This is a genomic window from Hyphomonas sediminis (genome assembly GCF_019679475.1).
In the GTDB taxonomy this organism is placed as follows: Bacteria; Pseudomonadota; Alphaproteobacteria; order Caulobacterales; family Hyphomonadaceae; genus Hyphomonas; species Hyphomonas sediminis.
Genome location: NZ_JAIEZP010000001.1, coordinates 3,036,928 through 3,094,598 on the forward strand (window position 1 = coordinate 3,036,928; position 57,671 = coordinate 3,094,598).

The following is a 57,671-nucleotide window of genomic DNA, read 5'->3' on the forward strand; positions in this document are numbered from 1 at the left end:
CCGAGCGTCGGGCGCTGGCTGAACTTGCACCGCCGAAGATCACCTCGCATCAAGCGGGTTCGGTCTATCGTGCCAAAGACAGGCTTGAATGGCAAAGCCAGGCCGATGCCGGCAGATTGACCTATACGGTGCGCTTCTCGCCCGATGGGGATAACTGGTCGACACTGGCGGTTTTGCTGACCAATCCCCATTTTACGCCCGATCCTGCAACGCTCACCCCCGGTTCGAATGCTGCTTTTGAAATCATCGTTCAAGACGGGGTCGGGCAACAGTCGACTCATCTGCCCGTATCCATTGAGCTCCCACTGAAGCCGCTCGCGACACTTCCTGCCGGCAGCGACGCAGCGGATGAAGGGACGGCGGCAGAACTCCTGTTCAATGTGGAAATTGATGCGGAAACGCTCGACGGCGTTCGCCTGCTTGGGCCTTCGGGGCAAGAGGTGCCTGGCTATGTTCGGCTTGATCCGTCGGGTATGATCGTGATGATTTCCCCCGCAGACCATGAGGCAGCCGGCCACTACACAGCAATTGTGCCCGCCTCACTCAGAGCACTGGATGGGCGTACGCTTGGCCGGGCGTTGCAGTTGCCTTTCAGCATGTCCGCAAAAACTCCAGCTTTGCCTGAAGCGACCAGCGCCATTGCGAAGATCCGCCGCGACAGACTGGAACGTCCCCCTGCGCCGCGAAGACAGGACACACCTCCCACTGCAGCTCAACAGCCTGCCGGGCCCACAGGCGAGGGCGAGATCACGCTTGAGCTTGGACAGCCAATCACATTACCTGCCCGCGTTCTCAGCTGCAGCGCAGACACAAACCATCGATCCGCCGAAATTGACTTCGAGATTGATCCAGGCGCACGTCAGCGGCTGCGGCTGGAGCACTCGCAGAGCGATGAAATTTCACTGTTTCTCGACCAGGGAAAGGCCAAAAAAATTACCAACACAGGAACCGCAGGTGCTGGCTGGGCGCTGATTATCGACAATGGAACAGTCTCAGGTCGCGGCGTCGTCGCTGACCAGACGATGAAGGTGAGTGTTCGCTTCAGCGGGGCATGCCCCACCGGTTGACCCTTGTTCCAATGGCCGGCTCTGCAAGTGTCGTTAGTGTCGGAAGCATAATTTCAGTCGGGCCCGCGACCGCACTTCAGCCTGCATGGCTGTTGCACCAGACCGCCGGCCCCCTCCACGTCAACACAACCTCTCGGCGACCTTGCCTAGCCACACTTCGCGATCAGTTTCATGGCCTTTTCGTCCTCGCTCTGACCGGAAGTCAGCATAGCTTCGACGTGAATTGTTTCTCCCCAGTCGAGAATGAAGGGATCGCTGGGCTTGCCCTGATCCATCCAGTTGTCGCCGATCTTCAGTCGGGTCGCAGTCCAGTTCCTATTGTCGCGGATCACACTGATTGTCTGCATATGATCAGCTTGAGCCAGGTTGAGCGTGAGGTCCAAATCCTCAATCAGTAGACGCGCTGGCATGGCGCCTTCGGCTTCGATGGCGCAGTCTGTAATTGTGTGGGTGGTCGTTTCGCCATCAATCGTCAACTGTGCCGACCCGATGGACAGGGCTACGGCGAGAGGCGTCGCAAATGCAAGGGATAACATCGGTGGCTCCGTCTGAAACTGAATATCGGCAAACTGCAAAACTATAGCCACGACACAAATGGGGCAGTTGCCCCATAGAAGATGGGGAAGAGCCGCCCCGAGAGCCGAGCTCATCATGAATATTGCTGGGGTGCTACCCGACGAGCTGGAGCCAGCCCCCGATATTCGCAGACCAGCAGGCATCAGGCGGCCAGAATCTTGCACCGTTGGCGAAGCACGGCGTTGCGTATCGATTTGAACCTCCCCCGCAATTGAAATGGTTGTGCACAAACGAATCGACTGAGACGAACCTCTGAAGACTTCCCCATATGCCGCCGCCATCGCAGTGATTGCGCGAAGAAAGTTCCAAAATGCCCTGCCCATTGCCGGACCGTCTCGTGGCAGATGTCGATGCAGTGTTCATGCAACAGGTCTTCGACAGTCCGCAAAGATTGCGGAATTCAAATGCATATCATCACACCAGGCTGGGTGTTCTCAGCCCATGCGTTGCAGTAGCGGAACGGATTTTGGGCCATTGGCCGAGGCTACGCTGCTGCCCCCTCAAGGCCGTTTCTGCTGACACTGCCTTCTGCCATTTATTTTGAATATTAGAGCTCTATTCCGAGTGCCAAAGCTGCCGCGAAGCAAGCAGACTGATGACGCTCCGGCGGGCTATCCAATGCCGCGAGGCCGGAAATCGCCTCGCGTATCAAATGCGCCGCCGCTTCCTCCTCACCCTGACCGGCTCGCGCAAGCCCCATCCGGCAACGAGCAATTTCGATCGCAAAATGCCCTTGCGGCAAGATCTCTGTGAGTTTCATAAATGCTGCATCAGCCGCCACTTTTGCCTCTGCATAGCGGTGCAGATTGAGTAATGCTTCAGATCTCGTCAGCAAGGGATAGGCTCGCATGGGCGCTGTCTCAGGCAAGGAAAGCGCCAGAATCGGTTCGGCCTTGTCAAGCGAGTGAAGTGCCGCGTCATACCCACCCGCCCGAACCTGAAGGGTTGCCAGGTTCTGATAAGTTTCTCCAGCCCGGCGGGAGCCCGGCCCGTCAAGACGGAGATATGCCTCTGCAAGGCTGTTGATCAGCTCTGCGGCCTCTTCGATCCTTCCGGCATCAGCAAGAGACAGGGCCAGGTTGTTCTGATGCGACAAGGTCGACTTGTAGTCGCGCCCGAAAGCAGTTTCGGAAAGCTGATAGGCTCGGCGATGAATCTCGATAGCATTGTCAAGATCGCCGCGCCGACGCATCGTGGATCCTAGAACTGAAAGTGGCAGCGCCAGGCGCGGATGGTCCGGACCGTAAACACGCTCAGCCTGTTCAAGCCCCAGTCGTAAATGGGCTTCTGCGCCTGAAACATCACCGAGCTCCAACAACGCCCGCGCAAGTCCGGTCCGCACCTCTATTTCAGAATTTGTTGAAGCTCCGGGCAGGCGCTTCAAGGCCTCCTCAAACAGGGCCCGCTGCTCCTGCCAGAGAGGATGCTTTGCGCCGGCACTCCGGATAAAAACTGATAAGGCAAACCTGTCATTCTGTGGTGCCTGGCGTGCTATCAATAGAGCTTCTGATAGGTCAGCCTCTCCGCCTTCGCGATCCCCTCTGGCAATGCGCAGGGAGCCCCGGTAGGCAATCCTGTCTGCATGCAAGCTCGTGCCGCCAAGACCTGCCGCTTCAAGCAGCTGAATTGCTTCCTGCGTGTATTCAAGAGCTTTGGCTTCCTCCCCTGCCCGCTCATTCAGGAATGCCGCCCAGGCCAGAAGCTCAGCCTGAAGCGCCGGGTCATCAGAAAGGCGATCACGGACATCGGCCAGTGCCGGGTGAATAACATCCTGCAGGCCACCGAAAACCGCGGCAGCGCCATACTCCTGAACTGGATCCATGCGCCGGAAGATATCCAACAACACTGCGCGCCCGCGCTCGGCCCGGTCCGCCGCACTCAGGGCAATGGCACGTTGCGTTTCAAGCTGCCGGGCGTGGATATCCAGCGTCACCATCCAAGCAACAAGTCCTGCGAGGACAACAGTCACAAGCACCGAGACAACTCTGTTCTGCAAGATTAACCGCCGGACTGCCTCCCAGCGGGTCTCGGGCCGCGCCAGCGGCGGGTCTCCCCGCATAACGCGGCGCAGATCTTCTGCAAATCCGGACGCTGACTCATATCGGGCGCCCGGGTCCTCAGCCGTCGCCTTGTCGATAACAGCCTGGATTGGACGGCTGAGTGGTACATATGGCAAGCAAAGCTCTTTAAGCACAAGCCCGAGCTGGTAGATGTCACTGGCTGTCGTCACGTCGGACAACGCTCGCTGCTCAGGAGAGGCATATTGGGGGGTCATGGCGGTCGCAGCCATGTTACCCTCATTGCCGGATGCCAGACTGGCCACACCGAAATCCAGAAGGCGCGCACGGCCTTCAGACGACACAATGATGTTGTCCGGTTTGATATCCCGGTGGATCACCAGACGCGAGTGCGCCGCTTGCAGAGCATCTGCAATACCTGCAGCAAGCCCAATCCGATCCATTAGCCCCAGCGCAGCTTCGCGGCAATGATCAGTAATGTTGCGCCCCTCCGCCAGATCCATCACCAGCCAGGGTGCGCCCGTGGCTGTCTCTCCCGCATCAATGATCCGGACCAGCCCGGGATGATCAAGCGTCGAGAGGATGCGACGCTCTCTCAGGAAATGGCGAACCGCATCACCGCGCAAACCGCCTTGGATGACTTTCAGCGCGCAGATCTGTTCATAACGACCATCAGCACGCTCAGCCTCGTAGACGACCGCAAACCCGCCTCGCCCTATTTGCCGAAGAATGCGCCATGATCCGTATACCGCACCAATTCGGGGATCTCCGGCTTCTTCTGCCCCCCAATCGATTGCCTCCGAAAGCAAGCGGTCTCTGGCATCTTCCAGGCTGTCAAAGAAATCATCACCGCCCCGCGCGACTGCCAAAAGGCGGACAAGTTCACCGGCCAGATCGGGATCACTTGAAAAATTTTCTTCAATCCATGCAACCCGGTCCTCCGCCGGAACATCAAGTACTGTGTCAAACGCCTCATCGAGACGCCTCCATGCTACTATATCGCCGTTTGTCATGTTCCGTATCGCCCCGATATTACATTTCCTTGTTCAGAACCGGCTCCCCGCTCTCAGTATCGTAACGAAAATTCTATCGCCATTTACGCCAAAAAACTGGCGGAGTTCGCACTTGCACTGCGTTTCAGAATACGGGACGCACGCAAACTCTGGAAGGATAAGCACAATGACCGGGCTAATAAAAACTATGATTGCCGCCATCAGCCTGTTTCTTTTGCCTGGCAATTCCTTAGCGCAAGAATTCGCCCTGACCGGCTCGCCGACTGTTTCCTATCAGGGGCAACGCACGCTCAGCGCTGGCGGTGAGGTCATTAACCAGACGGTGTACTCCACCCGCGGCAAGAGCCGTTATGAGATGGTGCTGGAGGATACTGAAGTGGTGCAAATCTGGCGCGACGACCTTGATGTGATCTGGTCGATCTCACCGCGGCAAAACTTTGCAACTTCCATTCCCTATGGAAGCGAACAAGCCGGTTCAGCTTTCTCCACGATCGAGAACTACGCTGAGAAGGCTGAGTTGAAACTGGTTGGCACCGAGACAATAAACGAAACTTTCGCCCGCCGCTATAAAATGAACCATGTGGACGGAGACGGCGGCGCCACTGCTGGCGACGTATGGGTTAGCCCGGAGAATATTACTATCCGTATGCGCATTACCCACACGCTCCCCGGGAAACACCCTGACCCCATTCACTACGATCTCACAAACCTCATCCTGACCGACCAACCCGACTATCTGTTCGAGTTGCCGCCGGGTATCCAGGTCTTCCCAATGGGAACGGTTGCGCCCGGATTGGCCGGCATGGCAGGCGGCTATGCTGGCGATGTTGCGACTGATGCGAAGGACGCGGCGCTTGGAGAAGCCGACCGGACCGTGCGCGCAAAGGCAAGGTCCGAGGCGCGCAAGGCCGTCGGCAAGATCTTCGATTGGTAATCCTGGGCCGCTGGGTTCAGCGTTGGGAGCCCGGTTTGAGATAGTCCGTTAGGTAAGCGCGTGCGCGCGCCCAGTCTCGCTCAATCGAACGAACAGGCCTACCAAGGACGCGTGCGGTTTCGCTCACCGTCAGGCCAGCAAAGAAGCGGCACTCGACGATGCGTTCAAGCTCGGGCGAGCGTTCGGCGAGCCGAACAAGCGCTGCGTCTATGTCAACAAGTTGATTTTCCGGTCCCGGAGCAGATATCTGCTGATCCTCGATGCTGACATGGATCGCGCCAGCGCCCCGCTTTCCCGACAGTTTTCGCCGCGCATGGTCAACAACGATCTGGCGCATGGCGCGAGATGCCGTCGCGAGAAAATGGTCCTGATCCGCAAACCGGCGCGCATCATCATGGGCAAGTTTCATCCACGCTTCATGAACGATAAGCGTCGTATTGAGGGTCGCACTCGGAGGCCTGCCTCGTAACTGCCGAGACGCAATCGCGCGGAGAAGATCATACGTTTCCGCCAGCAATTCATCGCTGAGCCCCAGCGCTTCTCCGGCGTGCTTGTTTGGTGTTCCCGACTGGCCACCCGTCATTATTCCCCCATTGCCAACAGTGTGGTCTGTCGATCCTGCACCCGTTGTCGGAAAGTGGAACCAGAACGTCAAGTAGCGCTGACGCAGCGATGCTTGACGGCGACGGCACAAATGGATGCACTCAGAATGCCCCGACGGACTCCGCAATAGGCCAATCCACCAGCTTCTCCGGCTTACATCGAACACGAGAAGGGCGAATGTGCCCCTGCGGCGCCCGCAACATTCTCGGCCATGGAGAATACTTCAACAGCCCGATTGGCTGACTTTCCGGCACCAAACACGCCAAGCGAGATACTCTTTACGTTTTCACAGGCCATGCTCGCCAGAGCGAGCTTGACTGCCGGTTCGATCCCGCGACTATCCAAAAGTATGATCGCCATCGAGGCCGCCGCGTAGATCCGCGCGAGGTTCTGCCCATAGGTCGCCGCCACACCGAGAGCATGTGCCCCCAGCGGGTTCAGCATACCGTTAGCAGCTGTCCCGCCCCCTTGTGCAAGCCGGTTCATCATGGAGACGACCCGGTCCAGCTCGGTCAGTTGTTGCTCTATGCGGGACGTTTTGTGGCCACCTCCGCTCATGTCTGGCAACAGCGCATAGACTTCAGATGTCTCCAGGTCGACAACCCAGCTGGCCTGCGTGGAAAAATCCTGCGCGCAAAAGGCTAGATGACCTGGCCGTCGAAAGATCCCCTCAAGTTTTTCCCGCTGTCGTTCCCAGGCGGCGACCTGGTCAGGTGATATGCTATCAGATGTGTATAGATCGGGATTAAGCAACGTCAGCAACTTGCCGGCGAGCAGGTCAAACGTGTTCTCGCCCGGAAACAACGCCGCCTCCGCCGACGCCAGCTTCAAACCCGCCTGCATCGATTTCTCCATCACCACTTCAGTATGTGGACTGATCACATAAGTCATTGAGGTTGGAAGAATGTCGACTCGCGTAATGATCCTGTCGTCATTTAGAACCGGATGAGAGGCGAAATAGACACAGCGCATACCCTGTTCTGCAAAACAGAAATCCTCTCCCGCCCCGAGGCCCGTCCGCATCATCAGCGTCGCGAGTTCTCCTGGAAGGAAATGATGCCCCTCTTCGATGGCTTCAATAATTGTCAGCATTCCGTCTTCTTCGGCTACAGCCCGGTCAAATCGCTCGAAGGAAAGGCGTGCCGCCAGGACATCATCCATCAATGTAGAAAAGGATGGCGGGGGGCCCTCAAAAGCCAAGAGGTGCACGCCAAACACCGCTCCCATAACGTGATCAATGTCGGCTTGCACCACGGGGCCAAACCCGGAATGCCCTCCTATCACGCGCTCCACCTCACGATCGCCAATCTTCACGGTCAGGCGAAGCGAGGCGAGCCCCTTTGGCGCAGCTACTGCGGCGCCCACTTGGTAGTTGGTCTGGCCCGTCACCGGGCCAACGGTAACATCCACCGACCGCATACCTAGCTGGCCACCGGGCAGATGATATCCTAGCTCATAGGGCAGTTCACGCCCTTCCTGTTCAAGGAACTCAAGAACCGCCGCCTCGATTGCTGAAGCGTTTCCTTTGTTTACATCCAGCGCCTTGCCGCGGGTCAGCGACGCCATCTCATCAAAAACATTGCTGTCGGAGCGTTTGCGCAGAAGATCGAGATTTCCGCGCACATTCATTGCAATGATCCGAGGTCCAAGCGCCAGAGTCGCGCGCTCCTGCACCGTGGGGATAGATCCCTTGATGTGCCCGTCCGTGGCATAGACGATCAGGTCAACTTTCGTACCCAGCGTCTTGATAATGTTCTCCCAAAGATTTGAATTCGTCGCTCGAACATTCACGGTCGCCCTCGGGTGAACCTTCCGGGCCGCCCTCCGGACGTTCTCTACAAGGGCAAGCATCGACGCACCGCTGTCGCCCCGGAATTCACCCGGCATGGAGAGAGATTCATCTGACAGAAAAAGGATACTTGGGGCACGGTCCTGCACGCGCAGCAAATGCATCATGCGGTCACCCTCGTCAGACACCAAAAATTCTTCCGGAGTCAGATTATCGACCATCCGACCGTCCACGTCGCGCGGCCAGACCAGAAGTCGCATATCGGGATAACGCGCTGCATCAGCTTTCACCTCAACTGTCGCAACCTTCTGCGCCTGCCTAGGCGCCGCGCCCACCACGACCTGTTGGCCATTGAGGATCACGGTACCCTCCCCGTTCACGGACATAACGTCGCCGGATAGGGTGAAAGTCTGCCCCATGTGGACGGCCTTCTCCGTCTCCATTTGCTCCCCATCAATCGCCTGAATCGAGAGAAACGGCGTGAACGTACGCACATCCCCCACTCGCGACGCAAGCAGCTCGGCCGTGTCCTGCACCGGCTTGAATCCGAGCCGCACCTGACGACCACAAACGTCCTGCGCCGTCCATTCGCACCGCGCAACTTCCACAGGTTGACCGGGCGCATCCATGGTAGTGAAGGCCAGCGAGATCACAACCGGCAAGAGGCCCTCAGGCTCCGCCGCTTCGTCTGCCCGCCCCAGGCTCGTCGCTATCTCAGCCCCTGGCCGGATGGGGTCAGCATAAAAAACCTGACCATCTTTTTCTTCAAATCGAACCATTGGCACACGTCCATAAGCCCGGTCGCTATACTTGCCCCAATTGCGCGGAATACCCTGCTTCCGGATCAACTCCGCCAATTGCGTACGCGTCTCCTCAATACGGTTGTCCTGCTGCCGGAGGTCTGCCGTTATCGTCTCCTCGGGCCGTGCGCCAAGGCGCCGGCGCCAGGTCTCGAATGTCTCAGAGCCACTTGGTGGCGCGAATTCGGACTCCCTATTGCGAAAGAAAGTCGTCGCCGCCTCTTCGCGGGAGAGCGGCGCGGCCTCTACGACACGCGCAACCCGGCCCGTCTGGCGCAAAAGGCCAGCGAGGATTTCAGCCTTTTCGCGGGCCGTGCCTGCGCCTGCGCGCAAGGCGGCACGCTCGCCCCAACGCACTGTCGATCCGAGCGAAAATCGGTTCCCAAGCCCAGGCACCAGACGGACTTCATCTCGCACAAAACGGTGGATCTCAACGACATCGCCCTCCTCAACCAGCGCTGCAGCCCTCCCCAGCGTATGATCGGGACTGGTCCGCAGCCAGGTTCGCATTTCCCGCCAGACGGCATAGGGGCCTGTCTCATCGCCAGTATCCGCAAGGAGCTTTTCAGGGTCGCCCCCCGGTCCCCGGCGACAGGTGCTCAGACCCAGCAGGCCGCCACCAAGGAACACGGCCCCAAGGCCGGCAACCCCGGCGGTTTTCAGCAGTCTGCGCCGGGAAACATTGAAGTTGCTCATGAAAACCACCCCCTCTTACGACTTCCACGTAAAAGGCCGCCCCGATCCGCCAAACGAAGGTTGGCGGGAAACACGCAGGAATTGCGTTGAAGTGCATAGTGATCCGCGTATTCAGTAAGAGGCCCGTCTTTGCCCGACACCCCGAACGGTCCCGCCAGCGACGTATGCATCAGTGCACATTCACGTCATCACCCGCACCGGGACACCACCTTGATCCCTCTACGGAGCATTATTCCTCATGGGTCCACCAGGGCCCCATTTGTCAGAACAGGATCTGTTTCATGAAAGTCTTTGCCTCGAGCATCGCCACCCTCACCCTATCACTCCTGCTCGCTGGGTGCGGCGGAGAAGATACGGAGAAAGGCGACGCGCCTATAACTACCCGACAGGCGACGCCTTCGAATGGCGAGGTCACCGTTTTAGAACGGGGAGATTGTGATCTCTTTACCCAGGAGGAACTTTCGGAGGCGTTTGGCGAAAAGCTGACCTTTGGCAAACTGGTCGGCTATCGTGGTCGCGGCAGCAGCTGTACCGTCAGCGTGCAAGGCTATGAAGGCGAGTTCATCCTGCAGGCCGAAAGCAGGGAGGCGTTTGAAAACCGCCGGGAAACTTACTTTGAATATGAGCGTCAGGGATCGGCAACAATGGAACCTGTCGATGTCGGCGCTGAAGCCTATCTGCTCAACAACGCGCAGGTCATTGCGATCGACGCAGAGGGCCGCGCAATAAACACTGCACTGCAGCTGTTTGTGTTCGGCGAAGAGCTTCCTCTGAGCAAAGAAGAATCTGGAGCGGGTGTTCAAGCCATCGCCCGAAAGGCACTTGATCGCCTCTGATGCTGTGGCTGAGCCAGAGGCGAGCGCGGCGTATTTTTTCTATTGTGGGTGCGGTTGGGCATTGGGGCGGTATACAATGCCGATCCATCACCCTCCCTTAGTCCCCAAGGCTCCGCCTAGTGTAAGAACATTCTCTTCATTGACAATTTAGAAGAAATCCCAAATCGGGCAGATCAGCGGGATTCTAGGCGGCGCACGACACGCTCTGCCAGCAGCTTGATACCTGCAGCGCTCTGATCCGGTGCGATCAGGCGTTCCTCCTCCACCAGCTTCTGCGACAACCCGATCGATATGGACCGACCGTCCTCGAGCAGGGCAATTGCGTAGACACCGTTATAGATCTGCGCTTCTGCGCCTGCATCAAACGCCTCCTGCATTCCACCCGCCTGGCGCGACTGCGATTCCTTGCGGGTCCGGAAGGCCTCCGCGTCCCCGACCGTCAGGTTAAGACGATTGTTGTTGCCTTCCTCGATCATGACGAGACAACCGGCAACTTCGCTTCCCATTGCGGCAGCAGTGGTGCTCTGGACCGTCAGGGCGCCGCTGAAGGCGTCATCGATATCCGAGCGGTTTAACAAGCCGCCGCACTCAGCCGCCGCGGTGTCTGAGATATCGTTTCCTGAACCTTCAGGTGCGGAACTGCCGGAGCAGCCCACAACAAAGGGCAGCGCGAAGCCCGCCAGCAAGAGTAGTCCCGCAATGGGAGAGCGGTCCGATGCTTCTTTCAAACGCAGCATCATATCCTCCGTATCAGTTTCCAATGGTTCCGGCATGGCGCCTTAGGTCAGGGACCGAACTGCCGGGGCAGAGCTTCGGCATCGCCGCTTCGATGATCAGCCCCTGCTCCAGAAACCCCACCGCACCATTTTCAAAAAAGTAGTTGGACGACGCCTCTGTTCCGATCGCGGACAGCGCTTCCTCCAACGCCACTGGCAGCGCTCCGTCCGGCGCAATATCCCGCGCTTCCTTGGCATAAACTGCCGTACCTGTGGTCGGTCGGCGGCCGCCTGTGCCCCGCGCCACTTGGTCGAGGCCGCGTTCGATATCCTCCAGCAAGGTCTCCAGAACTGCGCAGGTCGCGGAGCTCAACGCCTCGCCAGGCTCGTCGCCGCTTTGCCCAGCCTGGCCACACGCGACGAGCACCTGCACGCAAAGCGCCAGCGACACCGCCCCCAGATACCGCGCCGCGGAAGACCCGGTTGAACCGTCCGTCATTCGCAAATTCCCCATCGGGCGCGCAAGCAGGCTCACTGCCCGACTATCCGTTAGAAATAGCCACCTCATCAGTATACCGCCTCGTCAATACCGAGTTCCGCTGCCCGCGCATTGGAGGCAAACCTCGCGACAAGACATTGGCCTTCCACGCATGGTCCGATTGCGAGCGTGCGGGCTGCCAGTTCCGGATCGCACTCAATGATGCTGTCATTGACCATGCCACTGAATGTCACCGTCCCATCATCGTTCGAAGAGTATCTGTCCGGTGCCCCCAGAGGCGGGATCGGTAACGGATAGTCGACGACATCCCCTGACCACCGGGTATTTATCCGAATTTGGCGTGCGTGCGGCTCGACATCCTCGGGATAAGTTATTCCAAAACCGACTAGGCAGTAACCATCCCGCTCAAGCACCAGCGGCACAAAAACTACTTCTCGCTCTGCTTGCGACATGACATCGACGGCGCCGGTTTTCATGTCCGTCATCTGACAGGCCGATAACATGAAGATGCCCATGCTCAAAACAATGGTTGAACTTGACTTCATTCCCTCCACCCTTCTTTCCAGTATCATTCAAACCCGCCCCACCGGCGATGCAGTATCATTGTTGCGGCGCAGGCTTCTGATACATGTCACCGGGAGGCTTTTTGGAATCAGGTTTGGTTCCATCGGATATATTGCCAGGCAGCGGCTCAGGATCGACGGCCCGGGGGTCATACATGTCACCGGGTAGTGTTTTTGCGTCGAGGGGCTTTTTTCCGCGGCGAAGTTCATCAGTGAGCGAGTTTTCATTGACTGTTTCATCCCGGGTTTTCGGGACAGTCTTGCCAGATGAATATTCCCGTTCTGCGATTGTCGTCGGCGCCGTTGCTTTCTGCTCAACTGCCCCTTCCGCAACAATAGCTGTCAGGCAAACGAGGCCAAGATTGGTCATGGTGAACTTAAACACACCGCCTCCTTCCGAAGAGAAAGCACCAGCTGCAAAGCGGCGCCGCTAAGGGAAGCTCGGAAACATCTTTTGGCCCGATCTTCCCTTCTGGTATCTTCAACGCAAAACTTCATCGTTTTCCGCCAGATTGATTCCAGATGTTCGCTGGCTCACCGCCGTCAACGCACCTGTGCCCCAGGAACACCAAACCAACTACTCTTCCCACGAACTACTATCCGAGCCCCCTCAGAACCGGATCGATATTGCGGCCCTTGCATTATGGTCCTGATATTCGTCAGAGACCTCCGCGTCGTAGCCGATCGACACGGAAACACGCTCGGAAACGACAATTCTGCCCCCAATACCAATTGCGAGGACGTCTTCAGCCAGCGGCGCGCCGGATGCGGAGAAGAATTCGCTACCAGAGCTCAGAGCATGAACGGACGCCGGAATCGCATCCCAGGCTCGTCGCCAAGCGAGCCTACCAGTTAGCTCAATCGGGGCCGCCTTCAGGTCCAGCGCGGAGCGGGCGCTTACGCCAGCGGTTGAGAAGGCCAGTTCAAAATCCTGACTTTCGACCTGAAGCGCCCCCGCGCCACCAGCTTCAACAAAACTATCTGAAGAGTATCCGACGACGGCGACTTCTACAAATGGCGAGAGTTCTAGCGGACCCATATTGATCGTATAGGAAGCCCCGCCATAGATTTGGTTCGTGCGCGCCGAATAATCGCTCTCCAACTGATCCGCAAACGCGCCGATCTCGATCATCCTCCTGGAATCAACTTCGTGCCAGCTGGCGTCTGCGCCTGCATATAGATCGGCGCCCCACCAACTTGCGGTACTGTAAACACCCAGATGAACACTGTCGGTCGACGCGTTCGAGCTTCTCGCAGGAACTTTTGTATCCGAGACTGTGTAGCCACCGAAAGCGCCAATGCGCAGATGGTCACCCACACCAGCATCTGCTCCCAAAAGGATTCCCTGCCGCATGTTCTTTACGGACGCTGAGCTTCCCTGCCCGTCCCAACGCTGCGTTCCACCGATCGCCTGGAGCCAGGCTCCTGCGTCCTGACTGGCCAACGCAACGGGCGTCCGTTTGTACACGGCATCGCGGCGCAGCCGGCTCTGTGTGACCAACGAGCTCGTAAGCGATCCATATATTTCGCCGGTTAGATCATCGAGGGCGCGGCGGGCTACATCTTCATTCGTCTGGACGATGAGCGCATTGACGATGGCATTGCCGCCATCTAGCGCTTCGAGTGCCGACGCGACCGCCGCCTGATTTTTCGTCTGCGCGATATCCGAAAACATGACCACCTGCCGGGATGTAATGTACACCGCCGACGGATCATATCCGAGTTCAAAATCAAGGAAGACAAAATTGTCTGTCACACCGCTGAAAGCACCCGTTACGCCGCCACCAGCCGTTAGGATTGTATAGGTGCCGGGACGATAAGTATGCCCGGTATCAGTTCCATTTTCCGGAATGACATGCACAGTACCGCCATTCAGAATCGCACTGCCTGCAACATTGATCACGTCATTGTTGATGCCTGGCACGTAGCCCCCATCATTGAGCTCAACCTCAAAGACTGAACCGGTCTCAAACGTTACGCTTGCCGCGCTGCTCTGGCCAATAGAGTTGCCCGGTGCGAATGTGCTGCCGTTCCCCGCCGTGACATTGCCGAAGGTTCCCGTTCCCTTCAAGGTCCCGCCGGACAAGCTGATATCTCCGCCAAGGCTACCATTGACCACGAGCACACCGGCGACAACATCGGTCTGCCCAATAAAATGTGACGAATCCTGCGTCAGCGTGACGGTGCCCATCCCGTCCTTCAAAAGGCTCCCGCTTCCGCCAATAACTCCGTCGAAACTGCCGTTGTCGTCCTGATCGAACAGGAGTGCTCCGTTTCCGGATATTGAAATGCCGCCCTGCAGGCTATCGGTCGTCCCCGACAATGTCCCCGCGATGACTTGCGTTCCGCCATCATAGGTGTTGGTGCCCACCAGCTGGACCAGACCTTCCCCTTCCTTGCGAAGACGTCCGCCTCCACTGATGTCGCCGAAATAGGTGCCGTTGCTGTCCTGATCGAAGATCACGATGATATCCGAGGAAAATTCCATGTCGATATCACCCCGAATGCTGTTCGTATCACCGCGAAGACTGCCATCATAGATGATGGTGCCGCCGGTATAGCTGTTGCTGCCTGTCAGATGCAGTTCGCCAGTGCCGACCTTGTGCAGCGTTCCGAAGCCCAGAATATCGCCAGCGAAGGTGCCATTCCCGTTCTGGCTGAAGGCCAGCGCGGTACCCTCCAGCATGGTAATCATGCTGCCCGTCAGACTCTGCGTGTTGCCGTGCAGCGCACCTTCGCGGATATCGGTCCGCCCGGCAAAACTGTTCACGCCCGTCAGGCGCAGAATGCCGTTTCCTTCCTTGACGAACAGCCCGCCGCCATTCCCGGACAGACGCCCTCCATAGGTCGCGTCATTATCTTCCGTGATCGTCAGTGTGCCATTGGCAGCGATATCGCCGCCAAGCGTGTTCGCCGTACCTTTCAGATGTCCGGGAGAACTGATAACAAAGCTGCGCGGGCTGATCACCGTTTCTGTCACCAGCGTGCCGTTGAGGACGGTGACATCGACATCGCCTGTAAAGAAGCTGTTGTCCCCTGCCATGGCAACGGTTCCGAGGCCGGTTTTCACCAGGACAGCTCGGTTGCCTGCCAGTATGCCCGCGAATCTTCCGTCGGCCTCCTGGTCAAACACCAGCATCGTGCCATCCATCATCACGATCTCGCCCTGAAGGCTGTCGGTCGTGCCCGACAGCGTGCCCTCGGTCAGCTCGGTGCCGCCAGTGTGGCTGGCAACCCCGTCAAGATGCACGAGGCCGGAACCATGTTTCTCCAGCCTGCCTTGTCCCGTGATGTTGCCGGAAAAGACGCCATCGGCATCCTGATCGAAAATCATCTTGCCATGAGTGCCAATCTCGATTTCACCCTGAAGGCTGACCGTATGGCCTATCAAGGCGCCATCCTGAATGAAGGTGCCGCCGGTATAGCTGTTGGCACCTGCGAAGGTGGTCTCGCCAGCGCCGGTCTTCGTGACGGCGCCGGTGCCGATCATGTTACCCATATATACCGAAGCGGTATCCTCGCTGAATTCGACGATGCTCTGGTTGACGATATCGCCTGGCAGGCTATTGCCGTTGCCCACAAGTATGCCGGACTCGACCCTGGTTCCGCCGCGATAGCTGTTCTCGCCGGTAAGGACGAGCGTGCCCAGATCAGCCTTGATAAGCATGCCCCAGCCAGTCAGATCACTGTCGATCTGCGCCGTATAATCGGTGCCTGCCGCCGTGCCGTCACCGACCCGGATCGTAACCGCGCCATCCAGCGCGATTGCATCGCCTGCGATGGTATAGTCCGGGACGGCGAACTGCATCCCGCTCGTCGTGATCGGGCCTTCGCTGCCATCCACGGTCACGGTGTAGCCGGGCATTCCGGCGAAGATCAGCATTGCGTCAGAGTCATACACGCCTGACTGCGAGCCATCTGCATTGGTCCAGTTGGTTCCGGTGGCGGACCACGTGCCCGCTCCGCCCGCGATGCTGCCGTTCGGGGTCATCTGCGTCCCGTTCCAGAACTGAAATGCGCCCGGATCGCCACCCGGATCGTTGCTTTCCCCGACAAGCAGGTTGATTTCCCCGGCAATAGCCGTCTGGACGGTTAGGTTGGTGTCATCATAGCCTGTGGGCAGACGACTGCCGATGGTCAGCCCGTTATCGGTCAGCGCGCCGCCATAATTGATCAGGCGATACAGCCCTTCGCCAAAGCCGCCGACATCGGTGACTTCCAGCGTGCCGTCGAGGACAAGATCGCCCCCTACCACCAGAAGATCGCTGTCCACGCCCGGCGCGCCGGACGGGGCGCCGAGATCATAGCGAAGCGTCGCCCCGCTTCCCAGCGCAAGGTTGCCGTCGATCGTCAGCGTGCCTTGCTCGATACCGGGCCGCAGCAGCCCGCTCGTGACGATCAGATCGCCGGTCAGCCTGCCGGTTCCGCCCAGCCCCGCAAGATCGGGACCAAGGCTGTCCAGCGAAACGGAGCCGCCCAGCACCCCCGTCAGCCAGACCGTGCCACCCGATATTTCCGTCGCGCCCGAAAATCCCGAACTGTCGCCGGTCAATACGGTGCTGCCAGCGCGGTGGAACAGGCTGCCTTGTCCCTCGGCCACACTGCGAAGCGACGTATCGAACAGATGCCCGGTGCTGTTGTGATTGAAGACCAGCGTGCCGTCGCCCTGCCCGAACAGGATTTCGCCCGCAGTTACTGTACCGGGCGCTGCGGGCGCGGCATCGCCGCCAACATAAACCGTGCCGGTGCTTGGCGTGCCGAATTCGCGTTGTTCGGCAATATGAAGGGTTCCGTCGACAGACACGTGCCCACCGTCGTTTACCGTCAGTGATCCTTCACTCTGTGCACCGACGAACAGATCGCCCGTAATGTTCAACTGCGAATCCGTGCCCTGCACAAGCACCGTGCCGCTTCCGCCGCTGCTGCGCCCGAGAATGACCGTCGTGGCGCTCACCGTGCCGCTATCGCTGATATCCAATGATCCGGAATTGGCCTCGCCGATGAACAGAGTCCCGTTGATGCCCCAGCTTGAACCCACCCCACTGACTGATGCGGTGCCAGTGCCCCGGCGCCCGACAAAGCTGGTGAAACTGTCCACCACCCCGCCATCGCTGATGATGAGGGAGCCCGTGCCCGTCAGCGAGGAATTACCTCCCCCGATGAAGAACTCACCTGACCTGAGATAAGAGTTCGCACCGGTCACTGTGACAGTGCCGTTGCCGCCCGCTGCCCTGCCGACATGAACAGCGGACATATTGAGAACCGAGCCGCCATTCTCCACCGTCAGGGAACCAGTGCCGGCATTTCCGACATAGATTTCGGGAAATGTCGTCGCCTGGGTACGTATCCCGGTCCAGGTCGATCCGGGTCCGCCGACCGTCACATGCCCTTCGCTCCCCGCAGCCCAACCGATCCATGTCGTATCGTTTTCGAAGGACGCGCCGTCATCTATGACAAGGGTCCCTTCGCCAGACCTGCCGACATAGTTGTACCACCCGGTCGCGGTAAGGCTCGAGCCGCTGCCGCTGACAGCGACAAAGCCACTCGATCCGGCCTGGTCGCCAAGCGTCAGGGCGCCACCGCCTACTCGGTATACCCCGCCGTTGCGGATCGTCAGTTCGCCGCCCCCCGTCGAACCGACTGTCGCGGATATGGAAGACGCCACCCGGCCCATTCCCCAGGGATCGTCAAAATACTCGATTATCGGCGCATTCACGCCGGTAACATCAATGACCACCTCATCCGTCTGCCCATCGCCCACCGGCGCGTCATTCTCGGACCAGTTTCCATCGTTGTACCAGTCCTGATCAACCGTTCCGAGCCATGTGTTCTCCTGCGCTCCGGCGACGGAGGATTGCATTGCCGCCACAAACACGACATAAGCCACTCCCCTCATAAGTCGCGCACGAACGGGCTGTCGGCGCCGCACCACATGCCCCGCAGTTCTTTTTTGCCGATCACACATCATTACAAATCCCTATACTGATTATTACACTTAACCGCTTACGCCTGGCGGGACGTGCAGTGCGCTCATGGAGCAAGGCATCTGCTCGCCCAGACGTCAGCTTTCTGAGAGAAGGCGCACCGCTGATGATTTAGCCGGCTCGACGCGGGATCGGTGATGACCCGCCACAGCGTTCAGTGCCCATCACTTCGCGTGGACTGGTTGCTTTTTCCGCCATCGATGTTCCGGGTTGAGTCGGGAGAAAAAATGGAAAGCCCGGTCAGGGCGGAAGCGAGTTTGGTCATGCTGGCGTCCCGATTTTCAGACTGCGCCACACAGCGCACGTTTCTTCCAGGATAGCGGTCGACCGACCTTCGCCAACAAACCGCTCCTGCCTGCTTCCACGTAAATCGCCACCAAGTTCCGCCAGTTTTTTTGGGTTACAGATGAAGGCCGAGCACAGCGGTGGCTTCAACGCACACAGCGCGGCGTTGCGCAGCGAATTGAACCTGGCCCTACTTTCGATATTTCTCTGGCGATGGAAATGGTTGTGCACAGATGAATGGACTGAGGCGAACTTCTGAAGACTTCGCCCAAATACCGCCGCCATAGCGGACATTGCGCGAAGAAAGTTCCAAAGTGATCCACCTATTGCGAGAGCATCTGGTCGCAAATGTCTATCCCTCAATCATGCAGCAGGCCTTCGACAGTCCGTGAGGATCGCGGAAATCAAACGCACATCATCACGCCAAGCTAGATGATCTCAGACAAGGTCTTGAAGTTGTGAAATGGGTTCTGGCATCATTTCCGGATGCGAAGCTCCAGGATGCATCGTCACAAAGTCGGGTAGTCTGACGATCCCCGCACATGGGAACTGTCGCAAAAGCCACGGCCAGCGAGACCGGCAGCAACACCATCTGTCCGAGGCTGCCGAACAGACCCAGCCCGTAACCACCAAGGATCAGACCCGCCAGCACTCCCTGCAACACATAGCAGCTCAGCGAATCGCGCCCTGCCAGCACCGCCCAATCGGGCAGCCGGATGGCCTCGGAGGCATGCAGGATAATTCCCAGATATGCCGCCGAGAGGATGGGACCACCCAGGGCCAGACAGCAAAAGCCCAGCAGTTCGAAGACAGGATCAACCTCGCCCACCAGACCGCCCAGCACGTAGGCGCCGTTCACCAGCAGGCCCAGTCCCAACAACATCGGCACCTTGCGTTTAAGTTTTGCCGCACCCGGATTACCTGCCTCAAAGAACTCTGACCGTGCCTCCGCCATACCCACCAGAAAGGCCGCCAGAGCCAGGTGCCCCTGAAACAGCAGCAGAAAGACGAAGGTTCCGGGCCAGTCGCGCCAGCGGACCTGAACGGCCTCGGCAAAGTTGCCGCCAAGGGTCGGCCCGGCAGAGGGCAAAGTAAGCTCCGAAAGCATGATGGCCAGCAGCGCCAGACACAGTATCGCAACCAGCACCAACCCCGCCGCGATGAACTGGCCAGTATCCTGATCGACGGTGCCTCACAATCACATTGGACGTTACACGCGCCGCGGGCTACGGCGCTGCGGCTGGAAGCCATACGCGATGGATTAGCTGGGCTTCTGCTCGTCGAGGATGCCGACCTCGACACAAGCGCGACCGAGGCGCATCTACGCGACTTTTTCAAACGCGAAACAAAGCAAGATCGACAATTCCGTTCCGCGCCATCCCCAGCCGCGCAGTCGTCGGCGACACACAGGCCATTGGATGCGACTATCGGAGGTGAATGGCGGATAGGAAGCGGCCGAAACCGAGAACTGCGTCTACGCTATAGCCCTCCAAATCTGAGGCATGAGCTGATTGCTGGAATGGGATGTTTTTCTGCCTGCCCGCTATTGGATGGATTGAAACAGATCGCCCACCGTTTCCTAAGCTATGGGTAGTTGCTCCTTCGAACCATTTGGTTGTGAGGGGCCCATAATTCCCATTCAACGCTGCTCCGCAGCGACGAAACGGGCCATCGCAGCTTTGTTGTGCGGGTCGATCAACCGCTCTCCATCTGCAACGAGATCCAAGAGTGTCTGGCTTTGCAAGGCGCTGCGCCAAGCCTGTTCGGCGGCGAGCATACGGGTTTTGATGAAGCAGTCCGCCTTGTAGACGCAAGGATCTTGAGCCTTACCGGGCCCTCGCCGGCGGATCTCACGGCACACGAAGGCTGGCTCGCTCCCGTCGATCGCTTCAACGATGTCGAGCAGCGTGATCTGGCTGGGCTCACGCGAGAGTCTATAGCCTCCTCGAGGTCCCGGCACGGCGTCGATGACGGAAGCGGCCGCCAGACCTCGCAAGTGCTTTAGAAGGTAAGACTCCGAGACCCCATGCAGCGCAGCAAGGCTCTTGCCGGCAAGAACTCTTCCCCGAGGCAGACCGGCCAATACCAGCGCACAATGTAGCGCCGCTTCCACCCCGTCGCTCATCCTGCGCATCAACACCTCCTGTTTGCCGTTCGGGCTTGCATCGCTCAATCATGGATATATTTTATCTATAATTTGATACCACCCAGCCTCCACGGAGAAGATGATGTCAGCCAGGATGAACATCGCCAACCTAGCCCCTGACCTCTACAAGGCGGTCCGCGCTTTGGATGCAGCAGTGACGAAAGCGGGGCTCGACGACCGTTTGTTGCACCTCGTGAAGCTTCGTGCTTCGCAAATCAACGGCTGTGCCTACTGTGTCGACCTTCATGTGAAGGAAGCGCTCGCTGACGGGATCGACGCCCAGACACTGCACCTTGTCGCAGTCTGGCGGGAGTCACCACTCTTCGATGCGCGTGACAGAGCAGCGCTCGAATGGACGGAAAGCGTGACGCTGGCGGCGGAGACGGGCATTCCCCACGCGACATACGATGTCGTTCGATCGGTGTTTGCGGACAGCGACATCGCCAAGCTGACGATCGCTATCGGGACGATCAACATCTGGAACCGCATTGCCGTGAGTTCGAGGATGCAGCATCCTGTCTAGGCGATCATGTGCGATCCTTTCGAATGCTTGCTTCAAGGAAGCATTCGAAGGGTACGGAGCAATTATAGTGGAGCGGTTGCAGCCATTGCCAACCTTCAAGATATATCGTGCTATTGCCTAGAAACGCAGCTCTCAGTTTGGATTGGTGCCGATACTGTGATGGGCGGGAACATCGCGCCGGATAAGGCAATCGGTAGTAGCTGGCGGCGCTGTCAGGCGAATACGAAAACGCGACCTGCCCCCAGCCCCGCTCTCGATTCCCAGATGACGATAAGAGCAAACGCGCACAGAGCTTTTACACGCATTCCCTCTATGTCAGATAATTGGAAAACCAATATAGACTGAGGCGCCTAAGCGAGATAGTTCAGCGCCATGCCAACCACTTTGCTCCTAGGAGGCGCCAGATCCGGTAAGAGTCGCAGAGCTCAGGACTTGGCTGAGCAGGCCTCCCCCCACCGTGTCTTTATCGCGACCGCCGAGCCCTTGGACGAAGAGATGGAAAGCAGGATTGCCCGGCATCAGGCAGATCGTGTTTCAGGATGGCGTACTCTAGAAACCCCGCTTGACCTGGTTTCGGCGCTCGGCGAAGCGGAGGAAAATGAAGCCGTCGTTGTCGATTGTCTGACGCTGTGGCTCTCAAACCTGATGCACCATGGCCGGAATGTGGACGCCGAAATTGAGAAGCTCTGCGTCACACTCTTTGACACGAGCAAGACGGTGCTTCTCGTTTCGAACGAAATTGGCTTGGGGCTTGTGCCAGAAACAAAACTCGGTCGGTCCTTCAGGGACGCACAAGGCCGTCTCAATCAACGCGTTGCCTCGGCTTGCGGCGTGGTCGAATTCGTTGCAGCCGGCCTGCCGCTGCGCCTCAAGTCTTGAGGGCCGCCAGCAAGCGGTCTTCAGCCACTTCGTTCCCAGGCAGGCCGATCCGTACGAGCTTGTCGCTCCATGAAAACCGGCGCACATAGATCCCTCTTTGAGCAAGAGTTTTCCAAAGGGTGTGGGCATCGTCTGTCGCAACGATCCGAAAAAGATCCGTACCCCCACAGACATTCAGGCCGGATAGTTGGAGCAGGCGGTCAAGGCGCTCTCGCGCGTCTCTAAGCCGTTGGCGAGTTTCCGCCTGCCAGGCAAAGTCACGGCAGGCACGCGCGCCTATGGCCAAGGCCGGGCCGGATACCGGCCAGGCCCCAAGCAGGTTTTGCATGTCGACACGAACGGCCTCCGGGGCAATAAACGCCCCGAGCCGGAGGCCGGCAAGGCCGAAGAACTTCCCGAAAGAGCGCAGGACGATCAGTCCGCCCATGCCGCCATATGGCGTCATGCTGCACTCCGCATCGAGATCGGCATAGGCTTCGTCGACGATCAACCAGCCACCACGGCGCGAAAGACTCGTGGCCACCTGCAACAAGATCTCTGGTGCGAAAAGCCGTCCATCTGGATTATTTGGATTGCAAATGACGACAGATTCGAACTGATCGGCCATACGCAAAGGGTCTGTGGTTTCGACGACCTCGCTGCCTGCCCGCCGCCAGGCATCGACATGGTCGCCATATGTCGGAGACAGAATGGCAACTTTCTTTGGCCGGATTAGCATCGGCAACAGACGGATCAGAAACTCGCTTCCTGGGGCCATAACCAGACTTTCTGCAGGTGCCCGTATACTCTCCGCCATAGCCATTCGGCATGCATCATAAGCCTTTTGGGTAGGCAGGTGATGAAATACCTTAACCGGAATATCTTCAACCGGATAAGCCCATGGGTTGATCCCGGTAGAGAGGTCAATCCAGGGCTGGGGCGCGAAGGGAAATGCCAAGCGCATCCGGTCCAGCGCGCCGCCATGAACAAGATCCGCTTTCATCTGACCGCCTCCAACAAGACAAGACCGGTCAGCGCGAGCCACGCTATCGCCAGCGCCAATGTATAAAGGCGCAACGCACTTCGAATATCTGAGGCATCGGCGTCTCGCGCTTCAGGATTGAGCCATGGTTCTTCGCTGCGCCGGTCGCCGTAGATCCGCGGACCGGAGAGGCGGATCCCGAGCGCGCCAGCCATCGCCGCTTCGGGCCAGCCGGCGTTCGGCGAGCGATGTCCTCGCGCGTCTCGCAACATTATGCGGAAAGCTGAAAGCCGCGCAGAAGCGATTGCAATGAACAGGCCCGTCAATCGCGCAGGGACAAGGTTGGCCACATCATCAAGACGCGCCGCAAAGCCGCCAAATGCTTCATAACGTTCATTGCGATGCCCGATGATCGAATCCAGCGTATTTATGGTTTTGTAGGCGACGAGGCCGGGCAAGCCGAAAAATGCCCCCCAAAAAAGCGGCGCGATGACCCCATCTGACGCGTTTTCAGAAAGGCTTTCGATTGACGCTCGGGCGATGCCGGCCTCATCCAACCGGTCGGGATCGCGGCCGACGATCAGCGATACCGCCGTGCGGGCTGCAGACTGGTCGCCAACCGAAAGAGGCGCGGCAACCGCAGCTACATGCTGGTAGAGACTGCGCGATGCAAGAAGACTGGACGCGATAGCCGCCTGGACCACATAGCCTGTCCATCCGTCAGGAAGACTACGAACCAAAAGCAGCGCTAACCCAGTGGCGAGCATCACTGTAAGCGAGCTAGCCAACGTACCGAACATGTAACGGCCCCAGGACGGAAAAGCCCGCCTGTTGAGTCTCTGCTCCAACCAGGCGATCAATACTCCCAGCCAGACCACAGGGTGGCGCACGCGTCGATATAGCCAGTCCGGCCAGCCGAACACTGCCTCAACCGCCCAGGAGGCCAGCATGAGGAGAGCCGGCGTCATCGCGCCGCCGGTTGCCAACCCGGGTGCCTTGCTGTCGACAGGAGCGATTCGATATCGACACTGCCTTCAACGCCGTCAGCAAGTTGGTCGAGCGCGTTTTCAACTGACGCATCATAGGAGAATCCGGCATCGGGCGCTCCCCCCGCGCGCTCTAGCCAGCCACGGCGAAACGCATCACTTGAGAAAGCACCGTGCAGATAGGTGCCCTCAATACGACCACTTGCCGAGCGCGCGCCATCAAAAGTGCCAGCCAGGTCAAACATGGGCCGTTCTGTATCCCGCCCGGTGGTCCGCCCGGTGTGTATCTCGTAGCCGGCCACCGGAGACAGGCTTTGGGAACACTGGCCCGAAACCGGCGCCACCTGTTTGTGGCACGTCATCAGCGTCTCCACTTCCAGCAAACCCAAACCGTGTGCCTCTCCAGGACAGCCATCAACCCCGTCAGGATCGGAAATCCGCCTACCGAGCATCTGATAGCCGCCACACACACCGAGGACCCGTCCCCCGGCGCGGGCATGGGCAATGAGATCGTGATCCCAGCCCTGCTGGCGCAGGAAAGCGAGATCGCCAAGCGTGGACTTGGTGCCAAACAGGATGATCACATCCGCCGCGCGGGGGATCGGCTGCCCAGGCGCCACCCATTTGAAATCTACCCCTGGCTCCTGTTTCAGAGGATCGGCATCGTCGAAATTCGCCATGCGCGACAGCATGGGCGCAACCACCAGCAGGTTCCCACCTTTCCCTGCACTCGACCGCTGTAAAACGACAGCATCTTCCGCAGGAAGATAGGCCGTCGCAGGGAGCCAGGGGACAACGCCGAAACATGGCCAACCGGTCTTCTCTTCTATGGCACGCATTCCATCTGCAAAAAGCGCCGGATCACCACGGAACTTGTTCACGAGAAACCCTGTGATCATTGCGGCATCGTCTTCGTCCAGCACGGCTTTGGCGCCCACCAGACTTGCAATCACCCCGCCCTTGTCGATGTCTCCGATCAGGCAGACAGGAACGCCGGCGCGCCGCGCAAACCCCATATTGGCGATGTCGCGGGCACGCAGGTTGATTTCCGAAGGACTGCCCGCCCCCTCGACGAGGACAAGATCATGCGCAGCCGTCAGGCGATTGAAACTCTCCATGACCCTTTCCAGCAGATCGCCGCGATGTGCCATATAGTGGGCGGCATCCATGGCCCCGACCGTTTTTCCATGCACGATCAGCTGCGCCCGCCGGTCCGTTTCCGGTTTCAGGAGGACTGGATTGAAATCCGTATCTGGCGCCAGTCCGCATGCCAGAGCTTGGAGCGCCTGCGCGCGGCCGATTTCTCCGCCAGAGGCGCAAGCAGCCGCATTGTTGGACATGTTCTGCGGCTTGAAAGGGGCAACGCTCAATCCCCGGCGTTTTGCAATCCGGCAAATCGCTGCAGTAAGAATGGACTTGCCTACATCAGAGCCAGTGCCCTGAAGCATCAACGTCTTTGCAGTCATGTCGCCCCTTCGATCTCCACAGATCGCCCATCCACACGCGCGCGGACCCCGTAGATGTCCGCCAGACGCCCCTCCGTAAGCGTATCTTCTGGCGAACCGTCTGCAATGACGTGGCCGTCCTTCATCCAGACCATTCGCGTTGCATATCTTGCCGCCAGGGCTATATCGTGAAGGACAACCAGCGCGCCGCCTCCCTCGTCGACGAAGTGCCGGATCATATCCATGACGCGGAACTGATGGCGTGGGTCCAATGCGGCCACAGGCTCATCCGCAACCAGAAGCGGGGCGTCTGCCGCGAACGCCCGGGCACAATGAACCCGCGCAAGCTCGCCGCCCGAGAGCGTGTCGGTATGGCGATCCGCAAGCCCGGTCAGGTCGCAGAGCCTGATCGCGCGCTCGACCGCAACAGAATCCATTTGGCTGAGGCGTCCCGGAGCAGCGCCATAAGCAAATCGGCCAAGAGCGACGACATCGCGAACGGTGTTCGGCCACGCAAGCGGGCGCTGTTGTGGAAGAAAAGCAACGCGGCGAGCGCGCTCCATAGGCGACAGCTTTTCGCTATCGTCGCCATTCAACAGCGCTTCGCCGGAGGCGCGACTTTCAAGTCCGAGCGCAGAACGAAGCAGGCTGGTCTTGCCCGCCCCATTTGGACCCAGCAGCGCCACCAGTTCACCCTGCGCCAATCTGAGGCTCGCCTTGCAAACAATCTTTGCCTTACCGGCCCGCACCGAGAGGTTCCGGATCTCCAAATCAGCCATTCAGGGCACGCCTTCTCATCGCAATCCAGACAAAGGCAGGCGCACCGACCAGCGCAGCGACGACGCCGAGCTTGAGTTCGTTGGAAGTGGGCAGCAGGCGCACGCCAATATCCGCCAGAACGAGGAAAAGGCCCGCCAGGAGCGCCGATGGAATGAGCGACCGGGCAGGATCATGTTTTACCAGTGGCCGAATTATGTGCGGGGCGACAATTCCGGCAAATCCGATTGCCCCGGCCAGCGCCACGGACCCGCCTGTGGCCAGCCCCGCCCCCAGAACCGTCAGTATGCGCTGGTTTCGCAGATTGAGCCCGACACCGGTTGCTGCTTCCTCGCCTAGGGTCAGAGCGGACAGTCCGCGCCGCGACATAAGCAGGATACCGCCGCCTGCGAGGATGAACGGGGCCACGAGGCCGACCTCCTGAAAGCTGCGATTGGCAACCGAGCCAAGCATCCAGTTGATCATGTCGGACAATGAGAACGGATTGGGAGCGAGGTTCATCAGCAGCGTCATTGCCGCGCCGGAAAAGCTGGAAAGCCCGACACCAATCAGAATGAGGGTCACGACAGATCGCGTCCGGATGGCGGCAAGCGCTATCAAGACAGTTGCAGCAAGCGCGCCAGCAATCGCAGAGACCGGAAGAACCCACGGCGAAAGCGCCGCAAAGCCATAGTAAAGCGAAAACGTTGCAAACAGGGAGGCCGAGGCCGAGACCCCCAGAACACCTGGTTCAGCAAGCGGATTGCGCAGCAGGCCCTGCAAGGCGGCGCCGCTGATGCCAAGCGCTGCGCCGGTGATGAACGCCGCAATTGCCCGCGGCAGACGGATCTGCCAGACGACCAGCCGGTCACCAACATCCGCGCCACCAAAGAAAGCGGCGATGACCCTGTCGGCGGGCAAAGGTGTCGAGCCAAGCAGGCAGGCCATAAAAACGGCGAACACGGAGGCAGTTATCAGGACGGGCAGCAACAGGCGGTCAATCATTTCCCGCCTCCTCGGGCCAGCGCCTCGATGGCATCGAGAATGAACCAGCCGCCACAGGCGGTCCATGCCCCCTTCAGCGGCACCACTGTGTGATCATTCATCTGGCGCTCTGCGACCGGATGTTTCATCGGGCTCCAGGAATCCGGATGATTGGTTAGCTGGTCGAAGAAAGCAGCTGCGATGACATCCGGCTGTTCATAAGCAAGACGTTCGAGAGGGATCGAGCGCCAGCCCGGTTTCTGTTCGAAGTTCTCGAAACCCGCCTCCCGAAGCATTTCATGCACCATGGAACCGGGGCCGGTCGTGATGCCGGCCGGCGTCATGTAGAGGGCAATTTCACCATCCGTGCGCCTACGAAGTGTTTGCAGGCGCGTCCGGAAATCGGCGACAAGATCCCGCCCCCGCTCGCCCTGGCCAAGGCCATCTGCCATATGCTGGATCAGGCTTGGAATGGAGCCGACCTCTTCACTGTCAACATTTGAAGTCCAGCCAACCGTAAGCACCGGCACGCCCGCACGCTTAAAAAATGCTTCAGCGTTTGGTCCGCCCCCATACGCGCGGACGACAAGGTCCGGCTTGAGAAGGAGCACATCCTCGGCCACTGGCCGAACCGTCGGAACGCCAGCCGCCGCATCGCGCATATAGGAAAATTCTTTCACGCCGTCTGGGGAGATGGCCAGGATCTGTTCTGCGTCGGCAAGCTTCAGAACATACTGATCGGCGCAATAATCGAGACTGACGATCCGCATCGGGCGTTCGCTTTCATCTGCCTGCTGCGCGGGAGGAACGCCGCAGGCAGAAAGGCCAAACGCCAGAAGTGAAAGGATCGCCAGTCTCGACATCTGCTGCTCCTAGTAGCGCAGGCGAATGCCGACCGATCCTGAAAGGCCGGGCGTGCCGTAACCGAGGATCTGCTGATAGTGCTTGTCAAACAGGTTCTCGACGCGGCCATAGAGTTCAACACGCTCATTGATCGCATAGCGGCCCGTCAGGTCCACGCGCGTCCAGCCTTTCAGTGTGGTGCCGTTCGTGTTTGCCTCATCCCCGTTGTATCGAACCAGCACCGCTCCGGAGAACGGACCATCCGGATCAAAAGCAAGCGACACATTCCCGGAATGCTCCGGCAGGCGTGTGAGTTCGTTGCCGTCACCATCTTCAGCGTCAATGTAAGTGTAGTTTCCGGAGACGCTTAGCCAGCTGGCCAGAACATAGCTGGCAAACAGTTCGACACCTTTGCTTTCGACCCGTGCAATATTGTCATAGCCGGCGGTGTATGAGAAATCGATGAGGTTCTCAGTATCCTGATCGAAGTATGTGACGCCCGCCGCTGCACGCCCATCCGCGGAGCGCCATTCCAGTCCGATGTCGAAAGCTTCGGACGTTTCAGGCTTGAGGTCCGCATTCGGTTCGCTCAGGCCACAGAATGTGCAGATGTAGGTCGTCTGGAATAGCGATGGCGCCTTGAAGCCCTGCCCCCAGCTTGAGCGGATCGTCACTCCGTCGGTAACGCTCCATGCGGCCGCCACCCGCGCCGTTGTCTCCGAGCCAAAACGATTATCGTCGTCCTGGCGTACGCCGGCAGTCAGCGTCAGGTTTTCGCCAGGCTTGAGCTCATACAGTGCAAACAAACCATCAATGCTCGCCGCGTCGCCATTGGCGGTAGTCTCTTCGCGCTCTGCGCCAAAGGATACCTTGTTTGCATCGTTGATCGCGAAAGTCCCCTGATAGCGGTAGAGCGTCCTGTCGCCTTCAGCGAAGTAGCTTTGCGCACCATTGGTAAAGTTCTCACGGGTGATGTCGGAATAGCCGATCAGAAACAGGTTTTCGAACCGGCCATCCATGAGCGGAAGTTTGAGCGAGACATTGCCCGACAGGGTTTCATTCTCGGTCACCTCATCCCCATCGGCGACGCTTCCCTGCGCGCCCGAGGAGAAGCGATCATATTCTGACTCAGCCTGATTATAGAGAATAGTCGCCTGCAGCCTGGCCGAGTTGGGAAGGTTCAGCCCCCCTTTCGCCGACACGGTTGCTGATTCGTAGGCATCGTCTTCAGAGTTGCCATTCTTTTTGTCCGCCTTTGAAAGGCCATCGGTTGTGATGCCGCTTGCCGAAAACCTGAAATCTCCCGCCTCGTTCGCGCCTTCGATCGAAGCGCCCCCCCGGAATGTGTTGAACGATCCGTACTCGGCAAATGCGCTGCCGCCGAACCCCGTCTCTGGTTGCCGCGTAACAACGGAGACCACGCCGCCGATGGCGTTGGAGCCCCAGAGGGTCGACTGCGGCCCCTTGAGGACCTCGATGCGCTCAATGTTGGCGGTGTCGAGATAAGCGAAGTTGAAGCTGCCATCGGTCGTCGAGGGGTCGCCTACAGGCACGCCATCAATGAGAACCAGGGTCTGTCCGGAGGAGGCTCCGCGAATGCGGACACTGGCGGAACCGCCAAAGGCGCCATTCTGGTTGATCGTTACGCCCGGCGCAGTCGCCACGGCATCCAGCGCGAAGTCGAAGTCCAGTTTCTCAAGGTCTTGCGCGGAGATAATGCTGACGCTGGAGCCGACTTCAGTTGCGGTCTGGCCAAGGCGTGAGCCTTCAACGATGACCGGTCCGAGCCGGCTTTCCTCAGCCTCAGAAATTTGTGCAAAAGCTGGCACAGCCACAGCAATAGTGGCCGCACTGAGCAGCGCCGTTTTGTACGACATGGGTATTCCCCTCAATGCACCCCCGCCGCCCGGAAAGACAGGTGCAATTCATAACGACGTCATCTGGCCCATGAGGTTACTCATGTGGGCGGCCAGCCAATTTTCTCGATGTCGTTACAAAAGGAGAGGCATCAGCCTTCCCGCCCGCAGAGAACTCTTCCCGGCCTCCGGACGAACGACGCGATGGCAGGTCTCCTGGCTCACCGATCATCACCTTTGGCCGCCTTCCCAGAACTTGCGTTCCAGTGGCATGTTGGCCATCAGCTCCCGGCTGACAGTTGCGGGTACAGCACCGGATTCACACCGGCTTCCCTCTTAGCTCCCGGTTAGAGGAGCACCATCTGATCGTTCTGATGTTGCAAGTGCGAATGTCTGTCAATGCCTCTTGTGGCCCCTGACGCAAAGGCAATTGCTAGAAATCGATCCCTCGCTGGGCCTTGATGCCGGCCTTGAAGGGATGCTTGACTTCGGTCATTTCGCTAACGAGATCAGCATACTGACAAAGTTCAGGTCTGGCATCACGCCCTGTCAGGATAACGCCTGTGCGATCCGATCGCGCCTTCAGGCCATCAATCACGGCCGCCACATCAAGATAGTCATAGCGCAGGGCAATATTGATTTCATCCAGCACGATGAGATCATAGTTTCCGCTCTCCATCATCTCGCGAGCCTTTGCAAATGCCGCTTCAGCGGCTGCAATATCGCGGTTGCGGTCCTGCGTGTCCCAGGTGAAACCATCTCCCATCGTGTGCCAGTCCACCTGGTCTTTCAGCGACATGAAGAACTGCTTTTCGCCCGTGATCCATTTGCCCTTGATGAACTGGACGACACCAACCTTCTGCTTCCAGCCGAGCGCCCGGATGATGACACCGAAGGCCGAGCTCGACTTGCCCTTGCCATTGCCGGTGTGAACGAGGACCAGACCGCGCCCGGGATCGCGCGCTTCAGAGGTCTTCTTCTTCTGCTCCGCCTGCAGCGCCCTCATCTTTTCAGTATGTGTGTCCCGGTCGCTCATGCCGTGTCCTTTCAGTCATTCAGGGTGACAAAGCTTCCAAAATCCAGCGTCGTCGCATGGCTCTCGGCGGTTTCGTCCATTGCAAGAGCGGCCTTGATGACGCCGCCATGGGTAACAATCAAGGTGTCACCTTCCAGCTTCCGGTATGCGTCGAGCGCTTCAAGGGCGCGGGCGCGCAGCATAGCGACGCTTTCGCCGCCATGAGGCCGGGCATGCAGGAAGTCATTTGCCCAGGCATCGACTTCCTCACGAGGAAGCGCGCTCCAGGCCCAGCCTTCCCAGCACCCAAAATCCATTTCCCCCAATCGATCGTCTTCGGTGACACTGCGGCTCGTCTGTCCCGCGATATAATCGGCCAGCCGCCGGCAACGCGAAAGCGGGCTGGTCACGACGCGGTCGAATGCGGGCAGCTGAGACAGCAACGCTTCGGCCTCCTCCGCAAAGGTCGCCGCCAGCCCGACATCGCGCCTTCCATAGCAAGTGCCCGCGTCCACGTCTGGGCGCGTATGACGCAGCAGGATCAGAGCCATAACAGCAGACCCAGATAAAAGCCTGCCTCGCTCACCTGCTGGACCGCGCCGAGGGTGTCGCCGGTATAGCCGCCGAGCTTCCGCTCGAAGAACTGCCGCATGGCTCCATGGCCGGCGACTACGCCCCCAAGTCCGCAGAGCATTGCCGAGAAGGGCTGGGCGAGCGGCCAGAGCATGACAATAAGCGCGCCCGTAACGCAGGCAATCGCCAGCCCGCCGCCGGAAAGCCCCTGCGCAACCGGCTTGCCCGTCCCCTCGTCGCGGACATAGCGGCTCGTCACGATGACCAGCACGGCCGAGAGCCGGGAGAGTGCATGTCCAGCCAAGAACGCCATCACGATCAACGGGCCCGGCATGGAGGACAGCGCGGCTCCCTTGAGCAGCAAGACGCACACCAACGCCGCCGCGCCATAGGTGCCAATCCTGCAGTCCTTCATGATGGTCAGCGCCTGCTCGCGCGTCTGCCCGCCGCCAATGCCATCGAATGTGTCGGCAAGACCGTCTTCATGAAAGGCACCTGTCAGCAGCAAGCCGGTGCCAAGGGCGAGGAGAACGCTAACCGGCACCGGCAAGCCGAGCGCAGCGAGCCAGAAGACCCCCGCGCAAATCCCGCCGATCATCGCCCCGACCAGTGGATAGTAAGCGGGGGTCGCGGCCATCCGGGCCGGCGTGTAGCCTGGCTGCACAGGCAGCTGAATGCGCGTCAAGAACTGGATTGCCAGGCCTAGTTTGGCGAATTCGTCCTTCATGCCGGCCCGCTCACGCCAGCGCTTTCGAAACTTGCCATATCGCGCAGCATCGCCGCGGCGGCCTTCACCAGCGGCCAGGCAAGGAGCGCGCCCGTGCCCTCTCCCAGCCGCATGTCGAGATCGAGCAGAGGTTTCGCCGAAAGCGCCTCCAGAACGCGCACATGACCCGCTTCTGCCGACTTGTGGGCATACACGAAATTCATCGCGCAGCCGGGCGAAAGTTCGCGGGCGCAGAGGGCGGCAACCGTTGCGATGAACCCATCGACCAGTACGACCCTGCCGACGTCTGCCGCCGCCATCATCGCGCCAATCATGGTTACAATCTCAAAGCCCCCATACTCCCTCAGCGCGTCGCCAGCCGGGAGCCGGTCAGCTGTCCGCCCGGCGGCCGTCTCCAGCAGCGCCCGCTTTCGCGTCAGGCCATCATCGGCCAGGCCGGTGCCACGTCCGGTCAGATCTGCCACGGGAACACCAAGCATCTTTGCTGCAACAAGGCTTGCCGAAGACGTGTTCCCGATACCCATTTCACCGAAACAGGCCGCATCATGGCCGTCATCGGCGCCAATCGCGCGGCCATTGGCCAGCGCCATATCTCGCTCAGCCACAGTCATCGCTGGGCGCACAATCGCATTGGCCGTCCCGGCGCCCACCCGCCGTGACAGCAAGGACGGTGCGTCGATCGGCTCGCCCGCCACCCCGCAATCGACCACCTGCACATCAACGCCCAGCGTGCCTGCAAAGACATTGGCGGCGGCGCCCCCTCCCAGGAAGTTCATCACCATCTGCCGGGTCACAGCCTGCGGATAGGCCGACACACCCGCATGCGCCATGCCATGATCGCCGGCAAATAGGGTCAATCGGCAAGTTGCGGCAACGGGCCTTAAGGTATTTTGAATCATGGCCAGCTGAGCGGCCAATTCCTCAATCCGCCCAAGCGCGCCAACCGGCTTTGTCTTGGAATCAATAGCTTTCTGAAGCGACGACTGAAAATCTGTTTGAGGCATGTTCATCGAACCGCTCTATCGGCCCGAGCGCAGCGGAGCCATATCTTTTTTTGGGGGAGTTGTCAGTTTCATACGAACCCATCTCCGCTATTCGCGAACGGCGGGGCACGTAGTAGTTTGAACCTGCCCCTCCCTTCGATATTTCGCTGGTGATTGAAATGATTGTGGACTGACGAATGCACTGAAGCGAATTTCCGCAAACTTCGCATTCCTCGGAAACGCAGCATCGCCCGCTCCCGTCTTCGGAACGGAAGGTGGAAGTTCTTGGCGCGATTGTTGAGGTGACGCCTTGGTTTCTTGACGATCCTTATTCCCTACAACCTTCATCGCGGCTCGATAGGGCGGGCACCTGTCGATTACCACAATTTCTGGATTGCCGAGCCGCTTCATTGCATTCTTTAAGAACTTCAACGCCGCAACCTTGTTCCTCTTCTTCGTCACATGCGCTTCCAGGACTTCGCCTTCGTGGTCTACGGCACGCCAAAGATAGTACTGCTCACGACCTATCTTCGTGAAAACTTCGTCAGGTGCCAGCGCCATTGTCGCGCCTGATGCATCGCCTCCTACCTCTGTTTACAGAGCTTTCGGAGCGAATGCGTCCCAAACTGACCGGCCCACTGCCTGACCGTTTCTTGGCAAACGTCGATTCCGCACTCGTGCAGGAGATCCTCGACGTTGCGAAGCGACGACGGCAATCGGACACACATCATCACGCCGAGTTAGATGATCTCAGGAGATGTCTTGAAATAGCGAAACGGCGATCTGGTCATTTCTAGAGGTTACGTCTCAGATATGAGCGCTTCGATCCCGGTTGCCCTTCCGCCCCCCTACTCGGATTGAAGGTTCAGATGGGGAGCGGCGAACTCCGCCATCCGGCCATTGGAGTGCCCTACGCCTTGCGCATGGCCGACCTGCCAGCCGAAGGAAACAGCCCCAGATTCAGCAGCCAGACGTCCTGCGTTCACGAAGTAATGTCCCCGGGCGAACCGGTGCGGGCCTTGTGCCGCCGCTTCGGCGGTCAGGCGAAGACCTGATGCAGCGGGGTCAGTGTCCGCGGCACCGAGAAGTACCAGAAGGTGGCCTGCCCGATGCGACTAGCCCAACCGTAAAGTTAGAGTTGGCGGTTGGTATTGAAGCGGCGTTCATGCTGCCGCTTCCACATAGTAAGGCGGCATGAACGCTGCGGGCAAGATGGCTTTCGGGGCGGGTGGCAGATAGTTCAGGGATGAGTGCGGCCTTCTTGTGTTGTAGTGATGCCTCCAAGCTTCGATGAGGGCCTTGGATTCCCGCAGATCATAGAAGATTTCCCTGGCCAGCAACTCGTCGCGGAGTTTCGAGTTAAAGCTCTCGCAGTAGCTATTCTCCCAAGGTGATCCCGGCTCGATATAGAGCGTCTTCACTCCAATGCGCTGAAGCCAGTCCCGCAAGACGGTGGCGATAAACTCCGGTCCATTATCGGAGCGTATGTGCTCGGGTGGCCCATGCCCGACGAACAACTCCCCAAGGACATCAAGCACATCGCTTGAACGAAGCTTGCGCTCAACCCGGATGGCAAGGCATTCCCGCGTATACTCATCGATCACGCACAGCATACGGAACACCTTCCCGTCATGCGTTCGGTGCTGCACAAAGTAGTAAGACCAGACATGCCCCTTGTGCGCTGGCCTCAACCGCACGCACGAGCCGTCATTCAGCCAGAGACGCCCGCGTTTGGGCTGTCTCATCGGCACTTTAAGCCCTTCCCGACGCCAGATGCGATACACCCGGCCTGCACTCACCCGCCATCCGCCCGCTCTCAGGAGAGCTGTCACACGCCGGTAGCCGTACCGGCCAAACCGCTCGGCAAGAGCAACTATAGCGTCGGTAAGAGCGGCCTCGTCGGCGCGGGGTGTCGGTACCCTGCGCTGGGTGGCACGGTGCTGGCGGACCACATGGCAGGCCCGGCGCTCTGACACGCCCAGCGTTTCCACCACATGATCGACCGCTTCGCGTTTTCGGGAAGGGCTCAGTACTTTCCCGAAAGCACTTCCTTCAGGATCTGGTTGTCCAGGGTCAGATCAGAGACCGCCTTGCGAAGCCGCCGGTTCTCAATCTCAATGTCCTTCATTCGCTTTGCCTGATCTACCTGAAGGCCGCCATACTCCTTGCGCCAGCGGTAGTAGGGCTGCTCCGTCACACCGATCGCTCCCGCTGCTTGCCCGGCTGTCTCGCCCCGGCTCAACCGGACTTCCACTTCCCGCAACTTCGCTATGATCTCTTCTGGCTTGGCTCGCTTGCTCATTATCAGCTCCGTATCGAAGCCAACTCTAAATCAAATATTGGACCAGTGTGCTTGAGGCAGACCACCGTTGATTATGGTCTAGCACTCTGGAAAAGTCAGACCAACCGCAACCTGGGGTACGGATTATCCCGCTTCCACTCCGGTCTAGCACTCTGGAAGGCATTGTCAGCGCAAGCGGGCTTGCGCTGACAATGCCACCTGGCGGTCAACTGACATCGCGCGCAAAGAAAAAGGCTGGCCGGAGATTTTCCGGCCAGCCCTCCCCCCGGCATTTCGGAATAGATCAGATGTCCCGGGTGCGGATTTCCACGTCCGTATACACACGAGAATCCGCGCGGCCGGCATCTTCGACGACCCGGAAATCGCCGGTGCAATCCTTTTTGCTGACCGTTACGCGCAGATATCCGCGCTGTTTGCCATTCAGATGAGAGACGTGCGGGTTTGCCTCATGCATCACTTCCATATCGCGCGCCCAGGGACAGCCTGAGGAGATGGAGCTGCCGACAAGCTCGTGGCCAAGCCGCTTCGACCGCGTGTCGAAGGGCATCTGGTAGAGTGTCGAGGCCATGGCAGTGTGCCAGTCACCGGTGAGGAAAACCGGGTTCTTCACGCCCGTGGCCAACATGTCCGCCAGGCGCTGACGCGCGAGCGGATAGCCATCCCAGCTGTCAAGATTGGTGACGGGCGCTTCGGGCGGGGCGTTGTAGCGATAGGGCGTGAACCAGACCTGCGTGGCGATCAGGTTGAACGCGGCGCCGGAGCGCTTCAGCTCCGAATGCAGCCATTCTTCCTGCGCTTTGCCCATCATGGTCTGGGCGGGATCATTAGCTTCCTCACAATAGGCCTTGCGGCCATCGCCGCAGGGCTGGTTGGTGCGGAACTGGCGTGTGTCCAGCAGGTGAACCTGCGCCGGGCCGAGACGGAAAGCGCCATGCATCAGGAGGCCGGCCTCAGTGCCCTTGACCCAGGGCGGCGTCTCGATCGGCATGTGCTCATAATAGGCCTGGAACGCGGCCAGCTTGCGCACGCGGAACTCCAGATCCGTTTGTTTTTCGAGATCCTGAGGGATGGAGCCGGCCCAGTTATTGTCGATCTCATGGTCATCCATGGCGACAATCCAGGGCGCGATGGCATGAGCGGCCTGCAGGTGCGGATCGGTTTTGTAGAGAGCGTAGCGGTTGCGGTAATCCCAGAGCGTGACTATTTCCGGCCCGTTATGGAGGCGCACGGTTTCAAACAGGCGGCGTTCGCCGGCGCCAACGTCCCGCATGTAGGAACCGAGCGTGCCGACGCCGCCCTCATAGATATAGTCGCCCGTATGAATGACGAGATCGGGCACCCATTCGGCAAGATCGCGATAGGCTGCGTAATAGCCGGCTTCATAATGCTGACAGTAAGCCAGCGCAATGCGGGCCTTGTCGTCATTGGGGCTTGTCGTCCGTGTCCGGCCTATGACGGTATCTTCATCATTGTAGCTGAACTGATACCAGTATTCCCGACCAGGCTCGAGCCCTTCGCATTTGTAGTGGACCGAGTGGGCCTTTGCATCGGATGTGGAAACCATCTCGTCACGGATGACATCGCGCATGGCCGGATCGCGGGCCACGCGCACGCGGACTTCGGCGCGGCCAGGCGGCATACCGCCACCTCTCAGGGGATCGGGCGCAAGCCGCGTCCAGAGGATAACACTCTCCGGCCGCGGGGTGCCCGAGGCGATACCGAGCGTGAAATATGTAGCCGAACTGTCAGCGAAGCTACGCTGCGATGCCATGGCGGCGGCAGCCGCAGCGCCGGTAAGCGCGATGAACGACCTGCGGGAAAACATGCGTGATTTCTCCTGAATGGGAAGATGAGCGAGCAGAGGACCGGCCAGCAGCTCCGGGGGAAGCCACTGGCCGGGAACAGCGGATGGCGGCGCGACATGAGCCCCGCCATCACGCAGATCAGAAGCGGTACTCGTACTGTATCCAGGCAGAACGCGGTTTCCCGTTCCAGCCATACTGGCGGTAGTAAGCGCTGTCGTTGACACCGACCTCCCCGCGAACCACAGCGCGGTCCAGCGTCAGGCCGGCGCCGCCCGAGTAGCGCTCGTAATAGTTCTCATCGAGGAGGTTCACGCCGCGGATGAGAATGCGGTGCTCGTGGTCCTTGCCGAAGAAGTACTGGATGGACCCGTTGAGGACGAAATAGTTGCCGAAGTTGACGTCATTGACCACACGGTTGCCATTGGCGTCCACGAGACGGGCTGCCGTGGTCGGCGCATACGCCCATTCCGGACCCTGAAGGCGGGGGTTGAGCGCGAACACCCACTGGTCGGTCGGCTTGTAGGTCAACAGGGCAGAGAGCGTCCATTCCGGGCGTTCGCCGGACTGGCGCTTTTCCTGAGACCCCGCCGGGCCGGGTGTTACGAAGCCCAGATCTGCTGTGGTCCCATCCAGACGGGCCGGCAGACCAAATACCGGATTGGTCTCAAGGGAGTCCATCATGGTGTAGGATACGTCACCAGAGAACGGGCCGTAATCGAAAGCGAGATCGACTGTGACGCCTTCGATTTCCTGGATCGACAGAGTGTTGACAGCCACCACTTCCGATCCATCCAGACCACGGCTTGCCGCCGTTGCGCAGAAGGAGTCAGGCGGCACAATGCTTTCCCGGTTGCGATTGATGATTTCAAGATCGAAGGGATTGCCGACATATTGGGGGCAAACCGATTCAACCGACCGCGTACCAAACTGGTTCTTGATGTCGGTCTTGAAGTATCCAAGCTCGATGTTGAAGGTGCCGCCCCTGAACGAGCCATCCATGCCGATACCGGCATTCAAAGCCTCAACTGATTGCGGCTCAAGGCCGGGGTTGAGGTTCCGATTGGCCCCATAGGCGCCGATCTCGTCGATCTTGGGAGCCGAGTAGGATGTGCCACCGCTGGCGCGGGCATAGATACCGGCCGGCAGATCCTGACGAAGACCGATCTTGTAGATCATCTCATCGTCAAATCCCTCATTGAAATCCTGACGGACGGCGAAGGAGCCATTGAGGCCTTCGAGAACCGGCAGGCTGAGGCGCAGATCGCCATAGAGTCCCGTTGACGTGACCTTCACATCCTTGACCCCGAAGGAGTCGTCGGACGCATCTTCATAGGCGGTGTACTGAACACCGCCAACAACTTCAACCAGGTCATTGAGGCGGTAGGTGCCACGGGCATTGATCCCGTAGTCAATGTATCCGGAGCGGCGATTGTCCGTCGAACCGAAGCCCTTGACCGGGGTACCGTCCCCGAAGGACGTGGTCGTCTCGATGATATAGCCGATGGGCGCGCCGATCGGGAATGGGTTCTGGACGGTGCCGTAAGGCTGGCCGAAATAGGGGCTGCTGGGATCCTGGTTCACCATCCAGCCATTCTGTGCGCCGGTGGCCGCACCACTCGTCGTTCCGTAGGGATTGGTGACACAGCCGGCCGGGAGGTTCGGAACAGTGGCCGCGAAGGCTTCGTATTGTGCGGCCGTCGTGAAGCCGGTGATCCCTTGCGCCGAAGCGATGGCGCGCACATCCGCCGGCAGATCCTGCAGGCGAGGCGTGCGGCAGACGCGGGCCAGCAACTCATGGTTCTTCAGCTGCGGCTTCTGCCAGTGAGAGTCCACTTCGATCCGGAAATCGTCCGAGAACGACTTCTTGTAGTTCGCCGTATAGATCGGGAACTCGGTGAAGTTGGGGGTGTAGATGGTCGAGTTCGGGAACGAGTCGTGGAAGTCGATGGTAGAGAAACTTGCGCCCAGACGCAGTTCCGAGGTCTCATCGATCTGCCAGAGATACTTCGCGCCAATGCTGTTGAAGTCATAGGGGTAAGGCTGGAAACCGCCGAGGGCGAGAACGTTATCCCCATATGCAGAGGCATCGAAAAGCTCGTGTGCGTCGGAGTGATAGGACCGGCCATACACCAGGAAACTGTGCTTGCCTTCGGAATCGACCGGCATTGACACATTGCCATAGATTTCGCGGGTCTTGAACGAACCGGCATAGACGCCGATCTGGCCTTTTTTTGTGCCGTCAGGCTCTTTCGTCTTTACGCTGACCACCCCGAGTCCGCCGTTTGATCCGAAATAAAGCGACTGGCCGCCGCGATAAACTTCAACGCTGTCGATCATACGCGGGTCAATGGCGGTAGCTGGCCACAGATCTTCTGACGGGCTGGAACGGTCGAAATACGGAACGCCATCTACCAGAAGCAGCGTGTCACGGTCCGTGCCGCCGTCGATGCGGATGGTGAACTCGCCTTCATCGGGCGAATAGCCAATGTTTGCGCCGCGGATCAGACCCGCAGCCGCTTCTCCAAAGTTCGTGAAGCCGCCCGTCTCGATCTTCTGAGCATCGATCAGCTGCACCTGGTTGCCGAACTGTACAAGGTCAATCGCCATCGGCGTGGCCTCGTCCACACGGCGGCCTTCGACCAGCACCGTGCTGAGGCGGGCCTCGTCCTCTTCTGCAGCCTCGGACTGCGCCATCGCAGGCGCCGCGAGGCTGGCCGAGACCAACACGGCCCCGACACTCAACAACAGTCTCTTTCTCAGATAGTATTTCACTGTCACCCCTCCGAGGTTCAGATTGCGCCGGCCTGACCGGGCAACCGCAATAGCTGTGCGCGCAATCAGTTCTGCGCAGGGGCCGGGTAGCCGGTGAATGTGACGCGTCGGTGAAGTTTCTGTAATTCAAATATAAAATTTACTCATTTCATGTTTTCCATCTTTTGAATTATCTTCATTTCGTCTAAGCCGCCGCTCATGAAGAATGTTATGCCCCTTGAAGAGCTGCGCAGCCGGGATCCCAAGTCACTCATAAAGTCTGCTGACGGATTTCTTCTGGATTGGGACGGGTGCTGCGCGATCGACAATCTTCTGGTGCCTGAAGCCGCAGCATTCCTGCGCGCGCATCAGAAACGGCTGGCAATTGTGTCGAACAATTCCACCCACACTCCGGACGAAATGCGCGCCATTCTGGACAAGTCCGGCATTGAACTTCCCCCTGAACGCATCCTGCTGGCCGGCATGTTCGCGATAAGGCGGGCGCGGGATCTGGGGCTCAAGCGGGCCATGATCATTGGAAGCCCTGCCATGAAGGCGTTGGCCCAACGCTCCGGGATCGAGGTTGTGCGGGAAGAGGCTCAGGTCGTCATCCTGATGCGCGACACGCGGGTGACCTATGCTGCGCTGGAACGGGCTGCCAACTGCCTGGCTGGCGGCGCAAAACTGATCGTTGCCAACCCTGACGGGTCACACCGGGGCGCCAACGCGCGCATCCGGCTGGAGACCGGCGCCTTTCATGCCGCCCTTGAAGCGGCGGTAGATTTGTCTCGGGCGGAAACAGAGATCATCGGCAAGCCGAGCGAGGGATTCTTCCGTGAAGCATGCCGGATTATCGGTACTTCTCCCCACCGAACCGTGATGCTGGGGGATAATCCGGATACCGATATTGAGGGTGCAATCCGGGTGGGTATGCCCTGTCTTCTCGTGGCGCCAAGCCCACAGGAATTCTTTGCCAGGCTGATCTGAGCCCCTCAGAAACGCTTGATCGAAAGCACGTCGAAGGTTTCGCGGAGTGTCTCGGTCGCGTGGTCATAATCTGCCATGGCGAGGGCGGCGATCAGCGTGTCAATCACGCAAAGCTGGGCAATCCGGCTCGTCATGGCTTCGGTCCGGAAACGGGTTTCCTTCGACATCGTGTAGAGTTTGATATCGGCAAAAGCCTGAATGGGAGAGTTGGCGAAGTTCGTGATAACAATGGTTTTGGCGCCCGCCTCATGCGCCAGCCGGGTGGCGGAAAGCGTTTCGTGCGTTGCGCCGGAATGTGATATGGTCAGTACCGCGACATTCCGGCCAGTACGTGAGGCGCTGATCGCCTGAATGTGGCTATCCACCACAACCCGCGCATCAATGCCGATCCGCAACATACGGTATTGTGCATCCTCGGCGATTGGCGCGGATGAACCGATTCCATATATCTCTATCCGGTCAGCCGCGCGGATGGCCTGCACGGCCTGATCAATCGCATCGGCGTCCACCACCGAGAGCGTATCGCGCAACGCCTGAATGCCGGCATGGAAGATTTTACGGCAGATGGTTCCGGTATCATCTCCCCGCTGGAGATCCTCCTGAATGAACTGGACAGGCTGAACAGTATCCTGCGCTAGGCTGAGTTTCAGCTGCTGAAAGCCGGTCAGACCCAACTGGCGACAGAAATTCACCACGCTGCCATCACTGGCCCCTGTCTCAGCGGCGAGTTCGGTGACCGACATACCCACAACGCGGCGAGGGTTGTTGAGCACAAACTCGGCAATGGAACTCGTACTGGGCCCCAGAGACGCCTGCCGGATACGGATGCGGCTCAGAACATTGCTGACAACCGCCGTATCCTTCTTCCCCGTGGTCGCGCTTTTTGACTGCGCCTCTTTTTTCTTCATTGCCCGATCCCCGACCATACGCTGATTGCCGGCCGCTTCCCTGCCCGGCGGACTCCCTCTGCCTTACTTTGAGGGAAAATAAAATCTAGCACAGGAAGAATTGAATAAAATTCACAAACAACCCTGAAATTTCCGCTTCGCGTCACATTAGTGTTGCGGCGGCCCGCTAGCTTGCAAGCGGAAGTTAGAAGGGGTCAGGCATGCGTATCATTGCAGCTTTGCTATGCATCTGGATGCTGGGAGCGCTGCCCACACTGGCGCAGACGAGAGATGGCAGCGCGAGCCAACCGCTCGAGGTGATCCTGATACCGGCCGATGGCGGCACAGAAGACGGCACCAAGGCAGATTTCCTCCCCTTGTTCAATGCGCTGACCAAGACAAGCGGCCTGCATTTCCGTGTACGGGTCGGGCAGAGCTATGCGGCGGCCATCGAGGCGGTCTGCACGGGGCTTGCAGATGTCGCATGGCTTGGCCCAACCTCCTATCGGGAGGCGCGTGATCGCGGCTGCGCCGAGTTGCTGGCCGTGGAATCCACCAATGGCAGCGCAACCTATTACGCAGGAATTTTTGCGCTGAAAGACAGCAGCATTTCCAGCGCGCAGGATCTGCGCGGGCGATCCGTGGCGTTCGGCCCGCCGCAATCGGCGAGCAGCTTTGTGTTTCCGATCGGGATTCTTCTGGACGCCGGTATTGATCCGAGAAAGGATCTTTTTCAGGTTCGCATTGGGGATAGCCATACCAGCGGGCTTGTTGCTCTGGACAACGGCCTGGTGGATGGCGCTGCTGCGTCGTTCATATCGTTCGAACGCGCCGCAAATTCGGGCGCGATTGATGCCTCCCGCTTCCGGATCGTGGGGCGCTCGGCCCCTATTCCCAATCCGCCCCTGGTGTATGCCAAAGCGCTGCCGCCTGCCGTAAAATCCAGACTGCGCGCCGCGCTGGGCGCACTGCACCAACAGCCGGGCGTATCCGCCGATGACATTCGCGGCTATGGCGGAAAGCGGGTTGACCGCTACGATATTACGATCACTGACGATGATTTTGAAACAGCCTTTCGCCCGGTCTCGGGGGTGGATGGCGCCTTTACGGCGGCGCTGGTACGGCGCGCGGGCACTTACCGGTGACGGAAGCGCATAACCTCAGCCCCAGTCGGCAACCGGTCATCCTTTCTCTTTCAGGCGTAGGCGCTGCCTATAACGGCACGATGGCGCTTGAAGGGGTAGATCTGGACCTCTACGCGGGTGAGTTCTGCGTCATTCTTGGACCGTCAGGCTCGGGAAAGTCGACGCTGTTGCGGCTGATTTCCGGACTTGTGCCGGCCTCTTCCGGCAAGATCGAGCTTCAGGGCATCCAACTCTCCCGGGCCACACGCCGGCAGATCCAGCGCAAACTGGGAATGGTGCATCAGGACCATGGGCTGATCGACCGGCTGAGCGTCGTGCAGAATGTCATGACTGGCCTCGCCGGCGAACTGCCGATCTGGCGGCTGATCCTGCGGCTCTATCCGCCTGAAGTGAAAGCCGAAGCCTGCCGGCTTCTGGCTGAAGTGGGCCTTGACGAAAGTCATGTGAACCGCCGGGCGCGGGAGCTATCCGGCGGTCAGCGGCAGCGTGTAGGCATCGCCCGGGCGTTGATGGGCAATCCGGCCGTCATCCTTGCGGATGAACCCGTCGCCAGCCTTGATCCGGCAACCTCGCGCGACATCGTCGGCCTTCTGCGGCGCACGGCGAAAGAACGCGGCGTGCCGGTGCTCTGTTCGCTGCATCAGACCGACCTGGCGCGGGAGTTTGCAGACCGTATTGTGGTCATCAGGTCCGGCCGCAAAGAGTTCGACGGGACGCCGCACGCGCTTTCCGCCAGCAGCCACGCTCCAGAACCGATCCTCAAACGGAGCGTTACCGTATGAGCGAGAGTACTGCAGAGAGTGTTCATTCGCCAGAGGCCTGGCGATTGAAGCCAGTCTATGGCAGCCGGACCTTGCTGGCCGTTCTGGCCTGCTTTGTGTTTCTCATCTGGTCGGCGCCGCGCGTGGAACTGGACGTCCTTGTACGAAATGTGCAGGAATATGTGGGAAGTCTCGGCGCGGGGCCTGACAGCTCCCAGATCGGGCGAGGGCTTGCCTCGATTGAGGACAAGATGTTCCCGCTGGTGATGGACGAGCGAACGCCCCTCGAAGCGGGCGGTGAACCGCGCGCCTGGCCCTCGCGCATTGAAGAGGTGACGCGGCAGGAAACGGCGCTGAACCCCGAAACTCTGCAAATAGAGACGCGTGAGATCATCGAGCGGTATCGGGTACAGCCCTTTGGCTACCTGCTCTATGTCTGCGGAAAGATGCTTCAATCCATAGAGATGGCTATCTGGGCAAGCCTTTTTGCAATGCTCGCCAGTCTCGCCTTGATGCCGCTTGCCGCGCGCAACTTTACGCCCCACCCTGTAGTCCGCACGGCGGCGCGCTCCATAGTATCGCTTTTGCGCACCATCCCGGAACTCGTGAGCGCGCTGTTTCTGGTGCTTCTGTTCGGCTTCGGGCCGGTGGCCGGCATTCTTGCGCTGACCCTTCACAGCATCGGGTTCCTGGGAAAATTCTATGCCGACGACGTTGAGACCGCCGACATACGCCCTCAGGAAGCCCTCACCGCGCTGGGTGCAAGCCGCCTGACGGTTCTTCGCCTTGCGGTACTGCCAAATGTAGTGCCTTCATTCGTGGCGCTCACTCTTTATGTGGTGGACCGGAATATCCGTATGGCCACAGTCATCGGCATCGTCGGCGCCGGCGGCATCGGGCAGGAACTGAAAGGCCGGTTTGACATGCTGCAATATGGGCACGTGGGAACCATACTGCTGGTGATTTTTGCCACCGTCCTCGCCCTGGATGCATTTGCCAGCCAGGTTCGCCGTCATCTGATCTGAAGCTGACGTGACAGGGGGCTGTCAGTCTATGCGAACCCGCCTCCGAAATTCGCAAGCGAGCGGGTATCAGACAACAAGAAGCTCGCGCCATTCACGAAGGGCGGCGTCTCTTGGCGATTTGAACCTGGCGCCCCCTTCGATATGTCTCTGATGATTGAAATGGTTGTGCACAGACGAATGCGCTGAAGCGAACTTCTGCAAACTTCGCATACGCCGGAAACGCGACATCGCCCTCTCCCGACTGCGAAATGGCTGATGAGAATTCTCAGCGCGATTATTGAGATGGCGGCCCGTCTCGCGGCGATGGGCGTTACCCATCCACCCAGAGACGGACGCTTTCGTGATACACGTCGATGCCTCGTTCATGGAGAAGGTCTTCGACATTCCGCAATGACAGCGGAAATCGAACATACATCATCACGCCGAGTTGGATGATCTCGGGCGACGTCTTAAAGTAGCGGAATGGATTTTTGGCCATTTGCGACGGCTACGCCGCTAGAACTGCCTCCTCAAGGCCGTTTCCGCTGACACTGCCCCCGGAGCGCGTCACAGTTCGGAGACGTTTAGAGCAATTCCGCTCATCTCGCCGGCAGGGCCGCCTTGAGCCCAATGCTGTATTTTACCCGCGGAACTCTGGCGGCCTCCGAGCTAACGCCGCGATTTTAAGACCGCACACGGATAATCGGGCCCATCCGCTCCAAAACAGAGAGCCAGGCGGCGTTGGGCGATGAAAAGATCGCGTTGTCAAAAAAAATGGGAGATCTGGTTTGACATCGATGGGTGTATCCAAACGAAACAGGTGACGACGTGGCCGGATCTGCGTCTGGATTCCACCTGTATCGACACCAGCATCAGTTCAACCACCGGCGACCCGGCGCGCCTCAAGTATCGCGACCAGCTCCCTGTGGCGGGCCTGATCCAGCGTATATCCGCGCAGGAGAAGCAGGATACCGACCGCACCAGCCGCCGGGATAAGCGCCATGATGGCCTTCATGCTAGTCAGCGTCTCCGGCGAGAGCGCCGTATTTGCCTGGTATCCGGCGGCACCAAGAAGCACTCCCAGCAGCACGGCATTGATGCCGGTCGCAGCTTTTTGCGCAAATGTCGCGAAACCGAAAGTCTTCGCTTCGGCGCGCACCCCCGTCTTGACCTCACCATATTCTACCGTGTCGGGCAGCATGGCCCAGAACATGACGGCGAGAGCAGATGAACCGGCGCCAATGATGAGGATCGAACCGAATGTGAGCCAGAGCCAATTTTGAAAGTTGACGAAGAACAGCAGGTATCCCGCAAGCGCCATGACTGTGCCGATAGAGAGCGAGACACGTTTGGACGTGAGCTTTGATATCCAGACCCAGAACGGTACTGTCAGCACAAGAAGGATCGCAGGCAGAACGAGCGCAATGACTGTCAGCTCAGGTTTCTGCAGATCGTATTTGAAATGGTAGAGCATGTTCTTGCCGAACATGCCGAGACAAACCGAACCAAGAATAATCACGCCGAAAACACGGATGAGCGGCGGATTGGCCAGGAACATCGGGAAGATCGACTTTAGGTCGCCGAGCAGGCTTTCCGAGCGGGCGGGAACGGCTGCCGGTTCGCGCATCGAAAAAAAACAGTAAAGCAGGGCCAGCGTCGCCAATGCCCCGCTGATACATGCGGAAACAAAATACGCGTGCGCTTCCCGCCCCTCTCCGAACACCTGCACGATAACCGGCGTAAGGAACACCACTGCCAGGCCGCCGGATGCTGCCCCCACCATTCGAAAGCCGGCCAGAATTGACCGTTCCTCACCATCGCTGGTGAGGCGCGCCTGCAATGAGTTGAACGGCATGGAAACAACCGTATACGCCGTCCGCAACAGAATATGCGTTGCAAGCGCCCAGATCACAGGATCGATTGCCAGATTCCCAGGGCCTGAGAAGGCCAGCGGATAGGCCACACCAAACGGCACAGCGCCAAAAAGCAACCACGGCCGGTACATTCCCCACCGTGACCGGGTGCGGTCGGCAAGGGCCGCAAAGACCGGATCGGTCACCGCATCCCAGATCATGGCGATCATGTAGATCATGCCTGCGACGGCCGGTGAAATGCCCAGCACATCTGTGTAGAAATACATCAGGAACAAGGCCGTTCCCTGCCAGACGAGCAGGAAACCAAAATCCCCCACACCAAAGCCAATGCGTGCTTTCAGGGGGACTTGCCCGGCTTTCTTCTCGGCGCCCGGTTTGCTCATGCCACGATCTCGAAGCCAGCATGGGCGCGCAGGTCACGTGAAGAGAATCCCGCATGCGCGACATAAGCACCCGGCGTGACCGCCCAGCCGCCACCATGCATGTCAAACCAGGCAAAGTCCTCCCGGGTAAGGGTGAAGGTAACGCGCGCCGTTTCGCCAGGTTGCAGCGAAACCTTACGGAACCCGCGCAGCTGGCGCAACGGCATCGCCTCCCGGGTGGCCCGGTCTTCCAGATATATCTGGACAGTCTCTGCCGCCTCGACCTGACCGGTATTCGTCAAATCCAGCGCAAGCTCGACAGCGGGGCCGGCCGCGTGGGCCTTCGCCTCGAGACTGGTGATTTCGAACCGGGAGTAGGTCAGTCCGTGTCCGAATGGAAACTGTACGTCCATGCCAGCTTTGTCATAGTAGCGATAGCCGACGAAGATTCCCTCGCCATACTCTGCGGACTTGTGTCCCGGATAGAATGGATAAGTGGGATTATCTTCATAGCGATGCGGGAAGCTGACAGGGAGCTTTCCCGAAGGCGACACCTTGCCTGAGAGCAGGCCCTCGAGCGCCGATCCGCCTTCCCCGCCCGGCAGCCACATCTGCAGGATCGCCGGAACATCTCCCGCCCAGGGCATTTCCACGGGCGCGCCTGTGTTGACGATAACGGCAGTCTTCCGATTGGCGGCGAGCACATCCCGAACGAGGTCATCCTGCCCGGCTGAGAGCTTCATGCTGCGCCGGTCCTTCCCTTCGGTTTCGTCCGTCGTTCCGGACCCGACGAAGAGGAGCACCATGTCAGCGTCTTCTGCTGCGCGAAGGGCGGCTTCCCGGCTCGGGCGGGGCGTACGCATGGAAACGTTGAAAATATTGAAGGCGCGGATGGCGCGTTCAGTGCTTTGGGAATACCGCAGACGGATGGGATAGGTTCGTCCCGCCTGCAACCGCATACGCGCTTCCCGGCGGTTGAGCGGAAGGATCATGAACAGGAGTTCGCGTTCGGAAGGCGTACCCTCACCAACCAGGACTTCGTTTCCGATACTGAGTTCCACATCATCGTTTGAATGGGAGATGACGAAGTCGTAGTCGCCGTCCTGCTCCGGCCGGAAGTAGCCTGACCACTCCACGGAAAAGGAAAGGTCATCCTCTGACTGAACTTTGCCGCCAAAGCCCAGCTTGGAAAAATGCCAGTCGATCTCTTCATGCGCGACCGGCCCGGCATAACCTGGTTTTGCAAAATATCGTGCTGTGAGCCCCTGACGGGTGAAAGTTTCGTCGGGAGACAGAAGGCGCCAGTCAATCTGAGGCGGCGCTGGCTCATGATCGAGCCCCCGCTCGAAGACAATCTCCACCTGCCCGCCAAGCGCGGCCTTCAGGCCATCCAGTGGGCTGACGATCCTGTCCGGACTGACCTGCGAACTGCCGCCCCCCTGGATGGCGGGCATATAAGCTGGCTGGCCGATAACGGCGAGGCGTTTCACATCCGGAGATACGGGCAACAAATCACCGTCATTCTTCAGCAGCACCATCGACTGGCGCGCCGCATCACGGGCGCATGCGCGGTGGCGATCGCTGGCGAGTTCGCCCCTGCCGGATTTGGGATTCCCATCCAGGAGGCCGCAGCGGATGATGAGACGGAGCAGACGGCCCGCATGATCGTCGATGACCGCCTCGCTGACGTCCCCGTTGCGGACCGCATCCACAAGCCTCGATCCGAAATGACGCGCAGGGCCAGGCATTTCGAGATCGAGCCCGCTATTGGCAGCCTCAACGGTTGTTTTCGTGGCGCCCCAGTCCGAAACGACGACGCCGTCATACCCCCACTCTCCCTTCAATACGTCTTCGAGCAGGAATGAATTTTCGCAGGCGAAAACACCGTTGACCTTGTTGTAAGCCCCCATGACCGTCCACGGATTGGCACGGCGGACAACTGGCTCGTAAACGGCCAGATAAATCTCACGCAGCGTGCGCTCCGACATATCGGAGCTACCGCTCATGCGTTCGTGCTCCTGATTATTCGCGGCATAGTGCTTCAGCGAGGTGCCGACCCCCTGCGACTGGACACCGGCAACATAGGCGGTCGCAATTTCCGCGGCGAGACGCGGATCCTCTGAATAAGTTTCAAAATTGCGCCCCCCCAGCGGCGTGCGCTGGATATTTACGGCCGGCGCCAGAAGGACGTCCACATCATGCGCGATCGCCTCGCGCCCGATCGCCGCGCCCACCTCTTCGATCAGCCTTTCGTTCCAAGTCGCTGCGAGCGCGACCCCGACGGGAAAGACCGTTGCCGCATCAGAGTTGACTGACCGCAGACCGGTCGGGCCATCGGAAACACGCAGGCTGGGGATACCGAGGCGCTCAATTGCCGGCAGGGTCCAGAAATCGCGGCCCGCCATGAGGGAGACCTTCTCTTCCAGCGTCATCTCACTCAGCAGCGCTGAAATCCGCGCGTCAGGGACGGTGTCCTTTGATGCCATTGTCGCCTCCCATGCGAACTTTTTTTGTATGACAACGTTGCTTTCCACATGGAAAGTTTTTTCGCAATAGCCGGACGTAAAGAAATCACTGATAAGAAGGCTGGCGTATTGTTGTTCAAGGAATTCCTGATGCCTGCCGGAGCGAAAACACCTGCCAAGAAATCGTCGCGCGCGCCCCAGCAGTCCCGCTCGGAGGAAAGCCGGGCAAATATCCTCAACGCGGCGCGAAGAGCCTTTGCGGAAAAGGGATTCGAGACGGCCAACATGCGCGATATCGCCGCCGATGCCGGCGTAACGCACACACTGATCCGCTACCATTTCGGCAGCAAGGAAGAGCTCTGGAAGGTGGTGGTGACAAACATGTTCGACCGCCTTTCGCAGGAAATGCGTGAGGGGATGAAAGCCGCCAGGGGCGCGTCTCCCCAGGAAAACCTGCGTCACTTCCTGCGCACCTACATCCGCTACTGCGCACGCAATCCGGAACATGTTCGCATCATGATCATGGAATCGGTTCAGGGAGGCGACCGTATCGAGTGGATGATCGGATATATTCGCAAGAGCCATAAGTCCCAGACCCCGTTCCTGCGCCACCTCATGAAAGAAGGCGACCTTCCTGAAGTCTGGCTGGCCTCTCTCTTCTATTCGATCTCTGCAATATGCCAGATGCCGTTCGTCCTCGCCCAATCGATCAAGGGGGTCTATGGGGTCGATATTCTGTCAGAGGAATCTATTGAGGCGCACACGGATACGGTGCTGGCCCTGCTTCTGCGCGACAAGCCGAAAAACCGGAAACACTGGCCTGCTTTGCCTGACTGGACCAAAGCCAAGGCGTGAACCCGTTTTTCTAAACGGTGAGATTAAACGCCCCCATTGACAAACTTTCCAATTGTCGAAATTTTCCACCGGGAAAGCTTTAAGGCTTCCGGGAGGAAAAAGATAATGCACTCTAAGCACCGAATACTATTCACAGCATCCGCGCTCACCATTGCCCTTGCGAGCTTCGCGCCAATTGTTCTGGCCCAGGAAGAAACCCCTGAGGATGACAATCGCCGCCTCGGCACGGTTACGGTTACGGCTCAGCGTGTTGAGCAAAACATTCAACAGGTCCCGATCTCCGTCACCGCCATCGGCGGGGCAGACCTTGCGGCGCGCCAGATCGACGGCTTCGATCAACTCCAGTATGTGGCGCCCGGCGTTACCTTCAATTCCGGGGTCAATGCGCGCCAATCCGCCACGACGATCCGCGGTGTCGGCACTGGCCTGTTTAATATCGGCATCGAAGGCAGCGTCGCAATTGCCGTGGATGGCGTTATCATGGGCCGCGAAGGCGCCGGCATCTTCGACTTCGCGGATGTCGAGCGCGTGGAAGTTCTGCGTGGGCCGCAAGGCACCCTGTTTGGCAAGAACGCATCCGCCGGTGTTATTTCCATCGTGACCAAGAAGCCGACAGAAGAACTGACCGCCGAGATGAATCTTGGCTACGGTTCTTATGACGAGGTCAATGCATATGGCGCGATTTCCGGCCCGCTCGCCGACGGCATAACGGCGCGCCTCTCCGCTTACTCAAACACGCGGGACGGCTACATCAAGAACGTGAACCCGAACGCCCCGCAAAAGCGCGTGAACGAGCGCAATGAGCAGGGTGTGCGCGCGAAGGTCAACTTTGCGCTGTCTGACAGTTCCGACCTGCTGTTGAGCGGCGACTATGTAACGCGCGATCAGGCGGCCGGCGCGCTGACTTACCGGCAGGCATCGGCTGGTGGTGCCGGGACCGGCCTTCTGGGTTATGGTGTTCCCGCGATCCGGAACCAGTCGGCTGCCCTGGGTATTGTTCCGGGCCCTGACAACCTCAGTATCGGATCGGAATCTCCGTTCACTTCCAAAATGGACGCATGGGGCCTTGCCGCAGAATATAGCCGAAGCTTTGGCGAATTCGAGTTCGTCTCGCTGACATCATACCGCGAATGGGACAGTGTTGATAACAACGATTCTGACCTGACGCCGCTGCCCATACTGGAAATCAATTCCGGCGACCTGAGCCAGGCCCAGTTCAGCCAGGAATTCCGTATTGTTTCCCCACGCGACCGCGCCTTCACCTACACGCTGGGCGCTTATTATTTCACGCAGGAAATCGACCAGAACAACATCCAGGCAGGTACCGCCGGCCTGAACCTTCTGGGCGCCCTGCCGCCGGGCGCGCGTGTCGGCACACGGCTGGAATCAGAGTTCAGCGAAACCAACTATGCCGTGTTCGGTCAGGGCGAATATGCCGTGACCGAAAAGCTGTCCCTGATTGGCGGCTTGCGGATACTCAATTCCGAAGTGGAGGGCAGCCAGGAGAAGTTCATCTCGGATGGAGCCGTCGCGCCCTTTGCGGGCCAAGCTGTTTCCAATGGCGTGCAAAGCGCTGGAGACGATGACACCGCGCTCGTCTGGCGGCTCGGCGCGCAGTACTTTGTGGACGACAACACCAACCTCTTCACGACAGTCACCCGCGGGTACAAGTCTGCCGGTGTGGTGCAGGGACTGACCATCAACCCGGTCAGCGGCAACACGCTGCCGACTGTGGAAGCAGAAATCCCGACCCAGTTTGAAGCAGGCATCCGGCGCACCTCTCAAGATGGCCGCCTGGTCACGAACTTCACAGGCTTCTTCGGTCAGATTGAGGACTTCCAGGCCCAAACCCTCGTCCCGGGCCCCTCCGGCACCTCCATATTCAACGTATCGAATGCGGGCAAAGCTGAAACCTATGGCTTCGAGAGCGAAATTACCGCCCTGCCAACGGAAAATCTCACCCTCTCAGCCGCTATTGCCTACACCAGGGCCACGTTCGATGAGTTCACCGGCGCGCCCTGCTATCAGCTGCAAACTGCGGCGCAGGGATGCACCGGCACCCCCCGGTCGCAGGATCTGTCGGGCAAGCGCCTGCCAAACTCCCCGGAGTGGGTGATCAACGCGCTGGCCCGGTATGACTTCGACCTGACCGCGCAAAACAAGGCCTTCGTACAACTGGGCGCCCAATATCGCAGTGACACAATGTCCGGTCTTGCCAATGATCCGAACACGGTCATTGACGCTTATACCCTGCTGGATATGCAGGTCGGTGTGACCTTCTGGGACGACCGGGCAACCTTCACAGTGTTCGGGCGCAACCTGACTGACGAAAACTTTGCAGAAGCCATCGTCGCCATGCCGTTTGATACCGGTGGCTATGCTCAGTTCGTGACACTGGAAGCCCAGCGCACCTGGGGCGCTAAACTCGCCTTGCGGTACTGATCGCCTCCCTGACCAGGGGCGGGGCAGCCCATAAGCTGGCCCGCCCCGTCCCTTCAGCAACGGGAAGGACCCCGTCATGCCACCAAGATATTTCCGCTGGGCCGCCATACTTCTGTTCGCGGCCGCCTGCGCCGGTTCGCCCAATTCCAGCATCGCGAATTCGGAAACAACGAGCACGCCCCCGCCGGCGCCAAACATCATCATTATCCTGACAGATGATCTCGGATGGGGTGATATCGCCCTCAACGGTTCCCGGCTGATCAAGACACCCAACATAGACAGGATCGGCCAGGAGGGCATCCAGCTTACGGACTTCTATGCCGGTTCGAACGTTTGTTCGCCTTCACGGGCAGCATTGCTGACAGGCCGCTATCCCATCCGCTCCGGGATGCAGCATGTCATCTTTCCTCACTCCCAGGACGGACTTCCCGCCGACGAGACAACGATCGCAGAAATGCTGCGCGACACAGGCTACCGGACCGGCATGATCGGCAAATGGCACCTCGGCCATACGGATGAATTCTGGCCGACCAATCAGGGGTTCGACTGGTTTTATGGCGTCGCATATTCAAACGACATGGCTCCCTTCGACCTTTATGAAGGCAAGACAATCATCCAGAGCCCGGCAGACCAGAGCCAGCTCAGCCTGAACTATGCGAAGGCCGCTAAAGCCTTCATTGAAGAGGGGAATGGCAAACCTTTCTTCCTCTATTACGCTGAAACCTTCCCGCACATTCCACTCTTTGTTTCCGATGACCGCACAGGGAAATCAGAAGCGGGCCTTTATGGCGATGTGGTCGAAACGCTGGACGCCGGGATCGGGATCATTCTTGACGCGCTCGACGAAGCCGGCGTCGCAGACAACACGCTGATCGTATTCACCAGCGATAACGGCCCGTGGTTTGAGGGCAGCGCCGGGGATTTGAGGGGCCGCAAGGGAGAAACGCATGAAGGTGGCTTCCGCGTGCCCTTCCTGGCACGCTGGCCCGGGCGCATACCGGCCGGCAGTGTCAGCCATGAAATGGCGATGAATATCGATCTCCTTCCGACAGCTGCCGCCATTTCCGGCGCTCACCTGCCCGACGACCGCGTCATCGATGGCAGGGACCTGACAGAAATGCTGACCTCCGGCGCGTCCACACCGCACGATCTTCTCTTCTTCTTCGACGGCAATGACATTGTTGCTGCGCGCGACAAGCGGTTCCGGCTGGTTCTGAACACTTTCTACCGCACAATGAACGTTCCGTTTGAGTATTTCGGCGCAGCGCTCCTGTTTGACCTGGAAAAGGACCCGGAAGAGTCCTTCAGCTTCCTGCGGGAGTATCCGGCAGAGGCTGAACGGCTCAAGTCAGCGGTCCAGGCACTGCGCAAGGAAGTCGCCGGAAACGTGAAGGAGGCAACAAGCCACCTGCCCCCGACAGACGGCACCCCCACGGGCCCGCAGTTGAACGACTAAATGCCCCCCCTGGCCTTACAACGCTTTTTTCTCACCATGCCGAATCACCCTGTTCCTAGCTTCTTGATCTACGATCAGCCCAGCCACGTTTATTTTCCGTCAGGTTTCGACACCCACGATGAAGAAGCCACCGGCAGAACCCGTGATCAGGATTGACCCAGCCCCCTGAATTCCGGCCATGATTTTGCAGACTCTCTCGATTAGAGAGGATGACACATGCGCAAGAGCAGATTCACAGACGAGCAGATCATCGCGATGATCCGGGAGCACGAGAGCGGCGTGAAGACGGCAGACATTTGCCGAAAGTACGGGTGGTGTCAAACGAATGCGAACCAGTCTCCGATATTCGCGCGCGAGCGGACCTCAGGCAACAAGAAGTTCCCGCCATTCGCGAAGCGCGGCGTCGCGTCTGACTTTAAAGTTTGTCCGAGAGTAAAGATGCCTTTCGAGATTGAAATGGTTGTATACAGATGAGTGGATAGATGCGAATTTCTGAAGACTTCGCAGTCGCCGGAAACGCGACATGGTGCTGTCAGACAAATGCGAACCCGTCTCCGAAATTCGCAAGCGAGCGGGCATCAGACAACAAGAAGCTCGCGCCATTCACGAAGGGCGGCGTCACGTAGTGATTTGAATCTGGCCCTCCCTTCGATGTTTCTCTGATGATTGAAATGATTGTGAACTGACGAATGGGCCGCAGCGAACTTCTGCAGACTTCGCATCCGCCGGAAGCGCGACATCGCTCGCTCTCGTCGGTGGAACGGTTGGTGCGAATTTTCAGCACGATTGTTTAGGTGGCGGCCAATCTCGCGACGATTCGCGTTGCCTATCTCTTTCATCGCTGCGCCATATGACCGAAGCTTGTCCGTCACCACGACTTGCGGATTGCCATACCTTTTCATCGCTTTTCTGAGGAATTTCAGCGCTGCGTCCTTATCGCGCTTCTTCGTGACGTACGCTTCAAGTACCTCCCCTTCGTGGTCGACCGCCCGCCAGAGATAGTGCGTCTCGCCCCGGATCTTCACAAAGACCTCGTCCAAGTGCCAGCGCCACTGCGGAACCTGGCGCATCGCCTCAGATCTCCGCTTTCGGATCTTGTTCGCGAAGTAATTTCCAAACCGATCCACCCAGAGCCGGACGCTTTCGTGACAAACATCAATGCCTCGCTCATGGAGAAGATCCTCGACATTCCTCAATGACAGCGGAAATCGAACGTACATCATCACGCCAAGCTGGATAATCTCGGGCGACGTTTTGAAGTAGCGGAATGGGTTCTTGGCCATTTCCAAAGGCTAAGCCCCGGATTTCGCCGCTTCAACCCCGGTTGCGCTGACAATGCCTACCGAACCAAACCCCGGACCTTCAGCAATGGCCGAAAAGTCGGGGGCGAGTCGCTCAGGCGCGGTCACATTCATTTCCTGCTGCGTAATCCAATTTATGTTGGTCGCATTCGCCACAAGCGCGAAGTCCACGACGGTTTGCATGAGCCGCTCATCGATGAGGCGCTGTGGGACCGGGTTCAGGCAAAGCTTGGCGCGCAAGATAAACTTGGCCGGCGAAGCGCATCTGGCAATCGCCCCTTACTGACTGGCAAGCTGGTCGATGAAACCGGCGATCGGCTCACGCCGTCTCATGCGAGCAAAGGCCCTCGGCGTTATCGCTACTATGTGTCGTCTCGCCTTCTCGAAGGCAGAGGCAACCGCGCCGATGGCTGGCGCCTGCCCGCCAAGCAGCTCGAAACCCAGCTTGCCCAGGCTGTCAGCGAGTATCTCATCACCGCCGGACCTCAGATATTCCACAGCCCTACTGCAACACTCATTGAACAAAGTATGCCCAAGTTGGCGTCAATCTCGAACCTCGAGTCCCTGGAGCTCATCGCGCAATGCAAAATTTCAGAGGGGCAACTCCAACTGGAAATCGCCGCAAAACCTCTGGCCGAAAGGTTGAAGGTAAAGGAAACTGAATTGGCTGCATCATTTCTGAACTTCACCTCGCCCTTTCAGATCAAGCGCCGAGGCGTCGAAGCCCGTCTCATCATCGGCGGCGTTACATCCCGGACGGATGAAACATTGATCCGCGCCATTGCGCTGGCGCATGCCTGGGCAACAGAGCTTCGCGCCGGCACATCTATGACCACCCTCGCCGAGCGCCGCAGCTGCACGCTCGCCTTCATCCGTCAGCGTTTGCCGCTGGCGTTTCTCTCGCCCAGTATTATCGAGGCGATCCTCGCAGGTCGCCAGCCTCACGACCTGACGCTCACAAAGCTGATCACCCATCCTATTCCGCTCGATTGGGATGATCAGTGGGCAGACCTCGGCTTTTCAACCAGCGCCTGATACCGCCACCTCATTCCCTGCTTTTGCAAAGGCCTTCCCTGTTTGGGCCAGGAAAATTCCCTGTTCCGCGTTTAGGGAATTTGCGCGCATCTCCCTGAAATGAACGGCGATTTATCGGGCCTGTCAGAGGCATTCCCTGATCTTTTGCGGAAATTCCCTGTAAATTGGCCTGGAACAGGGAAAATGGCGATAAGGGAACTGTTGCAAAAGCCGAACAGAGACGAGGCGCCAATAAGCGCCAAAAAATTCGCTGATACGGAAAACGGAGACCGCAGCCTCGCGCCAAACCCCGCCTGTTTGCGGGGTTTTGGGGGTCCCTAACGGAACTATCTCAAAATCTGAAAATGACTGGCGGTGGTGTCAGGCTAATGCGAACCCGTCTCCGAAATTCGCGCACACGCAGGTGCTAGGCTACAAGAAGGTCGCGCCATTCGCGAAGAGCGGCGTTCCTGTTAGCTTTGAAGGTTGATCGCGAGTAGAGATGCCTCTCCAGGTTAAAATGATTGTGTACAGACGAATGGGCTGAGGCGAACTTCTGCAAACTTCGCATTCGCCTGAAGCGCGACATCGCGCGCTCTCGTCGCCGGAATGGCTGGTGTGAATTTTCAGCTCGATTGTTGAGATGGCGGCCCGTCTCGCGACGGCGTACATTGCCAATCTCTTTCATCGCGGCACCGTAGGAGCGGAGCTTGTCCGTGACGACTACCACTGGATTACCATACCGTTTCATCGCTTTTCTGAGGAATTTCAGGGCTGCAGCTTTGTCGCGTTTCTTCGTGACGTACGCTTCAAGCACCTCCCCTTCGTGATCGACCGCACGCCACAGATAATGCGTCTCGCCGCGGATCTTCACAAAGACCTCGTCCAGATGCCAGCGCCACTGCGGCACCTGGCGCATCGCCTCCGACCTCCGCTTACGGATCTTGTTCGCGAAATAGGTGCCGAAACGGTCGGCCCATTGCCTGATCGTTTCGTGACAGATATCGATACCTCGCTCATGAAGGAGGTCTTCGACATTGCGAAGCGACAACGGAAAGCGGATGTACATCATCACGCCAAGCTGGATGATTTCAGGCGAGGTCTTGAAGTAGCGAAACGGATTTTGGGCCATTTACCGAGGTTACGCCTCTGGAATTGCCTTCTCAAGGCCGTTTGCCCTGACACTACCACCACAACCTCTGGG

General features: G+C 58.9%; 45 protein-coding genes, 6 pseudogenes and 1 riboswitch (2 of these 52 only partly in view). Of the genes and pseudogenes, 15 read left to right on the forward strand and 36 right to left on the reverse strand.

Translation table 11 applies throughout. The features are described from left to right. Nucleotides 1-1,067: the end of an Ig-like domain-containing domain gene (locus K1X12_RS14730; RefSeq protein ID WP_220988321.1), read on the forward strand. The gene continues 2,683 nt to the left of window position 1, outside the view; 1,067 of the gene's 3,750 nt are visible here — the last part of the coding sequence; the start codon falls outside the window, past its left edge; it ends in the stop codon at nucleotides 1,065-1,067. A gap of 146 nt (nucleotides 1,068-1,213) precedes the next feature. Here the strand turns inward: K1X12_RS14730 and K1X12_RS14735 are convergent, their stop codons facing one another. Further along, nucleotides 1,214-1,603 carry a hypothetical protein gene (locus K1X12_RS14735; protein WP_220988322.1) on the reverse strand — a complete coding sequence of 130 codons (390 nt, stop codon included), beginning with the start codon at nucleotides 1,601-1,603 and terminating at the stop codon, nucleotides 1,214-1,216. 587 nt (nucleotides 1,604-2,190) lie between these two features. Continuing rightward, nucleotides 2,191-4,674 carry a serine/threonine-protein kinase gene (locus tag K1X12_RS14740; protein ID WP_220988324.1) on the reverse strand — a complete coding sequence of 828 codons (2,484 nt, stop codon included), beginning with the start codon at nucleotides 4,672-4,674 and terminating at the stop codon, nucleotides 2,191-2,193. A gap of 166 nt (nucleotides 4,675-4,840) precedes the next feature. On the opposite strand from K1X12_RS14740, the gene K1X12_RS14745 reads away from it, so the two are divergent. After that, nucleotides 4,841-5,608 (forward strand): hypothetical protein, encoded by a 768-nt coding sequence (locus tag K1X12_RS14745; protein ID WP_220988325.1) that lies wholly within the window; start codon nucleotides 4,841-4,843, stop codon nucleotides 5,606-5,608. Nucleotides 5,609-5,624: 16 nt separating this feature from the next. Here K1X12_RS14745 and K1X12_RS14750 read toward each other — a convergent pair whose 3' ends face one another. Beyond that, entirely contained in the window at nucleotides 5,625-6,191 is a 567-nt protein-coding gene (locus K1X12_RS14750; RefSeq protein WP_220988326.1) for a sigma-70 family RNA polymerase sigma factor, read from the reverse strand. Nucleotides 6,192-6,364: 173 nt separating this feature from the next. Next, on the reverse strand, nucleotides 6,365-8,857 hold the full coding sequence (locus tag K1X12_RS14755; RefSeq protein ID WP_220988327.1) for a hypothetical protein: 2,493 nt from the start codon (nucleotides 8,855-8,857) through the stop codon (nucleotides 6,365-6,367). Nucleotides 8,858-9,777: 920 nt separating this feature from the next. On the opposite strand from K1X12_RS14755, the gene K1X12_RS14760 reads away from it, so the two are divergent. Further along, nucleotides 9,778-10,332, forward strand: coding sequence for a hypothetical protein (locus K1X12_RS14760; protein ID WP_220988328.1), 555 nt, complete (start codon nucleotides 9,778-9,780; stop codon nucleotides 10,330-10,332). Nucleotides 10,333-10,505: 173 nt separating this feature from the next. On the opposite strand, the gene K1X12_RS14765 is transcribed toward K1X12_RS14760, so the two are convergent. The 8 genes and pseudogenes from K1X12_RS14765 to K1X12_RS14795 form a co-directional block, all read right to left on the reverse strand. Then, entirely contained in the window at nucleotides 10,506-11,072 is a 567-nt protein-coding gene (locus tag K1X12_RS14765; protein ID WP_220988329.1) for a hypothetical protein, read from the reverse strand. 10 nt (nucleotides 11,073-11,082) lie between these two features. Then, nucleotides 11,083-11,547: a hypothetical protein gene (locus K1X12_RS14770; protein WP_220988330.1), complete on the reverse strand. Its 465-nt coding sequence runs from the start codon at nucleotides 11,545-11,547 to the stop codon at nucleotides 11,083-11,085. A 68-nt stretch (nucleotides 11,548-11,615) separates the two neighbouring features. Next, nucleotides 11,616-12,119, reverse strand: a complete 504-nt coding sequence (locus tag K1X12_RS14775; RefSeq protein ID WP_220988331.1) for a hypothetical protein — start codon at nucleotides 12,117-12,119, stop codon at nucleotides 11,616-11,618. A gap of 28 nt (nucleotides 12,120-12,147) precedes the next feature. Continuing rightward, on the reverse strand, nucleotides 12,148-12,495 hold the full coding sequence (locus K1X12_RS14780) for a hypothetical protein (protein WP_220988332.1): 348 nt from the start codon (nucleotides 12,493-12,495) through the stop codon (nucleotides 12,148-12,150). Nucleotides 12,496-12,720: 225 nt separating this feature from the next. Continuing rightward, nucleotides 12,721-17,970 (reverse strand): autotransporter domain-containing protein, encoded by a 5,250-nt coding sequence (locus K1X12_RS14785; RefSeq protein WP_220988333.1) that lies wholly within the window; start codon nucleotides 17,968-17,970, stop codon nucleotides 12,721-12,723. 565 nt (nucleotides 17,971-18,535) lie between these two features. Then, nucleotides 18,536-18,646 (reverse strand): annotated as a pseudogene (locus K1X12_RS17290) (IS6 family transposase); the annotation flags it as partial. Nucleotides 18,647-18,797: 151 nt separating this feature from the next. Next, a complete protein-coding gene (locus K1X12_RS14790; RefSeq protein ID WP_220988335.1) occupies nucleotides 18,798-19,526 on the reverse strand; it encodes a DUF418 domain-containing protein in 729 nt (242 codons plus the stop codon). A 492-nt stretch (nucleotides 19,527-20,018) separates the two neighbouring features. After that, a complete protein-coding gene (locus K1X12_RS14795) occupies nucleotides 20,019-20,552 on the reverse strand; it encodes an RrF2 family transcriptional regulator (RefSeq protein WP_220988336.1) in 534 nt (177 codons plus the stop codon). Nucleotides 20,553-20,607: 55 nt separating this feature from the next. On the opposite strand from K1X12_RS14795, the gene K1X12_RS14800 reads away from it, so the two are divergent. Next, a complete protein-coding gene (locus K1X12_RS14800; protein WP_220988337.1) occupies nucleotides 20,608-21,048 on the forward strand; it encodes a carboxymuconolactone decarboxylase family protein in 441 nt (146 codons plus the stop codon). A 372-nt stretch (nucleotides 21,049-21,420) separates the two neighbouring features. Beyond that, nucleotides 21,421-21,927, forward strand: coding sequence for a bifunctional adenosylcobinamide kinase/adenosylcobinamide-phosphate guanylyltransferase (gene cobU / locus K1X12_RS14805; protein WP_220988339.1), 507 nt, complete (start codon nucleotides 21,421-21,423; stop codon nucleotides 21,925-21,927). Here cobU and cobD read toward each other — a convergent pair. The 15 genes and pseudogenes from cobD to K1X12_RS14880 all read right to left on the reverse strand — a co-directional run bounded on the left by cobD (nucleotide 21,917) and on the right by K1X12_RS14880 (nucleotide 39,905). Beyond that, nucleotides 21,917-22,909 (reverse strand): threonine-phosphate decarboxylase CobD, encoded by a 993-nt coding sequence (gene cobD, locus K1X12_RS14810; protein ID WP_220988340.1) that lies wholly within the window; start codon nucleotides 22,907-22,909, stop codon nucleotides 21,917-21,919. The genes cobU and cobD overlap by 11 nt on opposite strands. Continuing rightward, the gene (gene cbiB / locus K1X12_RS14815) at nucleotides 22,906-23,856 is read right to left on the reverse strand and encodes an adenosylcobinamide-phosphate synthase CbiB (protein WP_220988342.1); all 951 of its coding nucleotides are present in this window, start codon (nucleotides 23,854-23,856) and stop codon (nucleotides 22,906-22,908) included. Before cbiB ends, cobD begins: the two co-directional genes overlap by 4 nt. Further along, the gene (locus tag K1X12_RS14820) at nucleotides 23,853-25,340 is read right to left on the reverse strand and encodes a cobyric acid synthase (protein ID WP_220988343.1); all 1,488 of its coding nucleotides are present in this window, start codon (nucleotides 25,338-25,340) and stop codon (nucleotides 23,853-23,855) included. The genes cbiB and K1X12_RS14820 overlap by 4 nt, the downstream gene beginning before the upstream one ends. Then, nucleotides 25,337-26,098, reverse strand: coding sequence for an ABC transporter ATP-binding protein (locus K1X12_RS14825; protein ID WP_220988344.1), 762 nt, complete (start codon nucleotides 26,096-26,098; stop codon nucleotides 25,337-25,339). Before K1X12_RS14825 ends, K1X12_RS14820 begins: the two co-directional genes overlap by 4 nt. Further along, entirely contained in the window at nucleotides 26,091-27,080 is a 990-nt protein-coding gene (locus K1X12_RS14830; RefSeq protein ID WP_220988345.1) for a FecCD family ABC transporter permease, read from the reverse strand. The genes K1X12_RS14825 and K1X12_RS14830 overlap by 8 nt, the downstream gene beginning before the upstream one ends. After that, on the reverse strand, nucleotides 27,077-27,922 hold the full coding sequence (locus K1X12_RS14835; protein WP_220988347.1) for an ABC transporter substrate-binding protein: 846 nt from the start codon (nucleotides 27,920-27,922) through the stop codon (nucleotides 27,077-27,079). The genes K1X12_RS14830 and K1X12_RS14835 overlap by 4 nt, the downstream gene beginning before the upstream one ends. Nucleotides 27,923-27,931: 9 nt before the next feature. Beyond that, the gene (locus K1X12_RS14840) at nucleotides 27,932-29,779 is read right to left on the reverse strand and encodes a TonB-dependent receptor plug domain-containing protein (protein ID WP_220988348.1); all 1,848 of its coding nucleotides are present in this window, start codon (nucleotides 29,777-29,779) and stop codon (nucleotides 27,932-27,934) included. A 168-nt stretch (nucleotides 29,780-29,947) separates the two neighbouring features. Further along, a riboswitch (cobalamin riboswitch) is annotated at nucleotides 29,948-30,136 on the reverse strand. Between the two features lie 55 nt (nucleotides 30,137-30,191). Then, nucleotides 30,192-30,794, reverse strand: coding sequence for a cob(I)yrinic acid a,c-diamide adenosyltransferase (gene cobO, locus K1X12_RS14845; RefSeq protein ID WP_220988349.1), 603 nt, complete (start codon nucleotides 30,792-30,794; stop codon nucleotides 30,192-30,194). Nucleotides 30,795-30,805: 11 nt separating this feature from the next. Beyond that, complete coding sequence (gene cobC, locus K1X12_RS14850) at nucleotides 30,806-31,324, reverse strand: alpha-ribazole phosphatase (RefSeq protein WP_220988351.1); 519 nt, start codon at nucleotides 31,322-31,324, stop codon at nucleotides 30,806-30,808. Continuing rightward, nucleotides 31,315-32,073 carry an adenosylcobinamide-GDP ribazoletransferase gene (gene cobS / locus K1X12_RS14855; RefSeq protein WP_220988353.1) on the reverse strand — a complete coding sequence of 253 codons (759 nt, stop codon included), beginning with the start codon at nucleotides 32,071-32,073 and terminating at the stop codon, nucleotides 31,315-31,317. The genes cobC and cobS overlap by 10 nt, the downstream gene beginning before the upstream one ends. Next, entirely contained in the window at nucleotides 32,070-33,077 is a 1,008-nt protein-coding gene (gene cobT, locus K1X12_RS14860; RefSeq protein ID WP_220988912.1) for a nicotinate-nucleotide--dimethylbenzimidazole phosphoribosyltransferase, read from the reverse strand. Before cobT ends, cobS begins: the two co-directional genes overlap by 4 nt. Nucleotides 33,078-33,145: 68 nt before the next feature. Then, nucleotides 33,146-33,787 (reverse strand): annotated as a pseudogene (locus tag K1X12_RS16980) (IS6 family transposase). A gap of 432 nt (nucleotides 33,788-34,219) precedes the next feature. After that, a protein-coding gene (locus K1X12_RS14870) for an IS3 family transposase (RefSeq protein WP_439649739.1) occupies nucleotides 34,220-35,361 on the reverse strand; the annotation gives its coding sequence in 2 pieces (ribosomal slippage) (nucleotides 34,220-35,088 and nucleotides 35,088-35,361; 1,143 coding nt in all). Nucleotides 35,362-35,641: 280 nt separating this feature from the next. Next, nucleotides 35,642-37,183: an alkaline phosphatase D family protein gene (locus K1X12_RS14875; protein ID WP_220988355.1), complete on the reverse strand. Its 1,542-nt coding sequence runs from the start codon at nucleotides 37,181-37,183 to the stop codon at nucleotides 35,642-35,644. A gap of 118 nt (nucleotides 37,184-37,301) precedes the next feature. After that, a complete protein-coding gene (locus K1X12_RS14880; protein WP_225907994.1) occupies nucleotides 37,302-39,905 on the reverse strand; it encodes a TonB-dependent receptor plug domain-containing protein in 2,604 nt (867 codons plus the stop codon). A 240-nt stretch (nucleotides 39,906-40,145) separates the two neighbouring features. Between K1X12_RS14880 and K1X12_RS14885 the strand changes: the two genes are divergently transcribed. Continuing rightward, complete coding sequence (locus K1X12_RS14885) at nucleotides 40,146-40,901, forward strand: HAD-IIA family hydrolase (RefSeq protein ID WP_220988357.1); 756 nt, start codon at nucleotides 40,146-40,148, stop codon at nucleotides 40,899-40,901. 5 nt (nucleotides 40,902-40,906) lie between these two features. On the opposite strand, the gene K1X12_RS14890 is transcribed toward K1X12_RS14885, so the two are convergent. After that, nucleotides 40,907-41,809 carry a MurR/RpiR family transcriptional regulator gene (locus K1X12_RS14890; protein ID WP_225907995.1) on the reverse strand — a complete coding sequence of 301 codons (903 nt, stop codon included), beginning with the start codon at nucleotides 41,807-41,809 and terminating at the stop codon, nucleotides 40,907-40,909. A 200-nt stretch (nucleotides 41,810-42,009) separates the two neighbouring features. Here K1X12_RS14890 and K1X12_RS14895 point away from each other — a divergent pair, with 200 nt between their 5' ends. The 3 genes from K1X12_RS14895 to phnE are packed head-to-tail and all read left to right on the forward strand — an operon-like array spanning nucleotide 42,010 to nucleotide 44,719. Further along, nucleotides 42,010-42,933 (forward strand): phosphate/phosphite/phosphonate ABC transporter substrate-binding protein, encoded by a 924-nt coding sequence (locus K1X12_RS14895; RefSeq protein WP_220988358.1) that lies wholly within the window; start codon nucleotides 42,010-42,012, stop codon nucleotides 42,931-42,933. Beyond that, nucleotides 42,930-43,715 (forward strand): phosphonate ABC transporter ATP-binding protein, encoded by a 786-nt coding sequence (locus tag K1X12_RS14900; RefSeq protein WP_369426133.1) that lies wholly within the window; start codon nucleotides 42,930-42,932, stop codon nucleotides 43,713-43,715. The genes K1X12_RS14895 and K1X12_RS14900 overlap by 4 nt, the downstream gene beginning before the upstream one ends. Further along, nucleotides 43,712-44,719, forward strand: a complete 1,008-nt coding sequence (phnE, locus tag K1X12_RS14905) for a phosphonate ABC transporter, permease protein PhnE (RefSeq protein WP_220988359.1) — start codon at nucleotides 43,712-43,714, stop codon at nucleotides 44,717-44,719. Before K1X12_RS14900 ends, phnE begins: the two co-directional genes overlap by 4 nt. A 66-nt stretch (nucleotides 44,720-44,785) precedes the next feature. Here phnE and K1X12_RS17245 read toward each other — a convergent pair. From K1X12_RS17245 to K1X12_RS14920, 3 genes and pseudogenes are all read right to left on the reverse strand, one after another. Next, nucleotides 44,786-45,197: pseudogene (locus K1X12_RS17245) on the reverse strand (DDE-type integrase/transposase/recombinase). A 378-nt stretch (nucleotides 45,198-45,575) separates the two neighbouring features. After that, entirely contained in the window at nucleotides 45,576-46,955 is a 1,380-nt protein-coding gene (locus K1X12_RS14915) for an MFS transporter (protein WP_220988360.1), read from the reverse strand. Then, complete coding sequence (locus tag K1X12_RS14920) at nucleotides 46,952-49,420, reverse strand: glycoside hydrolase family 3 C-terminal domain-containing protein (RefSeq protein ID WP_220988362.1); 2,469 nt, start codon at nucleotides 49,418-49,420, stop codon at nucleotides 46,952-46,954. The genes K1X12_RS14915 and K1X12_RS14920 overlap by 4 nt, the downstream gene beginning before the upstream one ends. A gap of 108 nt (nucleotides 49,421-49,528) precedes the next feature. Between K1X12_RS14920 and K1X12_RS14925 the strand changes: the two genes are divergently transcribed. From K1X12_RS14925 to K1X12_RS16990, 5 genes and pseudogenes are all read left to right on the forward strand, one after another. Beyond that, the gene (locus K1X12_RS14925) at nucleotides 49,529-50,254 is read left to right on the forward strand and encodes a TetR/AcrR family transcriptional regulator (RefSeq protein ID WP_220988363.1); all 726 of its coding nucleotides are present in this window, start codon (nucleotides 49,529-49,531) and stop codon (nucleotides 50,252-50,254) included. A 105-nt stretch (nucleotides 50,255-50,359) separates the two neighbouring features. Further along, nucleotides 50,360-52,696, forward strand: coding sequence for a TonB-dependent receptor (locus K1X12_RS14930; RefSeq protein WP_220988365.1), 2,337 nt, complete (start codon nucleotides 50,360-50,362; stop codon nucleotides 52,694-52,696). Between the two features lie 76 nt (nucleotides 52,697-52,772). Next, nucleotides 52,773-54,152 carry a sulfatase family protein gene (locus K1X12_RS14935; protein WP_220988366.1) on the forward strand — a complete coding sequence of 460 codons (1,380 nt, stop codon included), beginning with the start codon at nucleotides 52,773-52,775 and terminating at the stop codon, nucleotides 54,150-54,152. Further along, nucleotides 54,153-54,308, forward strand: a complete 156-nt coding sequence (locus K1X12_RS17250; protein ID WP_220988367.1) for a DUF3732 domain-containing protein — start codon at nucleotides 54,153-54,155, stop codon at nucleotides 54,306-54,308. Between the two features lie 60 nt (nucleotides 54,309-54,368). Continuing rightward, nucleotides 54,369-54,464: pseudogene (locus tag K1X12_RS16990) on the forward strand (transposase); the annotation flags it as partial. 51 nt (nucleotides 54,465-54,515) lie between these two features. Here the strand turns inward: K1X12_RS16990 and K1X12_RS17255 are convergent. The 3 genes and pseudogenes from K1X12_RS17255 to K1X12_RS16995 all read right to left on the reverse strand — a co-directional run. Beyond that, a pseudogene (locus tag K1X12_RS17255) lies at nucleotides 54,516-54,686 on the reverse strand (IS6 family transposase); the annotation flags it as partial. Between the two features lie 44 nt (nucleotides 54,687-54,730). Then, on the reverse strand, nucleotides 54,731-55,435 hold the full coding sequence (locus K1X12_RS14950) for an IS6 family transposase (protein WP_220988370.1): 705 nt from the start codon (nucleotides 55,433-55,435) through the stop codon (nucleotides 54,731-54,733). Between the two features lie 9 nt (nucleotides 55,436-55,444). Further along, a complete protein-coding gene (locus tag K1X12_RS16995; RefSeq protein WP_225907997.1) occupies nucleotides 55,445-55,636 on the reverse strand; it encodes a hypothetical protein in 192 nt (63 codons plus the stop codon). Between K1X12_RS16995 and K1X12_RS14955 the strand changes: the two genes are divergently transcribed. Then, on the forward strand, nucleotides 55,601-56,488 hold the full coding sequence (locus K1X12_RS14955) for a hypothetical protein (protein ID WP_369426172.1): 888 nt from the start codon (nucleotides 55,601-55,603) through the stop codon (nucleotides 56,486-56,488). The genes K1X12_RS16995 and K1X12_RS14955 overlap by 36 nt on opposite strands. Nucleotides 56,489-56,894: 406 nt before the next feature. Here the strand turns inward: K1X12_RS14955 and K1X12_RS14960 are convergent, their stop codons facing one another. Both K1X12_RS14960 and K1X12_RS14965 read right to left on the reverse strand, forming a co-directional pair. Then, complete coding sequence (locus K1X12_RS14960) at nucleotides 56,895-57,599, reverse strand: IS6 family transposase (RefSeq protein WP_220988371.1); 705 nt, start codon at nucleotides 57,597-57,599, stop codon at nucleotides 56,895-56,897. Nucleotides 57,600-57,655: 56 nt separating this feature from the next. Then, nucleotides 57,656-57,671, reverse strand: a pseudogene (locus K1X12_RS14965) (IS6 family transposase); its annotated part runs 399 nt beyond the window's last position; the annotation flags it as partial.

Coding starts and splice junctions, on each gene's coding strand:
- K1X12_RS14835 (WP_220988347.1), bottom strand. CDS start 27,922: ATGTCGAGACTGGCGATCCTTTCACTTCTGGCGTTTGGCCTTTCTGCC.
- K1X12_RS14775 (WP_220988331.1), bottom strand. CDS start 12,119: ATGATACTGGAAAGAAGGGTGGAGGGAATGAAGTCAAGTTCAACCATT.
- K1X12_RS14960 (WP_220988371.1), bottom strand. CDS start 57,599: ATGGCCCAAAATCCGTTTCGCTACTTCAAGACCTCGCCTGAAATCATC.
- cobT (WP_220988912.1), bottom strand. CDS start 33,077: ATGCCTCAAACAGATTTTCAGTCGTCGCTTCAGAAAGCTATTGATTCC.
- K1X12_RS14825 (WP_220988344.1), bottom strand. CDS start 26,098: ATGGCTGATTTGGAGATCCGGAACCTCTCGGTGCGGGCCGGTAAGGCA.
- K1X12_RS14830 (WP_220988345.1), bottom strand. CDS start 27,080: ATGATTGACCGCCTGTTGCTGCCCGTCCTGATAACTGCCTCCGTGTTC.
- K1X12_RS14935 (WP_220988366.1), top strand. CDS start 52,773: ATGCCACCAAGATATTTCCGCTGGGCCGCCATACTTCTGTTCGCGGCC.
- K1X12_RS14785 (WP_220988333.1), bottom strand. CDS start 17,970: ATGCAATCCTCCGTCGCCGGAGCGCAGGAGAACACATGGCTCGGAACG.
- K1X12_RS14750 (WP_220988326.1), bottom strand. CDS start 6,191: ATGACGGGTGGCCAGTCGGGAACACCAAACAAGCACGCCGGAGAAGCG.
- K1X12_RS14895 (WP_220988358.1), top strand. CDS start 42,010: ATGCGTATCATTGCAGCTTTGCTATGCATCTGGATGCTGGGAGCGCTG.
- cobS (WP_220988353.1), bottom strand. CDS start 32,073: ATGAAGGACGAATTCGCCAAACTAGGCCTGGCAATCCAGTTCTTGACG.
- cbiB (WP_220988342.1), bottom strand. CDS start 23,856: ATGACGCCGGCTCTCCTCATGCTGGCCTCCTGGGCGGTTGAGGCAGTG.
- K1X12_RS14800 (WP_220988337.1), top strand. CDS start 20,608: ATGTCAGCCAGGATGAACATCGCCAACCTAGCCCCTGACCTCTACAAG.
- K1X12_RS14820 (WP_220988343.1), bottom strand. CDS start 25,340: ATGACTGCAAAGACGTTGATGCTTCAGGGCACTGGCTCTGATGTAGGC.
- cobC (WP_220988351.1), bottom strand. CDS start 31,324: ATGGCTCTGATCCTGCTGCGTCATACGCGCCCAGACGTGGACGCGGGC.
- cobO (WP_220988349.1), bottom strand. CDS start 30,794: ATGAGCGACCGGGACACACATACTGAAAAGATGAGGGCGCTGCAGGCG.
- K1X12_RS14740 (WP_220988324.1), bottom strand. CDS start 4,674: ATGACAAACGGCGATATAGTAGCATGGAGGCGTCTCGATGAGGCGTTT.
- K1X12_RS14950 (WP_220988370.1), bottom strand. CDS start 55,435: ATGGCCAAGAACCCATTCCGCTACTTCAAAACGTCGCCCGAGATTATC.
- K1X12_RS14840 (WP_220988348.1), bottom strand. CDS start 29,779: ATGTCGTACAAAACGGCGCTGCTCAGTGCGGCCACTATTGCTGTGGCT.
- K1X12_RS14745 (WP_220988325.1), top strand. CDS start 4,841: ATGACCGGGCTAATAAAAACTATGATTGCCGCCATCAGCCTGTTTCTT.
- K1X12_RS17250 (WP_220988367.1), top strand. CDS start 54,153: ATGCCCCCCCTGGCCTTACAACGCTTTTTTCTCACCATGCCGAATCAC.
- K1X12_RS14885 (WP_220988357.1), top strand. CDS start 40,146: ATGCCCCTTGAAGAGCTGCGCAGCCGGGATCCCAAGTCACTCATAAAG.
- cobD (WP_220988340.1), bottom strand. CDS start 22,909: ATGAAAGCGGATCTTGTTCATGGCGGCGCGCTGGACCGGATGCGCTTG.
- K1X12_RS14930 (WP_220988365.1), top strand. CDS start 50,360: ATGCACTCTAAGCACCGAATACTATTCACAGCATCCGCGCTCACCATT.
- K1X12_RS16995 (WP_225907997.1), bottom strand. CDS start 55,636: ATGCAAACCGTCGTGGACTTCGCGCTTGTGGCGAATGCGACCAACATA.
- K1X12_RS14890 (WP_225907995.1), bottom strand. CDS start 41,809: ATGAAGAAAAAAGAGGCGCAGTCAAAAAGCGCGACCACGGGGAAGAAG.
- cobU (WP_220988339.1), top strand. CDS start 21,421: ATGCCAACCACTTTGCTCCTAGGAGGCGCCAGATCCGGTAAGAGTCGC.
- K1X12_RS14760 (WP_220988328.1), top strand. CDS start 9,778: ATGAAAGTCTTTGCCTCGAGCATCGCCACCCTCACCCTATCACTCCTG.
- K1X12_RS14875 (WP_220988355.1), bottom strand. CDS start 37,183: ATGTTTTCCCGCAGGTCGTTCATCGCGCTTACCGGCGCTGCGGCTGCC.
- K1X12_RS14770 (WP_220988330.1), bottom strand. CDS start 11,547: ATGACGGACGGTTCAACCGGGTCTTCCGCGGCGCGGTATCTGGGGGCG.
- K1X12_RS14765 (WP_220988329.1), bottom strand. CDS start 11,072: ATGATGCTGCGTTTGAAAGAAGCATCGGACCGCTCTCCCATTGCGGGA.
- K1X12_RS14920 (WP_220988362.1), bottom strand. CDS start 49,420: ATGGCATCAAAGGACACCGTCCCTGACGCGCGGATTTCAGCGCTGCTG.
- K1X12_RS14915 (WP_220988360.1), bottom strand. CDS start 46,955: ATGAGCAAACCGGGCGCCGAGAAGAAAGCCGGGCAAGTCCCCCTGAAA.
- phnE (WP_220988359.1), top strand. CDS start 43,712: ATGAGCGAGAGTACTGCAGAGAGTGTTCATTCGCCAGAGGCCTGGCGA.
- K1X12_RS14735 (WP_220988322.1), bottom strand. CDS start 1,603: ATGTTATCCCTTGCATTTGCGACGCCTCTCGCCGTAGCCCTGTCCATC.